At 46.0% G+C, this 51,083-nt stretch carries 51 protein-coding genes; 37 read left to right on the top strand and 14 right to left on the bottom strand.

The window, feature by feature from the left end:
* A partial coding sequence (locus AWU56_RS11200; protein WP_286682562.1) for a DEAD/DEAH box helicase occupies window positions 1–1,145 on the top strand: 1,145 nt, incomplete at its 5' end.
* Between the two features lie 42 nt (window positions 1,146–1,187).
* On the opposite strand, the gene AWU56_RS11195 is transcribed toward AWU56_RS11200, so the two are convergent.
* Together AWU56_RS11195 and AWU56_RS11190 are read right to left on the bottom strand one after the other, a co-directional pair.
* Window positions 1,188–1,511: a HigA family addiction module antitoxin gene (locus AWU56_RS11195; RefSeq protein ID WP_286682561.1), complete on the bottom strand. Its 324-nt coding sequence runs from the start codon at window positions 1,509–1,511 to the stop codon at window positions 1,188–1,190.
* 14 nt (window positions 1,512–1,525) lie between these two features.
* The gene (locus AWU56_RS11190; protein ID WP_044628576.1) at window positions 1,526–1,819 is read right to left on the bottom strand and encodes a type II toxin-antitoxin system RelE/ParE family toxin; all 294 of its coding nucleotides are present in this window, start codon (window positions 1,817–1,819) and stop codon (window positions 1,526–1,528) included.
* Between the two features lie 350 nt (window positions 1,820–2,169).
* On the opposite strand from AWU56_RS11190, the gene AWU56_RS11185 reads away from it, so the two are divergent.
* Both AWU56_RS11185 and AWU56_RS11180 read left to right on the top strand, forming a co-directional pair.
* Window positions 2,170–3,885, top strand: a complete 1,716-nt coding sequence (locus AWU56_RS11185) for an FUSC family protein (RefSeq protein ID WP_286682560.1) — start codon at window positions 2,170–2,172, stop codon at window positions 3,883–3,885.
* Complete coding sequence (locus AWU56_RS11180) at window positions 3,848–4,174, top strand: putative signal transducing protein (protein ID WP_006954777.1); 327 nt, start codon at window positions 3,848–3,850, stop codon at window positions 4,172–4,174. Before AWU56_RS11185 ends, AWU56_RS11180 begins: the two co-directional genes overlap by 38 nt.
* Here the strand turns inward: AWU56_RS11180 and AWU56_RS11175 are convergent.
* Window positions 4,164–4,394, bottom strand: coding sequence for a GIY-YIG nuclease family protein (locus AWU56_RS11175; protein ID WP_040487699.1), 231 nt, complete (start codon window positions 4,392–4,394; stop codon window positions 4,164–4,166). The two genes, AWU56_RS11180 and AWU56_RS11175, sit on opposite strands and share 11 nt — an antisense overlap.
* Window positions 4,395–4,489: 95 nt before the next feature.
* Between AWU56_RS11175 and gloA the strand changes: the two genes are divergently transcribed.
* Window positions 4,490–5,041, top strand: coding sequence for a lactoylglutathione lyase (gene gloA, locus AWU56_RS11170; RefSeq protein WP_006954770.1), 552 nt, complete (start codon window positions 4,490–4,492; stop codon window positions 5,039–5,041).
* Here gloA and AWU56_RS11165 read toward each other — a convergent pair.
* On the bottom strand, window positions 5,021–5,509 hold the full coding sequence (locus AWU56_RS11165) for a protein tyrosine phosphatase family protein (protein ID WP_286682559.1): 489 nt from the start codon (window positions 5,507–5,509) through the stop codon (window positions 5,021–5,023). The genes gloA and AWU56_RS11165 overlap by 21 nt on opposite strands.
* A gap of 56 nt (window positions 5,510–5,565) precedes the next feature.
* Between AWU56_RS11165 and AWU56_RS11160 the strand changes: the two genes are divergently transcribed.
* The 16 genes from AWU56_RS11160 (at window position 5,566) to glmS (ending at window position 21,160) form a co-directional block, all read left to right on the top strand.
* Window positions 5,566–6,027 carry a flavodoxin domain-containing protein gene (locus AWU56_RS11160; protein ID WP_286682558.1) on the top strand — a complete coding sequence of 154 codons (462 nt, stop codon included), beginning with the start codon at window positions 5,566–5,568 and terminating at the stop codon, window positions 6,025–6,027.
* A gap of 454 nt (window positions 6,028–6,481) precedes the next feature.
* On the top strand, window positions 6,482–8,377 hold the full coding sequence (gene mnmG, locus AWU56_RS11155; protein ID WP_286682557.1) for a tRNA uridine-5-carboxymethylaminomethyl(34) synthesis enzyme MnmG: 1,896 nt from the start codon (window positions 6,482–6,484) through the stop codon (window positions 8,375–8,377).
* A gap of 9 nt (window positions 8,378–8,386) precedes the next feature.
* Entirely contained in the window at window positions 8,387–9,028 is a 642-nt protein-coding gene (rsmG, locus tag AWU56_RS11150; RefSeq protein WP_286682563.1) for a 16S rRNA (guanine(527)-N(7))-methyltransferase RsmG, read from the top strand.
* A gap of 20 nt (window positions 9,029–9,048) precedes the next feature.
* Window positions 9,049–9,846: a ParA family protein gene (locus tag AWU56_RS11145; protein ID WP_286682556.1), complete on the top strand. Its 798-nt coding sequence runs from the start codon at window positions 9,049–9,051 to the stop codon at window positions 9,844–9,846.
* Window positions 9,847–9,878: 32 nt separating this feature from the next.
* The gene (locus AWU56_RS11140) at window positions 9,879–10,775 is read left to right on the top strand and encodes a ParB/RepB/Spo0J family partition protein (RefSeq protein ID WP_286682555.1); all 897 of its coding nucleotides are present in this window, start codon (window positions 9,879–9,881) and stop codon (window positions 10,773–10,775) included.
* A 161-nt stretch (window positions 10,776–10,936) separates the two neighbouring features.
* Window positions 10,937–11,323, top strand: coding sequence for an ATP synthase subunit I (locus tag AWU56_RS11135; RefSeq protein WP_006954758.1), 387 nt, complete (start codon window positions 10,937–10,939; stop codon window positions 11,321–11,323).
* A gap of 12 nt (window positions 11,324–11,335) precedes the next feature.
* Window positions 11,336–12,133 carry a F0F1 ATP synthase subunit A gene (gene atpB / locus AWU56_RS11130; RefSeq protein ID WP_286682554.1) on the top strand — a complete coding sequence of 266 codons (798 nt, stop codon included), beginning with the start codon at window positions 11,336–11,338 and terminating at the stop codon, window positions 12,131–12,133.
* Between the two features lie 54 nt (window positions 12,134–12,187).
* Window positions 12,188–12,445, top strand: a complete 258-nt coding sequence (gene atpE / locus AWU56_RS11125) for a F0F1 ATP synthase subunit C (RefSeq protein ID WP_006954753.1) — start codon at window positions 12,188–12,190, stop codon at window positions 12,443–12,445.
* A 37-nt stretch (window positions 12,446–12,482) separates the two neighbouring features.
* Window positions 12,483–12,953: a F0F1 ATP synthase subunit B gene (atpF, locus tag AWU56_RS11120; RefSeq protein ID WP_006954751.1), complete on the top strand. Its 471-nt coding sequence runs from the start codon at window positions 12,483–12,485 to the stop codon at window positions 12,951–12,953.
* A 17-nt stretch (window positions 12,954–12,970) separates the two neighbouring features.
* Entirely contained in the window at window positions 12,971–13,504 is a 534-nt protein-coding gene (gene atpH, locus AWU56_RS11115) for a F0F1 ATP synthase subunit delta (RefSeq protein WP_286682553.1), read from the top strand.
* A gap of 14 nt (window positions 13,505–13,518) precedes the next feature.
* The gene (gene atpA / locus AWU56_RS11110; protein WP_006954745.1) at window positions 13,519–15,060 is read left to right on the top strand and encodes a F0F1 ATP synthase subunit alpha; all 1,542 of its coding nucleotides are present in this window, start codon (window positions 13,519–13,521) and stop codon (window positions 15,058–15,060) included.
* A gap of 55 nt (window positions 15,061–15,115) precedes the next feature.
* Window positions 15,116–15,982 carry a F0F1 ATP synthase subunit gamma gene (gene atpG / locus AWU56_RS11105; protein ID WP_006954744.1) on the top strand — a complete coding sequence of 289 codons (867 nt, stop codon included), beginning with the start codon at window positions 15,116–15,118 and terminating at the stop codon, window positions 15,980–15,982.
* Window positions 15,983–16,023: 41 nt separating this feature from the next.
* Entirely contained in the window at window positions 16,024–17,409 is a 1,386-nt protein-coding gene (gene atpD / locus AWU56_RS11100; RefSeq protein WP_006954743.1) for a F0F1 ATP synthase subunit beta, read from the top strand.
* 17 nt (window positions 17,410–17,426) lie between these two features.
* Entirely contained in the window at window positions 17,427–17,843 is a 417-nt protein-coding gene (locus AWU56_RS11095) for a F0F1 ATP synthase subunit epsilon (protein ID WP_006954742.1), read from the top strand.
* A 111-nt stretch (window positions 17,844–17,954) separates the two neighbouring features.
* Window positions 17,955–19,325: a bifunctional UDP-N-acetylglucosamine diphosphorylase/glucosamine-1-phosphate N-acetyltransferase GlmU gene (gene glmU / locus AWU56_RS11090; RefSeq protein ID WP_286682552.1), complete on the top strand. Its 1,371-nt coding sequence runs from the start codon at window positions 17,955–17,957 to the stop codon at window positions 19,323–19,325.
* Window positions 19,326–19,327: 2 nt separating this feature from the next.
* On the top strand, window positions 19,328–21,160 hold the full coding sequence (glmS, locus tag AWU56_RS11085; protein ID WP_286682551.1) for a glutamine--fructose-6-phosphate transaminase (isomerizing): 1,833 nt from the start codon (window positions 19,328–19,330) through the stop codon (window positions 21,158–21,160).
* Window positions 21,161–21,247: 87 nt separating this feature from the next.
* Here glmS and AWU56_RS11080 read toward each other — a convergent pair whose 3' ends face one another.
* Window positions 21,248–21,727 (bottom strand): hypothetical protein, encoded by a 480-nt coding sequence (locus tag AWU56_RS11080; protein WP_286682550.1) that lies wholly within the window; start codon window positions 21,725–21,727, stop codon window positions 21,248–21,250.
* 409 nt (window positions 21,728–22,136) lie between these two features.
* The gene (locus AWU56_RS11075) at window positions 22,137–23,207 is read right to left on the bottom strand and encodes a hypothetical protein (protein ID WP_286682549.1); all 1,071 of its coding nucleotides are present in this window, start codon (window positions 23,205–23,207) and stop codon (window positions 22,137–22,139) included.
* A gap of 188 nt (window positions 23,208–23,395) precedes the next feature.
* Between AWU56_RS11075 and AWU56_RS11070 the strand changes: the two genes are divergently transcribed.
* A complete protein-coding gene (locus AWU56_RS11070; protein ID WP_040487614.1) occupies window positions 23,396–24,283 on the top strand; it encodes a cation diffusion facilitator family transporter in 888 nt (295 codons plus the stop codon).
* 14 nt (window positions 24,284–24,297) lie between these two features.
* Entirely contained in the window at window positions 24,298–24,873 is a 576-nt protein-coding gene (locus AWU56_RS11065; RefSeq protein ID WP_272978516.1) for a glutathione S-transferase family protein, read from the top strand.
* Here AWU56_RS11065 and AWU56_RS11060 read toward each other — a convergent pair.
* Complete coding sequence (locus AWU56_RS11060; RefSeq protein WP_272978515.1) at window positions 24,870–26,516, bottom strand: acetolactate synthase large subunit; 1,647 nt, start codon at window positions 26,514–26,516, stop codon at window positions 24,870–24,872. The two genes, AWU56_RS11065 and AWU56_RS11060, sit on opposite strands and share 4 nt — an antisense overlap.
* Before the next feature lie 114 nt (window positions 26,517–26,630).
* Window positions 26,631–27,017, bottom strand: coding sequence for a DUF4168 domain-containing protein (locus AWU56_RS11055; RefSeq protein WP_006954729.1), 387 nt, complete (start codon window positions 27,015–27,017; stop codon window positions 26,631–26,633).
* Between the two features lie 163 nt (window positions 27,018–27,180).
* On the opposite strand from AWU56_RS11055, the gene AWU56_RS11050 reads away from it, so the two are divergent.
* The 3 genes from AWU56_RS11050 to AWU56_RS11040 are packed head-to-tail and all read left to right on the top strand — an operon-like array spanning window position 27,181 to window position 30,727.
* Window positions 27,181–28,665: a sensor histidine kinase gene (locus tag AWU56_RS11050; protein WP_286682548.1), complete on the top strand. Its 1,485-nt coding sequence runs from the start codon at window positions 27,181–27,183 to the stop codon at window positions 28,663–28,665.
* Window positions 28,652–29,998 carry a sigma-54-dependent transcriptional regulator gene (locus AWU56_RS11045; protein ID WP_286682547.1) on the top strand — a complete coding sequence of 449 codons (1,347 nt, stop codon included), beginning with the start codon at window positions 28,652–28,654 and terminating at the stop codon, window positions 29,996–29,998. The genes AWU56_RS11050 and AWU56_RS11045 overlap by 14 nt, the downstream gene beginning before the upstream one ends.
* A gap of 42 nt (window positions 29,999–30,040) precedes the next feature.
* Window positions 30,041–30,727 (top strand): type 1 glutamine amidotransferase domain-containing protein, encoded by a 687-nt coding sequence (locus tag AWU56_RS11040; RefSeq protein ID WP_286682546.1) that lies wholly within the window; start codon window positions 30,041–30,043, stop codon window positions 30,725–30,727.
* A 22-nt stretch (window positions 30,728–30,749) separates the two neighbouring features.
* On the opposite strand, the gene AWU56_RS11035 is transcribed toward AWU56_RS11040, so the two are convergent.
* Together AWU56_RS11035 and AWU56_RS11030 are read right to left on the bottom strand one after the other, a co-directional pair.
* Window positions 30,750–32,765 (bottom strand): TonB-dependent receptor family protein, encoded by a 2,016-nt coding sequence (locus tag AWU56_RS11035; RefSeq protein WP_286682545.1) that lies wholly within the window; start codon window positions 32,763–32,765, stop codon window positions 30,750–30,752.
* A 2-nt stretch (window positions 32,766–32,767) separates the two neighbouring features.
* Window positions 32,768–33,901, bottom strand: coding sequence for a PQQ-dependent sugar dehydrogenase (locus AWU56_RS11030; RefSeq protein ID WP_286682544.1), 1,134 nt, complete (start codon window positions 33,899–33,901; stop codon window positions 32,768–32,770).
* Between the two features lie 149 nt (window positions 33,902–34,050).
* On the opposite strand from AWU56_RS11030, the gene AWU56_RS11025 reads away from it, so the two are divergent.
* On the top strand, window positions 34,051–34,476 hold the full coding sequence (locus AWU56_RS11025; protein WP_006954722.1) for a hypothetical protein: 426 nt from the start codon (window positions 34,051–34,053) through the stop codon (window positions 34,474–34,476).
* Entirely contained in the window at window positions 34,476–35,990 is a 1,515-nt protein-coding gene (locus AWU56_RS11020) for an FMN-binding glutamate synthase family protein (RefSeq protein WP_006954720.1), read from the top strand. The genes AWU56_RS11025 and AWU56_RS11020 overlap by 1 nt, the downstream gene beginning before the upstream one ends.
* A 2-nt stretch (window positions 35,991–35,992) precedes the next feature.
* Here the strand turns inward: AWU56_RS11020 and AWU56_RS11015 are convergent, their stop codons facing one another.
* Window positions 35,993–36,907 carry a hydrogen peroxide-inducible genes activator gene (locus tag AWU56_RS11015; protein WP_006954718.1) on the bottom strand — a complete coding sequence of 305 codons (915 nt, stop codon included), beginning with the start codon at window positions 36,905–36,907 and terminating at the stop codon, window positions 35,993–35,995.
* A gap of 127 nt (window positions 36,908–37,034) precedes the next feature.
* Between AWU56_RS11015 and AWU56_RS11010 the strand changes: the two genes are divergently transcribed.
* The 6 genes from AWU56_RS11010 (at window position 37,035) to AWU56_RS10985 (ending at window position 42,671) form a co-directional block, all read left to right on the top strand.
* Window positions 37,035–37,580: a peroxiredoxin gene (locus AWU56_RS11010; protein WP_272978508.1), complete on the top strand. Its 546-nt coding sequence runs from the start codon at window positions 37,035–37,037 to the stop codon at window positions 37,578–37,580.
* Window positions 37,581–37,642: 62 nt separating this feature from the next.
* Complete coding sequence (locus tag AWU56_RS11005; RefSeq protein WP_272978506.1) at window positions 37,643–38,173, top strand: carboxymuconolactone decarboxylase family protein; 531 nt, start codon at window positions 37,643–37,645, stop codon at window positions 38,171–38,173.
* Between the two features lie 140 nt (window positions 38,174–38,313).
* Window positions 38,314–39,543 carry a Zn-dependent hydrolase gene (locus tag AWU56_RS11000; RefSeq protein ID WP_006954712.1) on the top strand — a complete coding sequence of 410 codons (1,230 nt, stop codon included), beginning with the start codon at window positions 38,314–38,316 and terminating at the stop codon, window positions 39,541–39,543.
* A gap of 62 nt (window positions 39,544–39,605) precedes the next feature.
* A complete protein-coding gene (gene ccoG / locus AWU56_RS10995; RefSeq protein WP_272978503.1) occupies window positions 39,606–41,030 on the top strand; it encodes a cytochrome c oxidase accessory protein CcoG in 1,425 nt (474 codons plus the stop codon).
* Between the two features lie 6 nt (window positions 41,031–41,036).
* The gene (locus AWU56_RS10990; RefSeq protein WP_272978502.1) at window positions 41,037–42,023 is read left to right on the top strand and encodes a serine/threonine protein kinase; all 987 of its coding nucleotides are present in this window, start codon (window positions 41,037–41,039) and stop codon (window positions 42,021–42,023) included.
* 27 nt (window positions 42,024–42,050) lie between these two features.
* Complete coding sequence (locus tag AWU56_RS10985; RefSeq protein WP_286682543.1) at window positions 42,051–42,671, top strand: thiol:disulfide interchange protein DsbA/DsbL; 621 nt, start codon at window positions 42,051–42,053, stop codon at window positions 42,669–42,671.
* Window positions 42,672–42,719: 48 nt separating this feature from the next.
* On the opposite strand, the gene AWU56_RS10980 is transcribed toward AWU56_RS10985, so the two are convergent.
* Window positions 42,720–43,991 (bottom strand): mechanosensitive ion channel family protein, encoded by a 1,272-nt coding sequence (locus AWU56_RS10980; RefSeq protein ID WP_286682542.1) that lies wholly within the window; start codon window positions 43,989–43,991, stop codon window positions 42,720–42,722.
* Between the two features lie 11 nt (window positions 43,992–44,002).
* Window positions 44,003–44,917 carry a 1-acylglycerol-3-phosphate O-acyltransferase, YihG family gene (gene yihG, locus AWU56_RS10975; protein WP_286682541.1) on the bottom strand — a complete coding sequence of 305 codons (915 nt, stop codon included), beginning with the start codon at window positions 44,915–44,917 and terminating at the stop codon, window positions 44,003–44,005.
* A 125-nt stretch (window positions 44,918–45,042) separates the two neighbouring features.
* Between yihG and AWU56_RS10970 the strand changes: the two genes are divergently transcribed.
* Genes AWU56_RS10970 through AWU56_RS10960 form a run of 3 tightly spaced genes read left to right on the top strand, consistent with a single transcriptional unit; the run spans window position 45,043 to window position 50,134 of the window.
* Entirely contained in the window at window positions 45,043–45,639 is a 597-nt protein-coding gene (locus tag AWU56_RS10970; RefSeq protein ID WP_006954698.1) for a hypothetical protein, read from the top strand.
* Window positions 45,636–47,051: a Y-family DNA polymerase gene (locus AWU56_RS10965; RefSeq protein WP_286682540.1), complete on the top strand. Its 1,416-nt coding sequence runs from the start codon at window positions 45,636–45,638 to the stop codon at window positions 47,049–47,051. The genes AWU56_RS10970 and AWU56_RS10965 overlap by 4 nt, the downstream gene beginning before the upstream one ends.
* The gene (locus AWU56_RS10960) at window positions 47,051–50,134 is read left to right on the top strand and encodes an error-prone DNA polymerase (RefSeq protein WP_286682539.1); all 3,084 of its coding nucleotides are present in this window, start codon (window positions 47,051–47,053) and stop codon (window positions 50,132–50,134) included. The genes AWU56_RS10965 and AWU56_RS10960 overlap by 1 nt, the downstream gene beginning before the upstream one ends.
* Window positions 50,135–50,147: 13 nt before the next feature.
* Here the strand turns inward: AWU56_RS10960 and AWU56_RS10955 are convergent, their stop codons facing one another.
* Window positions 50,148–50,696 (bottom strand): gamma carbonic anhydrase family protein, encoded by a 549-nt coding sequence (locus AWU56_RS10955; RefSeq protein ID WP_286682538.1) that lies wholly within the window; start codon window positions 50,694–50,696, stop codon window positions 50,148–50,150.
* A 188-nt stretch (window positions 50,697–50,884) separates the two neighbouring features.
* Between AWU56_RS10955 and AWU56_RS10950 the strand changes: the two genes are divergently transcribed.
* Window positions 50,885–51,083: hypothetical protein (locus AWU56_RS10950; protein WP_286682537.1), on the top strand; the 199-nt coding region annotated here is incomplete at its 3' end.

Here is a 51,083-nt window from a genome sequence, read left to right as displayed (position 1 = left end):
GAATGCCCGGCCAGTTGCTGCCGGAAGTCAGCCTGAAAGCAACGCTGCGTCGTGATCAGAAAAAGGCTGTGACGGCGCTTGCCGATCACGATACCGGAATACTTCATGCTCCGACCGCTTTCGGCAAAACCGTAACCGCTATTGGCATTGTCGCCAAGCGGCAGGTAAACACGCTGATCCTCACTCACAGTCGTCAGTTACTGGATCAATGGAAGGAGCGCCTGGAGACCTTTATTGAGGGTGCCTCCGTAGGTGTGATTGGCGGCGGCAAAAAGAAACCTACCGGTCAGATCGACGTTGCCACCTATCAAAGCCTGATCAACAAGAAAGATAATACGGTCTCAAGCAAGATCCGAGAATACGGGCAAGTCATCATCGATGAATGCCATCACATTTCAGCTCCCCGTTATGAAATGCTGCTTAACGAAGTCAGCGCCCGATATGTTGTAGGCCTCACCGCAACGCCTGACCGTCAGGATGGCCACCAAAAAATCATGTTTATGGTCGCGGGACCCGTTCGTCACAAAGTCAGGGCTGACCATGGGTCTAAGTTTGTCCAGCGTGTCATTGTTCGAGAACGTCATGAAACGCCACCGACGGACATCTTTCAGAATAATGGTGAACGACCACACATAGCATCGGTTTACCGTTGGCTCTCCCAGAGCACAGCCCGGAATCAGGATATTGTTCAGGATGTCGTACGCTGCGTTCAAAACGAGGCCAACTGTCTTTTGCTGACCGAACGACGAGAGCATGCCGAGACGCTGGCAACATTGTTGGAAGCTGCGTCGATATCGTCGGTTGTTTTGCGCGGCGGGATGCGAGTCAAGGAACGCCGGGCTGCCGAATCGCAGCTACACGAAGCCCAGGTTATTGTTGCAACCGGGAAATACATTGGTGAAGGCTTTGACTTGCCTCGGCTCGACACTTTGTTTCTGGCCCTGCCCATAGCCTGGAAAGGAACACTGTCGCAGTATGCTGGCAGGATTCACCGGGATGCCGACGGCAAGCAGAAAGTCACTGTCTACGACTACCTGGACAACAGCCTGCCAATGCTTGAACGCATGTTCCGAAAGCGCGAGAAAGGTTATAAGGCGATGGGATACCAGTTTGTCCAATCCGAGCCGCAAACCCGGCTGCTGTAACGTTCCAAAGAAAGGGGAAACATGGCTGAAACGAAAAGTGCTTCAGGCCTGCTTCATCGGCAGAACGTGAGACTTTACACGTTTCACATTTTTCGCTTCCTGCTCATAGGCACGATGACGAACATCCCATAACTCAACCGCGTGCTGAATATTCAGCCAGAACTCCGGCGTATTCCCCAAAGCCGCTGCGAGTTTGATTGCCATGGGTGCTGTCAGCGTGCCTTTGTCATGCGCAATCCGACTGAGTGTATTTCTGTGCACACCCATTGCTTCGGCAAGTTCACTGATTTCTATGTTCATCGGCTCCAGAAACTCGGTGATTAGCATTTCGCCAACGGTCACTGGACGATGTTTTGTGTTCCTCATTACCATAACCTCCTCTAGCCCTTGTAAACATGCGGGTCTAGATATGTATCTTGGGCGGTGCCATCTTCCCAGCGAAAAATCAGGCGATACTGTTTGTTAACCCGAATAGAACACCATCCCGACAGGTTTCCCTGCAAATGTTCAAAACGGTTACCCGGCGGAATCCTCAAGTCTGACTCCTGCGTCGCGGCATCCAGAATCTGAATCTTTCTGAACAGAGCGCCTTCAATAGTGCTGGGTATTTTCTTGTGGCTTTGGTCTTCGTCGTAGAACGCCTCCAGCCATATATCCCTGAATTCAACCGCCATAGTTATCTGATCGCTTTTCAATCATTTTATGCACAACAATGTTGTGCGTCAAGTCCATTCAAAATGAGAACGGATCCGTTTAGAAAACGATGTTACTATAATTTGGTGTGACCGAAAGGGACTAACGAGCGATTTCAAGGCGCTGATTTAATAGAGATTACTGCGCATACAAGACTCCCAGTTTCCCACTTATCCCAGTTTAAAATGGGTCGTCAGGAGCCGATGCAGAGGGAATTTGCCAATAGTTACACTTTTTTTCGTAAATTTCAGCACTCCAATGGTGCTCCGAGAATTTCATAAACTTTTGTTTTTAAAGTATTTTATATATTCTGCATTGGTAAATAGGCTTTATGGAGCTAGTGAGGCAGCCGCTTGCTAAACTCGGTTTTGACTATATTCGCTTCCGCTTTGGATTGCGGACTGCGTTGGCTGCCTGCTTATCATTGATCATAGCCTGGGCATTAGGATTAGAACACCCACAGTGGGCCGCTATGACCGTATGGGCTGTTTCGCAACCTACTCGCGGTCTGCTGTTAGAAAAAGGCGCATATCGCGCGCTAGGCACTCTAATCGGAACCTTGTTTGGTATGATTTTAGTGGTGACAGCGGATCATCAAATACTGCCTGTCGCGATGGGTCTTACACTTTGGGTCGCTCTCTGTGTTTATCTTGGTAATCTAATTCATGGCTTAGTGTCTTATGGCACTATTTTGGCGGGTTATTCTGCTTCCATGGTTGCTTTGCTAAGCCGCAGCCCTGATGCGCTCTTGCCTTTGGGGATCGACCGGTTATTAACGGTATTTGTTGGTGTCATGATGGCACTGGTTGTAGGTTGGTTATTCACCTACAAACGCGCGGAGCAAAGCCTTATCAACCAAATGCGACGCGAAACCATTATTTCTCTAGAAAATGTAGCACAATTATTCAGTAAGCAAGACAAAACACTCCTTAATTTTGATGACCGGCTATCGAAACTAGCACAAATTGAAGCACAATTGCTCGAACATGGTACGGGTTCTCCTGCAGCACATGAATCCGCTCGACTGGTAAGAAAGGTTATTAATAGCCAACTTGAGTGGTTGGCTCAGATTTATTTCTTGCCACTTGAAGCAAACCAAGAGATAAGTAAGCACTTACTTAATGCAGCAAGTTTACTCCGGCAAAATGCGAAACGCTCAGATATTTTAGCCGCATTAAAGAACGCCTCTTTGAGCGTTAGACAGTCACCATTACGCAGTGCATTTGATGAATTTATTGAGGCCTGTGACGAGCGTCTTTCATTTCGTGATTCCGGTCGCGCGGCGTCCTCGACACGCCGCTCGCTATCGTTGCTTCACCGTGACTGGATAGGCGCACGCGAGGCCAGTATTCGAACCATGGTCATCATGGGATTAATCAGTGCTTTATGGTGGTATACCGAGTGGTTCCAAGTCGCCTTTTTGTTGTTGGGCGCAAGCATCATGCTAACGCTGTTTTCCACCACAGATAACCCTGCTAAGACAATGAAAACAGTATTCATCGGTCAATGTGCAGGGGCATTACTCTCGATAGTCATTCATGCGGCAATATGGCCTTATCTAGAAAGTACCGGCGCCATGGTAATGTCACTCCTACCTATAATGTTTATCGCCGCGTTTCCTTTATCCCATCACCGTACGATTAACGGGAGCATGGACTTTATTCTGGTCTTTCTATTGTTGATGCAGCCGGTAATACCGTACAGTTTTGAGGTATTTAATTCGGTGAGTATTGCGCTTGCTGTTGTGTTAGCCCCTATCACAGCGATGCTTGGTTACAAACTGCTCTATCCAACCAATCTCGCTCGTCGTGAACATGCGTTAACTATCGCAATTGCCCATGAACTTGAAGCCTTTGACCAAACACCGGCATCCGCCTCTCGACGGCGTCGCTATCGGGCGCGATTTTACCACCGACTATTCAAACTCATACAAATTGCTGACAAAACTCACGCATCATATAAAAGCGTGATAAGTTGGTTATTACGTTATCAACAAGTCATGGTGTCTCATGAGCGATCAATGGATAAAGATTTACCGCGCCAGTAGCCCGATAGAGGCCGAATTACTCGGCGGGTTATTGCGTGCTGAGGGAATTCAGGTTCACGTTCCCAATAATCCCAGTGCCGGCGGCGTTGGCGAGTTACCTGCTGACGCTATCGAAACGGTCATCTACGTCATGCCAGAAGCTTACGATGCCGCGAAACATATTCTCAGTCTCTATGAACAAAATAGCGCTAATAACGCAGAATGGTGTTGTCCTGCATGTGGTGAGCTTAATCCTGCCTCATTTGAAGAATGTTGGCAGTGTCAAAAAGAACGACCGGTTACAGACTAATTAATTTTCGTTTATCTGCACGCGAGAGTTGTTTCAATTGAGCTTCGAGCTGACAGGCACGAGTTTTAGAAAAAGGCCCCTGACGCCAACTCAACACGACTGGTCGGCGACTCTGTGTATAGCGAGCCCCACCACTTAACTCGCCGTTATGTTGACGAATGCGTCGTTCTAAACACGTAGTGACACCGGTGTAAAGTGATCGATCACCGCATTCAACCATGTATACATACCAACGAGCTTCGGGCTCTGGCTTGAAATTTAATGTCTTATTCCCAATTTCTATTGATTCACACATTGTTGTCTTAGGAGCATTCCATGAGTCGTCATTTTGACCAAGCTAAGGGGCTATCAGAACATCACGATCCCGCAACCCACAAATTTGTTTTCAATCAGACGATGTTTCGTATTAAAGATCCCGAGCGTACTTTAAAGTTCTATTCAGAGGTACTCGGCATGACGCTTATCAAGCGTTTGGACTTCCCTGAGATGAAGTTCACGCTCTATTTCATGGCCTCAATCTCGCCCGAAGAACGCAGTCATTGGTCAACCGATCACGATGAACGCATCGTTCAAACCTTTGGCCGACCCGCCATGCTAGAACTTACGCATAACTGGGGAGATGAGAACGATGACAACGTGTCGTATCACAGCGGTAACCAAGAGCCAAAGGGGTTTGGTCATATCGGCTTTGCCGTGCCCGACATTGACTCCGCCTGCGAGCGCTTTGAAGAGCTCGGCGTTGAATTCCAGAAAAAACCTAATGATGGCAACATGAAAGGCATTGCTTTTATTAAAGATCCCGATGGCTACTGGATCGAGATCTTTACTCCGAATCGCCAACCAGATTTATTGCGCGAGCATCTCTGATACCGTCTTTTCGAGCGAGGTTAATCCTCGCTCACGCCCTATTTTGAGCGCTAGGTCTTTTTCCTTTCCATCGAGCCACGCTGCACGCAGTGCAAACAAAGCACCCACTCGATTACCCGATGCGCAATGCACGAGCACATTTTTATCTTTATGCTCAAGTAACACTTTATCCAACAAGCGCACCTTTGCGAGTGTCAAACCGTCAGCGCCTGGAATTGCAACATGGTAAAACGCCATGCCGTTTTCTGTTACCCATGTCGATTCAGCTGTTTGTGATTGTTCTGGTACAGACAACAGACTGATTACGATATCGCCGCCTTGCTCGGCGAAACGTTCAATATCGGCTTCAGCGGGCATTCCCATCACCCACAAATTCTGTTCAACTTGCTTTGCAGTCTCAATACCTTTGGCCGTGGAAAATATAGGCAAACTCAATATGACAACTGCGAATAGATAAATTGCACGCATGGTTTTTCACTCCTGTACAATACGAGTATCTGTCACAACTATTTAAGCATTTTACGATGACGAATACGATACATATATTGGTAGGCACCACGTCGGGCAACACTGAAGCGTTAGCCGACCACGTTCAACAAATTCTAGAAAGTCATGATCTTTCTACCCAGATGCATTACGAACCCACTTTCGATGATTTACCCAAATCAGGTATTTGGCTGATCTTCCTAGCCACTCACGGAGCAGGCGACTATGCCGATTCAATGCTTGATTTCTATGATGTCATCGCTTCTACGAATGTCCCTTTATTGCCTGATCTTAGCTATGCGGTCTGTGCCATCGGTGAATCTTGTTATGACACTTTTTGTGAAGCCGGTCGACATTGCGATAAAAAGCTCAGCGTTTTGAATGCCACACGACTATTTGAACGATTAGAGATCGACATGATGGAAGATGATCCTGAAGACAAAGCATCAAAATGGGTTACTGAATTGATCGATAAATTGCGATCATACCCACAAGATTGATCGCGTATTTTATGGGGTTTGCAACACGATCACGTGATCGTATCCACAGTTCTATACACAAATTTTTTTACTTGTGATCAAAATAAGGATAAGCAGACATAAGCGCTGTCATTGAATTGGGTATAACTGTGGGGATAACTCAAGCTGTGTATAAACACCCTAGTTATCCACGATCTATGATCGCAGTTTAAGGGATCTTTTTCACATGTTTTGATCGCTCTAAAAAGCAGTAAAAATAAGCCTTGTAGCGATCTATTCACAGAAAACGCGATCCTAATAGAAACAATAATAAAGATCTAAATAAAGATCCTTTACTGATCTTTATTGATCGAGCATAGCTTTACAGTCTGAATAAAAAATAACCGTTTCGATCACAGCCAAAACGCGTTAAAATACGCGGTTCACTGATGATGATCAGTTTTATCTTTATCTCCTTTCATCGAGGTTGTTCTGAATGTTGAAAAATAACGCCCAAACCTATGACGTCATCGTCGTCGGTGGTGGACATGCAGGTACCGAAGCAGCGCTAGCCGCAGCACGCATGGGATCGCGTACTTTATTGCTAACCCATAACATTGATACGTTGGGACAAATGTCATGTAACCCAGCGATCGGTGGTATTGGTAAAGGGCATTTGGTCAAAGAGATCGATGCACTCGGCGGTATCATGGCAAAAGCCGCTGACAAAGCAGGTATTCAATTCAGAACATTGAACTCGTCGAAAGGCCCTGCGGTGCGCGCTACGCGAGCGCAAGCCGATCGTCAACTATATAAGCAAGCAATCCGTTATGCGTTGGAGACCCAACCTAACTTAACGTTATTTCAGCAAGGCTGTGACGATCTGATCGTAGAGAATGATCAGGTGACGGGTGTAGTGACCCAAATGGGGCTCAAATTCCATGCTCGATCAGTCGTACTTACAGTGGGCACTTTCCTTGGTGGTCGGATCCATATTGGTTTAGATAATTACCAAGGCGGTCGTGCAGGAGATCCACCAGCAAATGCCCTATCGCAACGTTTACGTGCGTTACCACTTCGTGTTGATCGCTTGAAGACAGGTACCCCACCTCGTATTGCAAGTCATTCAATTGATTTTTCAGTCATGCAAGAACAACCCGGTGACACACCAACACCTGTGTTCTCGTACTTAGGAAGTCGCGCTGATCATCCTCAACAGATCCCTTGCTATATTACGCATACCAATGAGCAAACTCATGATGTGATTCGTTCAGGACTTGATCGTTCACCCATGTATTCGGGCGAGATTGAAGGTGTTGGACCGCGTTACTGCCCTTCAATAGAGGACAAAATTGTCCGTTTTGCGGACAAAACTTCGCATCAAATATTTGTAGAGCCTGAGGGTCTCAATACGTTTGAAGTGTATCCCAACGGGATCTCAACGAGTTTGCCTTTTGACGTTCAACAGCAATTGGTTCAGTCAATTCGTGGTTTCGAGAATGCTGTGATTACACGTCCTGGTTATGCGATCGAGTATGATTATTTTGATCCACGAGATCTCAAGCAGTCACTGGAAACTAAAGTGATTAATGGTTTGTTTTTTGCTGGTCAAATCAATGGCACCACTGGTTATGAAGAAGCAGGTGCACAAGGTTTGATAGCTGGCCTAAATGCAGCACGTTTAGCTCAAGATAAAGAAACGTGGTCTCCTCGTCGTGATCAAGCTTACATGGGCGTACTCATTGATGATCTGTCGACTTTGGGTACGCAAGAGCCCTATCGTATGTTTACATCACGAGCAGAATATAGACTATTATTGCGTGAAGATAATGCGGATATTCGCTTAACTGAAACAGGTCGTGAACTTGGTTTGGTTGATGATGAACGTTGGCAAGCGTTTAATTTAAAAATGGAAGCTATCGAGCAAGAAAAGCAGCGCTTGCGTAGCACTTGGGTTCATAAAGATCACCCAGAAATTGATAGTATTAACGCCTTTGTGAAAAGTCCGATAACAAAAGAGGTCAGTGGTGAGGAGCTACTACGTCGACCAGAAGTAAACTATCAGCAGTTGGTTAAAACACCGTTCTTTGCGCCGGGTTTAAGTGATTCAGCTGCAGCCGAACAGGTTGAGATCCAAACTAAATATGCAGGCTATATTTCACGGCAGCAAGATGAGATTGCGAAACAACAACGCCATGAAAATACGCGTTTACCGAATCAGTTTGATTATACGAGCATTAAAGGTCTCTCTAACGAGGTGATTGCTAAATTGAACCAACACCAACCTGAAACCGTTGGTAAAGCTGCTCGAATTTCAGGTATTACGCCCGCGGCGATATCAATGCTGCTCGTACATCTTAAGAAGCAAGGTTTGCTCAGAAAAAGCGCGTAAGGGATGAGTTTGAAAGAAAAATTAGAGAGGTTACTTGCACAAACGGATGATTCTGTCCGTGGCACAGTGTTAGATGAACAAGTGGTTAAACTTGTGCAACTGGTTGAATTGCTGGATAAATGGAATAAAGCGTATAATCTGACATCAGTCCGTGATCCAAATGAAATGCTTACTAAGCATATCATTGATAGCCTTGTGGTAATGCCACATTTAAAAGGTGAGCAATTTATTGATGTAGGCACAGGTCCGGGCTTACCTGGCTTGCCATTGGCTATTTGTATGCCACACTGTGAATTCGTATTGTTAGATAGCTTAGGTAAACGAATTCGCTTTATCAGGCAAGTTTGTCATGAACTTAATATCGAGAATGTAACGGCCGTACAAAGCCGAGTAGAAGCTTATGATAGTCGCTTACACGATTTTGACGGTGTGTTGAGTAGAGCCTTTGCCTCGCTTAATGATATGCTTTCATGGTGTCATCATTTACCAAAGCCGTCAGGGCGATTTTATGCGCTCAAAGGTATGTATCCAGAGCAAGAGATAGCTGACCTTGACACCCAATACGGTATTGATGAAATCAACCGATTGATGGTGCCCGGCTTGGAAGGCGAGCGGCACATGGTTATTATCCGTCCAATTAACGCCCATTAATAATAAGAGGTGATGCACCCGTGGCTACAACTATTGCGATAGCTAATCAAAAAGGCGGCGTGGGCAAAACGACCACCGCAGTGAATTTGGCTGCATCCATGGCTGCAACCAAGCGTAAAGTTCTACTCATTGATTTAGATCCTCAAGGTAATGCGACTATGGGTAGCGGTGTTGATAAGTATGAAGTCGATAGCACCGTGTATGAATTGTTAGTGGACGAAAAACCCATTAAAGAAGTGGTTGTTACCGATACTAACGGCAAATATCATCTTATCGCTGCAAACTCTGATGTCACAGCCGCAGAAATCAAATTAATGGAATTTTTTGCGCGCGAAGTACGGCTTCGAAACGCACTTAAGAGCGTGCAAGACGATTATGACTTTATTTTTATCGACTGCCCTCCTTCCTTAAATATGTTGACCGTTAATGCGATGGCAGCAGCCGATTCTATTCTTGTACCGATGCAGTGCGAGTATTATGCATTAGAGGGACTGACTGCGTTAATGGAGACAATCCGACAGCTTGCTGAAGTGGTTAATCCAAGCCTGACAATTGAAGGCATTCTGCGTACGATGTACGACCCGCGTAATCGCTTAGCTAATGATGTATCAGAACAGCTTAAGCAACATTTTGGTGAAAAAGTTTATCGCACGGTTATTCCACGTAACGTACGGTTGGCTGAGGCCCCTTCGTTTGGTGCTCCGGCCATGTATTATGATAAGTCATCAACTGGTGCAAAAGCTTATTTATCACTTGCTGGAGAGATCATCCGGCGAGCTGAAAAGCTGGAAAAAGAGCAGCAATCGGTTAATTCATAAAAACGAGTAGTAGGGTTTGAGGAAATAAATATATGTCGCCGAAAAAACGTGGTTTAGGTCGTGGATTAGACGCTTTATTGACAAGCAATTCGGCGAGTCAACAACGCCAAGATGGTCAACAGCCACCCGTGGAAGATGAACAACATACGTTGGTTAAAGGTGAACTTCAAAAGCTACCTATCGAGCAACTGCAACCTGGACGTTATCAACCGCGTAAAGATATGTCTCCTGAGGCACTTGAAGATCTCGCTGCTTCGGTAAAAGCACAGGGTATAATTCAGCCTATCGTGGTACGTATCATCGCAGACGATGAATATGAAATCATTGCTGGTGAGCGCCGCTGGCGAGCCGCGCAATTAGCTAAGCTTGAATTGGTTCCCTGCTTGGTAAAAGACGTGCCAGACGAAGCTGCCGTGGCGATTGCTTTAATTGAAAACATCCAGCGCGAAGATCTTAATGCGATGGAGGAGGCAACGGCACTCCAACGATTACTTGATGAATTTAATATGACACATCAAGACGTCGCGCAAGCGGTTGGTAAATCTCGCACTACGGTGACTAATCTTTTGCGCCTCAATAATTTAGAGGCGAGCGTTAAGTTGCTACTTGAACGTGGCGACATTGAACTCGGGCACGCTAAATTATTATTAGCGCTCGAAGGTGAACAGCAAGCGAGCGTTGCTCAGCATATTGCTGCAAAAGATATGACGGTGCGCGAAGCTGAAAAATTAGTTCGCAAAACCATTGAACCTCCCAAACAACAAGACAAACCTCAACCTGATGCTGATATCGAACGCCTTGAGGCATCCTTATCAGAGCGCTTGGGCGCAAAAGTTGCTATCAATCATGGCCGAAAAGGTAAAGGAAAAGTCGTTATCAATTACACTAACTTAGATGAGTTAGATGGCATATTAGCGCACATAAAATAAGACCCTTGTCACATTTGTAACGGGTATGTTAAGTAGCATTAAACTCAAAGGCTGTAGGCAAATTTGTTTGCATTTAGCGGGCAGATCTTTATACTAGCGCGAGTTTATTTGTGCCTGTTTAAAAATAGGTCAACACCCAAATTTTGAAGAAAGGTTCAATAGTGACTCAGCCCCTTGCTTTGGCAGGAAAAAAACTAGCACGAAAAACGGTTTTGAGTCAGTTAGTTGTGTCGTTGTGCACTGCTTTATTGGCCTTTCTTGTGAGCCAAACAGATGCTGCATTAGCCGCTTTATTGGGGAGTTTTTCGGCACTGATTCCCAACGCGCTGTTTGGCTGGATAGCGTTTAGATATGCGGGCGCGCGTGCCAACCAACAAGTGGTCAAAAGTTTTTTTGTTGGTGAGGGCGTCAAGCTAGTACTTACAGCAGTACTACTGAGTTTAGTTTTACTGCTTACAAATTCTAATGCATTGTGGTTATTAACCGGCTTTATTCTAGCCGTTGTTGCACAGTGGATTGCACCGATTTTGTTTTTAAAATCAACGTAACTGGGAAACAACATGGTAAGTGGAGAGCAAACTCCGACTCAGTATATCCAACACCACCTTCAAAACTGGACGGTTGGTGAAGGATTCTGGGCGGTAAATGTCGATACTATCTTCTGGTCCGTGTTACTAGGTGTGCTATTTCTGTGGAGTTTCCGCAGAGTAGCCAAAAAATCCTCTGCGGGGGTACCTGGTAAGTGGCAATGCTTTGTCGAAATGGTTGTCGAGTTTGTCGATAACAGCGTCAAAGAGTCATTCCACGGCAAAGATAAACTCATTGCACCTTTAGCGTTAACCATCTTCGTCTGGATCTTCCTGATGAACTTGATGGACTTAATACCTGTTGATTGGTTGCCTACGGCAGCTATGTACACGGGCTATTGGCTAGGGTTTGTTAATGATCCTCATGACGTGTATTTCAAAGTGGTGCCAACCACCGACTTGAATACTACATTCGCACTGAGCTTAAGTGTTTTTGCTTTGATCATTATCTATTCGATCAAATACAAAGGCATCAAGGGCTTTGCCAAAGAAATGACGTTTACGCCATTTAATCACTGGGCGCTTGTCCCTGTGAACTTTGTGCTCGAGAGTATCACGCTACTCGCTAAGCCGGCGTCGCTGGCACTGCGTTTGTTTGGTAACCTCTACGCGGGTGAATTGATCTTTATTCTTATTGCGATGATTGGATTCTTCCAGTTGCCAGCGCACTTCGCCTGGGCTGTATTCCATATCCTCGTTATCGTGTTACAAGCGTTTATTTTCATGATGTTGACCATTGTTTATCTGAGCATGGCATCATCTGAACACTAAGTTTGGTTTTACTTTTATTTTTTAACTTTAATCTACTGAAAATTGGAGATATCAATGGAAACTGTAGTTGCTTTTACCGCTATCGCTGTATCAATCATGATCGGTCTTGCTGCGTTGGGTACAGCGCTTGGCTTCGGTATGTTGGGTGGCAAATTCTTGGAAGCGGCCGCTCGTCAACCAGAACTAGCGCCTCAATTACAAGTTAAAATGTTCATCGTTGCGGGCCTTATCGATGCTATCGCTATGATCGGTGTTGCGGTTGCTTTGCTATTCACATTCGCAAACCCGTTCTTAACTCAGGTAGCAGGCTAAGCGCGATTCGACGGTCACCAAATAAAGGAGGTCCGTTGTGGATATCAACGCTACTATAATTGGACAAACGATCGCGTTCGCCGTGTTCGTGTGGTTCTGCATGAAGTTCGTGTGGCCACCGATCATCAAGGCAATTGAAGAACGTCAGAAGAAAATTGCTGACGGGCTTAGTGCTGGTGAACGTGCTCAAAAAGATTTAGAAAAAGCCCAGGAAGACATCGCTGAACAGCTTAAAGAGGCGAAGCAGCAAGCGGCTGAAATCATTGAGCAGGCTAAGAAACGTGGCGCAAAAATCGTTGAGGACGAAACTCAGCGTGGTCACGAAGAACGCGAGAAAATCGTCGCGTCTGGTCATGAGGAAGTCGAAGCTGAACGCCATCGTGCTCGTGAAGAGTTGCGTAAGCAAGTCGCTGTTCTAGCTGTGACTGGTGCTCAGAAAATTATCGAGCGTGAAATTGATGAGAACGCTCATCGCGACATCGTTGAAAAACTGGTCGCTGAACTTTAATCAAGGGGTTTGAGCTTATGTCAGAACTGACTACTGTCGCTCGCCCCTACGCAAAAGCAGCTTTTGATTTTGCTTTGCAACAAGGAGCGCTCGATAAGTGGGCCGATATGTTGTCTTTTGCCGCTTCAGTGGCGCAAGATGACCGTATGGCGAGCTTTTTGAGTAGCTCTGCTACCGTTGGTCGCACGAGTGAGGTGTTTATCGGAGTATGCGGTGACGCATTAACCGAACAAGCACAGAATCTTATCAAGGTGATGGCAGAAAACGAACGTTTAACTGCCCTGCCAGCGGTGTTGGAACAATTTAACGTGCTCCGTGCTGATTACGAAAAGGAAATTGTCGTAGATGTAACGGGTGCGGTCGAAATGTCGGATGCTCAGCAAGCTGAGCTTTCTAAGGCACTCGAAGCACGTTTGCAACGCAAAATTAAGCTGAACTGCAGTGTAGATGCGTCAATGATTGGCGGATTAACCATTCAAGCAGGCGATACCGTGATTGACGGTTCACTGCGTGGCAAGCTAGAACGTCTTGCCTATGCACTGCAATCCTAATTGGGGACTTGAGCATGCAACTGAATTCAAATGAAATCGCAGAACTAATCAAAGAGCGTATTGAGAAGTTCGAAGTCACCAGCGAAGCGCGCAACGAAGGTACTATCATGTCTGTACAAGACGGTATCATTCGCGTTCACGGCCTTGCAGACTGCTTGCAAGGTGAGATGATCGAGCTTCCTGGAAACCGCTACGCTATCGCACTGAACCTTGAGCGTGACTCTGTTGGTGCGGTTGTAATGGGCCCTTATGCTGACTTGCAAGAGGGTGTAAAAGTTAAATCTACGGGTCGTATTCTTGAAGTACCTGTTGGTAACAAGTTGCTTGGCCGTGTAGTTAACACGCTTGGTCAACCTATCGACGGTAAAGGTCCTATCGAAGCGGAAGCTTACGAGCCTGTCGAAAAAATTGCACCGGGTGTTATCGATCGTCAATCTGTTGATGAGCCAGTACAAACCGGCTACAAATCAATCGACTCGATGATCCCAGTCGGTCGTGGTCAACGTGAGTTGATCATTGGTGACCGTCAAACCGGTAAAACGGCTTTAGCAGTTGACGCAATCATCAACCAGAAAAACTCTGGAATTAAATGTGTTTACGTCGCAATCGGCCAGAAAAACTCAACGATTTCTGCAGTTGTTCGTAAGCTGGAAGAGCACGGCGCATTGGAAAACACCATTGTTGTAGCCGCTTCTGCTTCTGAATCTGCGGCGCTTCAGTACTTGTCAGCATACTCTGGCTGTACTATGGGTGAGTTCTTCCGTGACCGCGGTGAAGACGCATTAATTATTTATGATGATTTGTCGAAGCAAGCAGTTGCTTATCGTCAAATTTCATTGCTACTGCGTCGTCCTCCAGGTCGTGAAGCATTCCCTGGTGACGTTTTCTATCTACATTCGCGTCTACTTGAGCGCGCTGCTCGCGTCAACGCTGACTATGTAGAAAAGCACACCAACGGTGAAGTGAAAGGTAAAACAGGTTCTTTGACCGCATTACCTATCATTGAAACACAAGCGGGTGACGTATCTGCGTTCGTACCGACTAACGTGATTTCAATCACTGACGGTCAGATCTTCCTTGAAACTGACCTGTTCAACTCAGGTATTCGCCCAGCGGTTAACGCGGGTATCTCAGTTTCTCGTGTTGGTGGTGCTGCACAGACTAAGATCATCAAGAAATTGGGCGGCGGTATCCGTCTAGCCTTGGCTCAGTACCGTGAATTGGCAGCCTTTGCTCAGTTCGCATCTGACCTTGATGAATCGACTCGTGCTCAACTTGAGCACGGCCAGCGCGTCACCGAGTTGATGAAGCAGAAGCAATATAAGCCTATGAGCGTGGCTCAAATGGCTGTATCAATTTACGCCGTTGAGAAAGGCTTCCTGAAAGATGTGGCTATCGACAAAATCATGGATTTTGAAGAGTCTCTACAATCATTCATGGCGAGCGAATACTCTGAGCTGATGGCTGAAATTGATAAAACCGGAAACTATAACGACGACATCGATAGCCAATTGAAAGCGGCACTTGAGAAATTCAAGCAAACGCAATCATGGTAATTGGCGGTGGCCGCTAGTAAGCGGCCATTTGTCGTTGAGTTAAAGGAGAATCATCATGGCCAGCGGTAAAGAGATAAAGACACAGATCTCGAGTATCGGTAATACTCAGAAGATCACTAGCGCTATGGAGATGGTAGCTGCGTCAAAAATGAAAAAGGCGCAGGAACGTATGGATGAAAGTCGTCCATACGCGGACACCATTCGCAAAGTGATTGGTCATGTCGCACGCGGAAACATTGAGTACCGTCATCCATTTATGGAAGAACGCGAAGTGAAGCGTGTGGGCTACATTGTGATTTCTACCGACCGTGGTTTATGTGGTGGTCTTAACTCTAACGAGTTTAAAGCCGTCGTAAAACACGCAAACGAGTGGAAAGAACAAGGCATTGAGGCTGATTTTGCAGCCATCGGAAGTAAAGCAACCGGCTTTTTCAAACGTTTTGGTGGTAAGTTGCAAGCCCAAGTATCGGGTTTAGGTGACAAGCCAGAACTTAAAGAAATTACGGGTTCTGTCCAAATTATGTTGGACGCTTTTGAAGAAGGCAAAATCGACCGCTTGTACGTGGTGTACAACAAGTTCGTTAACACCATGACACAAGAGCCGACCATTCACCAATTGCTGCCATTGCCGCAAGCGGAAAAGGACGAAAATGTCCAAACGGGTAGCTGGGACTACTTGTACGAGCCAAACCCTGAAAGCATTCTCGACACGCTTATTCGTCGATATGTTGAGACCCAGGTGTATCAGGGTGTTGTAGATAACTTCGCCAGTGAGCAAGCTGCTCGTATGATTGCGATGAAAGCTGCAACTGACAATGCTGAAGACCTTATTGATAAGCTTCAGCTGCAGTACAACAAAGCTCGTCAGGCAGCGATTACGCAAGAAATATCGGAAATCGTCTCCGGCGCCGAAGCGGTATAACGCGGCAACGGTAAAAGAATTGAAGAGTTAGAGGAATAGTCATGAGTCAAGGTAAAGTCGTACAGATTATCGGCGCCGTTGTGGACTTTGAGTTTCCACAAGACGCAGTGCCAAAAGTATACGACGCATTGAAAGTGACCGAAGGTAACCTTGAAGGCCTAGTGCTAGAAGTTCAGCAGCAGCTAGGTGGTGGTATTGTTCGTGCCATCGCAATGGGTACTACCGACGGTTTGCGTCGCGGCATCATCGCTGAAAACACCGGTGAGCCGATCATGGTTCCAGTGGGTAAGAAAACCCTGGGCCGTATTATGAACGTATTAGGTCAGCCTATCGATGAAGCGGGCCCTATCGGTGAAGAAGAACGTATGTCGATTCACCGTGCAGCACCTACGTACGAAGAGCAGTCAAACACCAGCGATTTGCTTGAGACAGGTATCAAAGTTATCGACTTGATCTGTCCTTTCGCAAAAGGTGGTAAAGTTGGCTTGTTCGGTGGTGCGGGTGTTGGTAAAACCGTAAACATGATGGAGCTTATCCGTAACATCGCTATCGAGCACAGCGGCTACTCAGTATTCGCAGGTGTTGGTGAGCGTACTCGTGAGGGTAATGACTTCTATCACGAAATGAACGATTCAAACGTTCTCGACAAAGTATCATTGGTTTATGGTCAGATGAACGAGCCACCGGGCAACCGTTTACGTGTTGCATTGACCGGTTTGACCATCGCGGAGAAATTCCGTGACGAAGGTCGCGATGTATTGTTCTTCGTTGATAACATCTACCGTTACACCCTAGCCGGTACGGAAGTATCTGCATTGTTGGGTCGTATGCCATCAGCAGTAGGTTATCAGCCTACATTGGCTGAGGAGATGGGCGTACTTCAGGAACGTATTACGTCAACCAAAACAGGCTCAATCACCTCGGTTCAAGCCGTATACGTACCTGCGGATGACTTGACGGATCCATCACCAGCAACAACCTTTGCTCACTTGGACGCAACTGTTGTACTTAACCGTGATATCGCATCATTGGGTATCTACCCTGCGGTTGACCCATTGGATTCAACCTCGCGTCAGCTCGACCCACTGGTTATCGGTGAAGAGCACTACGACACAGCGATGGGTGTGCAAGAAGTACTTCAACGCTATAAAGAGTTGAAAGACATCATTGCTATCTTGGGTATGGATGAGTTATCTGAAGAAGATAAGCGTACCGTTGCTCGTGCACGTAAGATCCAGCGTTTCTTATCACAGCCGTTCTTCGTAGCAGAAGTATTTACAGGAGCACCTGGTAAGTACGTATCGCTCAAAGATACTATCGCTGGCTTCAAGGGCATCCTTGAAGGTGATTACGATGATCTTCCAGAGCAAGCTTTCTACATGGTAGGTACCATCGAAGAAGCGATTGAAAAAGCCAAAAACCTGTAACCAACTGGGAGGTTTAAATGGCGACACAAACGTTAAATCTGGAAATCGTGAGTGCAGAACGTCGGTTGTTTACCGGCGTTGTGCAGACGGTCCAGGTGTCGGGTAGCGAAGGTGAACTGGGTATTTACCCAGGACACGCACCCTTACTGACCAAAATCAAACCAGGAATGGTTCGTTTTTTGAGTGAGGAAGGTCAAGAAGAACTGCTGTATGTTGCCGGCGGTGTTCTTGAAGTGCAACCAGGTCAAGTGATTGTTCTTGCTGATGTTGCTGTACGTGGTCATGAGCTAGATGAGCAAGAAGCTGAAGCAGCGCGTAAGCGTGCGGAAGAAGCGATTGCGGATTCAGGTTCTGACTTGTCGTATGCTGAAGCAATTGCAGAATTATCACGCGCGATGGCGCAACTTGAAGTTATTCGTAAGCTTAGACGTTAAAAATTAGAAAAAAATTACGCAAAAGGCCTTGTTGTTGGTACAACAAGGCCTTTTTTGTATGTAGAATATGTCCGTTTTCAACAAATCGATAACACTAAGGATGTAAAAGATATGAAACTTCGCGTAATCATCTTGGCTGCGGGAAAAGGAACACGGATGCGTTCGAGCCTGCCCAAAGTGTTACACAAGGTTGCTCACAAGCCGATGGTGCAGCACGTAATTGACTGTGCAAAGGTGTTAAAGCCTCACGCTATAAATTTAGTTTATGGCCATGGAGGGGAGCAATTAAAAGCGCATGTTTCGGATTCATCCTTGATGTGGAACGAACAAAAGGAGCAGCTAGGAACCGGGCATGCTGTTCAACAAGTAATGGATGAGCTCCTGCCTGACGAAAAAGTCGCAATCTTATATGGCGATGTTCCCCTGTTAACGCCGGAAACTCTATCTAAACTACTCGACGTTGCTACACGCACCGACTTAGGTCTTCTTACAATGAAGTTAGATGACCCATCTGGTTATGGGCGTATCATTCGTGACAAGGCTACACAGCGTATCGTTGGTATTGTTGAACAGAAAGATGCGACCGACGAAGAGCTTCAGGTGAACGAAGTAAACACCGGTATCATGGTAGCAAGCGGTGATGCGCTTAAGCGCTGGCTGAGCGCATTAGATAATAATAATGCCCAGCAAGAGTATTATTTAACTGACATTGTTGCTATGGCAGCTAGTGAAGGCGTCGATATCGCTTCAACTCAACCAGGTGAAACAAACGAAGTTGAGGGAGCGAACAACCGTATTCAACTTGCCAGCTTAGAGCGAGCTTACCAGCAACGAGTTGCGCGCGACTTGATGACCCAAGGCGCTACGTTGATGGATCCGATGCGTTTCGATGTTCGCGGTTCGGTTGTTGTTGGCGAAGATGTGGTAATAGATGTAAATGTTGTGTTTGAAGGGCATGTTGAACTTGGTAATGGTGTCGTTATTGAGCCAAACTGTGTTATTCGAAACGCTAAAATTGGTGCAAACACAGTTATAAAGGCGAACAGCCATATTGAGGATGCTCGCATAGAGACCGATTGCCAAGTCGGTCCCTTTGCGCGACTACGTCCAGGCGCGATTATGGAGCGAGGAGCCCTTGTTGGCAATTTCGTAGAGATGAAAAAAACTCGTCTCGGCGAGGGCTCAAAAGCGAATCACTTAACTTACTTAGGTGATACAGAGATCGGTAAACAAGCAAACATCGGTGCAGGTACTATTACTTGTAATTACGATGGTGTGAACAAATCCAAAACCGAAATCGGTGATGGCGCATTTATTGGCTCTAATAGTTCACTAGTCGCACCTGTGAAAATTGGCAAAGAAGCGACTATTGGTGCAGGTTCTGTCGTCACTCGAGATGTTGAAGATCAGCAACTAGCCGTTGCGCGCGGTAAGCAAAGAAACATAGATGGTTGGGAAAGACCAAAGAAAAGGGAACAGTAATTATGTGCGGTATTGTAGGAGCAACGTCTGAGCGACGTGTCAGCGGAATTTTATTAGAAGGTCTTAAACGTCTCGAATATCGAGGTTATGACTCAGCTGGTATTGCTGTTATCGATAAATCTCAACACTTACAAACGATTAAGCGTACAGGTAAAGTGCAAGCGTTAGCAGACGCTATTGATGAGAGTCCAGTTGATGGCACCATAGGTATCGCACATACTCGGTGGGCCACACACGGTGGCGTGACAGAGAGAAATGCCCACCCTCACCTATCGGAACATGAAATTGCCGTTGTGCATAATGGCATCATCGAAAACCATGAAACTTTGCGTGAGCAACTGCAAACGTTAGGCTATGAATTTGTGAGTCAGACCGATACCGAAGTAATTGCTCACCTTATCCATCATGAACGTAAAACCCATGATGACTTACTTGATGCGTTGAAAGCGGCTGTAAGACAATTAGAGGGCGCCTACGGAACGGTCGTAATGGATACCAATGATCCTGAACGTTTGGTTGTTGCTCGCTCTGGAAGTCCCCTAGTGATTGGCGTAGGTATTGGTGAAAACTTTGTCGCCTCTGATCAGTTGGCGCTATTACCTGTAACACGCAAGTTTATTTATCTCGAAGAAGGTGACGTTGCCGATATCAACCGTAACGACATCAAAATTTATGATAGCGCTGACGAAGCTGTTGAGCGCGAAGTCGTTGATTCAGATGTCAATTACGATGCAGGCGGTAAAGGTCAGTATCGCCATTTCATGTTGAAAGAAATTCACGAGCAACCTATCGCGGTGCGAAATGCGTTGGAAGGTCGATTATCCGAAACGACCGTGCTTGATGATGCGTTTGGTGAAGGTGCAGCCGAGTTATTTAAGACGGTTGAGCATGTCCAAATCATTGCTTGTGGTACCAGTTACCATGCGGGCATGGTGGCAAAATACTGGCTTGAATCAATGGCAAACATCTCGTGTAATGTAGAGATAGCCTCTGAGTTCAGGTATCGCCAGTCGTTTGTGCGCCCTAACAGTCTGCTTGTGACTATCTCGCAAAGTGGCGAAACGGCGGATACGCTCGCAGCGCTTCGTCTCTCAAAAGAAATGGGCTATCGAGGCAGTCTGACGATTTGTAACGTCGCAACCTCGTCCATGGTACGTGAGTCAGATCTTGCTTTTATGACGCGTGCTGGCGCAGAAATCGGCGTCGCATCAACGAAAGCATTTACTACCCAGCTTACGGGGTTATTAATGCTCACCGTTGCGATTGGTAAGTACCGTAGCATGAACGAACAACAGCAATCCGCTATTGTTAAAGCGTTACAAACCTTACCTGCTAAACTCGAAGAAGCGGTTGAACTTGATGCTGAAATTGAAGCGTTGGCGCCCGACTTTGCAAGCAAGGATCATAGTCTATTCCTTGGACGTGGTAATCAATACCCAATAGCCATGGAAGGTGCGTTAAAGCTCAAAGAGATCTCGTATATTCACGCGGAAGCGTACGCAGCTGGAGAGCTTAAGCATGGCCCATTAGCGTTAATCGACGAAGAGATGCCGGTCATTGTTGTTGCACCTAACAACGAGCTGCTCGAGAAGCTTAAATCAAACGTTGAAGAAGTGCGCGCTCGTGGCGGCATTATGTATGTGTTCTCTGATAAGAACGCACGCTTCACCAGTGATGACACGATGAATGTATTAAATGTCTGTCACTGCGATGAGGTCATTGCGCCTATCGTGTACACCATTCCTCTGCAGTTGTTGTCGTACTACGTGGCTATCATTAAAGGCACCGATGTCGACCAACCAAGAAACCTTGCGAAGTCAGTGACGGTTGAATAACCGTCACTGCGTTTTAAACAACGGCTAATAAGGACATAAAATGTATCTTTTGAGTAACATTAGATGTCCTTTTTTTGCTGGATGACACTAAACTTTCACCTCTAAGTTACCCTGTTCCGTTATATCTACTTTTGTTTTTAAATACTCATAATCTTTTTCAGAAAGGTAAAATCCTGACGGTATTCTGTAACGCTTGTCATTATAGTAAAATAGCATATATGGTGCGCCAAAAAGCCTTGTCCATAAGGGTTTCCGAAGCACATAAACCATTTTACTAAGTGGAACCTCTTTAGTTTTTCCAAACTTTTTTATGAAAAGACTATTATTTTCTAACCAATACGAAAAAAACGGTTCAGTAATCATTCGAAATGGCATATAAATAAAAACTGCAAAAATCATAAGTGTCATACCAATGGTCGCTTTTGCTTCAAACAGAGTGCCGTCGCCCGTCTTATAAAAATTGATGACTAGATCTTTGTCTGGCCAAAAAAAATAGAGGCTACTTAAAAAAAACAACAAAAGAAAAACAAACCAAAAATGATTGAACTTAAATTTAATCACTTGCACAACCTACTTCAATTTTTTAATTAGATTAAAACGATAGTCATTAGGCTTGATATAAAACCCCGAATTTTCCCACTGATAACCTTTATAACGCTAACCGTATTTTATTAAAGAGAAACCAAAATCCGCCGCATAATATTGTATAAAGAGGAGGCCAAATAAAGAAAACTATGTTTGAAAGACCGTCCGGTTGGCTGTTACTGATTATCCAATAAAAATAAGTAAAGGATAGAATTAAGGTGATAAGCATCGGCACCCACCCATACTTTAATTTTTATACAGATTAGCGTGATAAGAGCTATGATCGCAACGTGGACTAGTATTAAGGTCATAATGTAGCCTCTGGTAAATTCAACTCTTGAACAATTTGTTGCCGTCAGACGAAAGATAGAAGCCTTTCGGAATCCTATAGCTAGCGGCTATCAACGGTATCAGCTCCATCCGACATCAAGCTACAGGTTGCGCCTAAAATCAATCTGCGAGTTTTATCTTGCGCATCATAAATGTATGCGCATAGATGTGGATTATCGGGATTAACATTAGCTGCAAGTCTAGGCTCTTTCTGTGTTTGTCGAATTGTTTGAGGTGTTTGATAGCTATTCATTGCCACAACAGCACATGGCGACACTTCTCCGCCAAAGTCTTCGAAAAGACTCAGGCTCTTGTTGCCTAGACGTGTTAACGACTCAGTAGGATTAATAGTCAGCGTATCGCCCTTTAATGTCAGGAGGAAGGTTGCTTTCGCAGAGTTTTTGGGGTCCTCCGGATCGGCAAAATTTAAGGATATTGTCGAATTATGAAACGGCTTTCGCTTAATCAAGTAAATAGAAGACTGATTGAGAGTGCCCTTAATAAACCGAGACTGGTTGGCTACCTCGATCGTCGATGGTTCACTGTTGAAGTCGATTTCGCTGAACAGTTGGCTTGCTTGTTGTTGTAACTGTTTACGCGCATCAACTGAAAAGAAAGACTTTAATCCAAGATATTGAGGGTTATTTGTGCAGACGTGGTTATTAGCTTGCGTGTTATTTGAGTTAAGCCATTGCTGATACTCATCCGTAGCTTTAAACGAGCGGCTTAATTGGTCGCCGATATAATCTAATTGTTTATCGATTTGCTTTGCATAGGCAAACAGCTGCTTCGCGAGGTAGGTTTCAGTGTTTGTATGAGAGGTCTGTGAGACGTTAAAGGTTTCTGGTTTAATATCGCCTTGCATTAAGCGTGTTACGGGCGCGATCACTTTAAACGCGTCGTACCGAGATGACTCAGGTCGATGTACGATGATGCGATATTCTGAGTAGATGCGTTGATGTTCTTTTTCCGGGTTTTTATTTGTATTAAGAACGATCGTGTTGAAGAACCAGTCACGGAGTTGACCGGTTGTACAATCTTGGCATTGAATGAGAAAAGTAGGTGTTTCAAATGTTTTGCCAAGGGTGTTGAAGCTCGTTAAAAGCAATCCAAGTATAAGAAGTTTTCGCACTGTGTTCTCTCATTTTGATAACATTATTTTTACAATAATATAATAGTACTGTGTTGTCAGCCCAAAATGACGAAGTCAGTGCGACATAAATCGCGATATGCTTCGCATATACGTTTTATCGTGTCATAGTAGTTACTAAACCAACACACACTCTGTTGTCCGTCTCACTGAGTTAACAAGTGGAGTTTATGAGTCACGATCACCATCATCATCATCACCACGATATGTCTTCGAACCGGATTGGTTGGGCATTTTTTCTCAACTTGGCTTTCACCATCATTGAGTTTATTGGTGGTGTTTTAACGAACAGTACAGCGATCCTTGCAGATGCGGTGCACGATCTAGGCGATAGCTTATCTATAGGCCTAGCCTGGTTACTCAACAAGTTCAGTAAGCGGGATCCATCTCGCACCTTCACGTACGGGTATCAGCGGCTTTCATTGGTCGGGGCTTTTATTAATGCGGTGATTCTAATTGCCGGTTCGGTCTGGGTGCTTTATACCGCCATCCCTCGCTTATTTGATCCCGTGATGCCCGTTGCTGAAGGAATGATCGGACTGGCGGTTTTTGGTGTCGCCGTTAATGGCTATGCGGCGTTTAAATTAAGCGCAGGTGAGACGCTTAATGAACGCGTATTAAATTGGCACCTGATCGAAGACGTGTTGGGCTGGGTCGCGGTATTGATAGTCTCAATCGTGTTGTATTTTGTCGACTGGCCTATTCTTGACCCTTTGTTATCTATCGGTTTTACCTTATTTATTTTACTTAATGTTATTCGCACTTTGGCCTCTACAGTGAAACTGTTTGTGCAAGCAGCGCCCAGCGAAGAGGCCTATATCGCTATTCAAGAAAAACTGATAAAACTAGATGATGTGCAAGATGCTCATCATATTCACTTTTGGTCGCTTGATGGTGAGCGTCATGTATTAACCGCGCATATTGTGGTTGCGCGTGAGCTGACTGCGGAGCAGCGGGGCCGGCTCAAACTTAATATTTCCGATGCGCTACAAGGCTTTAATTTAGCGCATACTACAATTGAACTTGAGTATCCCGACGAGCCCTGTCGAGACCATTAATAGGAGAGCGGTTTATGGAACTGTTTGGTAGTTATACTTCACCGTATGTACGGCACTGTCGTATTGCCTTTAAAGAAACGGGGTTAGCGTATTCGTTTACCGAGACTGATCACGATATGAGTGCAAAGCTGAGTCCTGCTAAAAAGGTGCCTTTTTTACATCATAACGATCTGCGCTTTTTTGATTCTTCGAGCATATTAAAATATGTGCGTGAAAAGAACGGCGAGCGTTTTTTCGCAGACACCACTGACTTTGACCAGTATTGTTTGGTGAATACAGCGATGGACGCCACCATTAATCTGTTCTTATTGAGTAAGGAAGGTGTGACGCCAGACAACAATGGTTACATGAAGCGCCAGCATGAGCGCGTACATGAAATTCTCGCTTTAATGGAGAGCCGTGACCATGCTGTTGCTTATGAGGGACCGCATCCGTTCAGCGATGGTGAACTGCGCTTAGGTTGTTTCCTGAGCTGGGGACTCTTTCGTTCACTGATTTCGTTAAACGAATTCCCCAAGCTGCAGGCATTTTTAGACAAAATTAACGACTATCCTATCTTTGCAGATACGCATCCAAGCCTTAAAGATTAGGCTTGGATCGCTTTTGCGCGTTTAGGAATTTCTTCGTTGAGTAATTCAACATTGCGTGAGTAATCAACGGGAACGTCGATGATGTGCACGCCACCTTTCTCCATGCAGTCACGCATCAGTGGCTGCAATTCTTCTGTTGCTTCTAACCGGTAGCCGTTAGCACCGTAAGCTTCCGCGTACTTGATAAAGTCAGGGTTCTTAAAGTCCAAGCCAAAGTCGTGCAAACCCATGTGCTCTTGTTTCCACTTAATCATACCGTAAGCGCTGTCGTTAAGAATAAGCACAACCAAATCGAGATTCATACGAACAGCGGTTTCGATTTCTTGCGAATTCATCATAAAGCCGCCGTCGCCGCAGATAGAAACTACCTTGCGGTTTGGGTGGACCAGTTTAGCAGCCATGGCAGATGGTAAACCGGCGCCCATCGAGGCCAGTGCATTATCGAGCAACACGGTGTTTGGCTGGCGTGCAGGATAATTGCGAGCAAACCAAATTTTATAAATACCGTTGTCCAACGCAATGATGCCGTCGTCTGGCATAACTTCTCTCACTTCCTCTACTAGGCGCTGAGGTAGCATAGGGAAAGCCTCGTCATGTGCGCCTTCGTCGGTGTGGTCACGCATGTGTTCGCGGACTTTCAGCATAAATTCAAAATCCCAATGAGACTGCGGCTCGATACCTTCTTTAAGCTGCCAAATGCTGTTGCCTATATCGCCAATCATACTGGCGTGTGGGAAATAAACAGAATCGACTTGGGCGCCTTGGAAGTTAATATGAACCACCTTGCGTTGATCAGGTTTCATCATGAATGGCGGTTTCTCAACGACATCGTGGCCGACATTGAGGATTAAGTCAGCTTGTTCTATGGCACGATGTGGGTAATCGCCATCAGATACCGCAGCATTCCCTAACCAACGTGGGTGATCTTCATTAATGACACCTTTACCCATTTGCGTTGTGATAAATGGAATTCCTGTTTTATCGACGAACGCACGAAGCATTTTTGCCGTAATTTTACGGTTGGCTGCGGCACCAATTACGATGAGCGGATGCTTAGCTTCCTTAAGCAGTTTCAAAACGTAATCGACAGACTTATGCTCAGTAATTGGACGACGCGAGTAACTCGGTGTAATTGGGGTAGCATCCACTTCTTCAGCTGCAATATCGTCTGATAGCTCAAGGTGCGCTGCACCTGGTCGTTCATCTTCGGCACGACGGAAAGCCTCCCGCACGTGTGAAGGTATCGTCTTTGCACTGATAATCGGTTGAGTGTACTTGGTGATAGGCGTCATCATATCGATGACATCAATGATCTGGAATTGACCTTGCGGCCGATCTTTTATTGGCTTCTGTCCCGTGATCACGACCATTGGCATCGCACCGAGTTGTGCATAAGCAACGGATGTCACTAAATTGGTCGCTCCAGGCCCAAGTGTTGATAAACAAACCCCCGGCTTTCCTGTTAACCGCCCATAGGTCGCCGCCATAAAGCCCGCAGCTTGCTCATGGCGCGTTAACACCAGTTCAATTGATGAGTTTGAGAGAGATTCAAGTAAATCGAGATTCTCTTCTCCTGGGATACCGAACACATATTGTACACCCTCATTTTCGAGAGCTTTTACCATGAGGTCTGCTGCTTTCACTAAGACACTCCTTTTAAATTCGTGTGAATATTAAATGCTACGTTGTGGAGGTCAATTATGATCAAAAAAGGGCGGTACTATGACCGCCCTTTGAATTAACGTTAACATCGATGCTTACGAGTTACCTTCACCTGAAGTCATTTCTTTAAGGCGAGAACGCAACTCTTTATCGCTTTGAGCGCGTTGAATGATCATGTTGTACTGTTGTGGTGAAAGACCAGAATCTTTCACTGCTGCGATCATCTCTTTCTGCGCTTCTTGCTGGATGCTACGCGCTTCTTCTTGATTTTCAGCATTTTGAAATTTGTCGCGATATTTCGTCGTTACTTTTTGAACGTCTTCCATTGCAGCGACAAACTTGACCAGCATGCCTTCAGTAATTTTTTGCTGAGCTTGCTGTTGTGCCATTTGATTTTGTGCTGCGTTGTCTTGAGTTTGCGCAGCGGCTGCAGTAGTCGCTAATGTCATTGCTGATGCGATTGCAATCATTGTCTTTTTCATCGTGAACTCCTGTTGTTCAAGAAATTTAATCACTTTAGATAAAGCGAATACTGTGCCAAGTTTTTAACGTCATGAAAAATAAGGAAAAAATAAATACCTGTAATCAAACAAGGAAAATTTACGATTTCTTATGTATCCTTTTGATACACACAAAGGAGGTAATGTGACAAAAAGATACACTTTACCGCTCTCGAGTATTCAGCGCCGTTTATTGCTTTATGTGGTTATTCCAATGCTATTAATTTCTGGGGCTGCGATAACGTTTGGATTGAATATAGCGGGTCAGCAAGAAGAGGAACGTCTTAAGACCGATCTTAAATTGATTGGGCGGGCGATTAGTTTGCCGATCAGTGATGCGCTTTTAAACAATGACTTGGCGACTGTGCAAGCGAACTTAGATTCGGTTTTTAATATTGGACGCGTTTATGGCGCTTCAGTTTATGACGTAAATGGTCAGCAAGTAGCAGAGGCAGGTGTTACAGAGACTGACTTATCCGATAGTTGGTTAGCTCGACAAACTGTACAAACCGGCGTCTCTCAAGATGACTACCGTCAAGTTGAGGGGCGTGAGGTGTTTTCCCAGTTCCTTCCTATTGTTGATCGTGGCGGCCGTATTATTGGCCTTCTGCAAATTAATCGACGCGCCAGCGATTTTGATGAACGGTTTGAGCAACTAAGCCAAGTAGCGTGGATTAGTTGGTTTATTTTTGCCGTGGTGACGATTGCCGTTTTAGTTTTTGGTCATTATCGCGGCGTTGGGCGCCATGTTTTGTATCTTCGCAATATTATGCAACAGGTCGCTGAAGGACGGCGCGATGTTCGGGTTGATACCCATGGACCGAGCGAGATCGTCGCGATAAGCCAAGGTCTTAACGAGATGCTAGAAGCGGTCACTCGTGCCGAGCAAGAGATCCGGGATAGACGTCAAGAAGAGCAGCGTCTAAATGAAGCCTTACGTGAACAAGAAAAAATGGCGGCTATCGGTTCGGTTTCGAGTGGTGTCGCTCACGAGCTAGGTGCACCGCTTACGGTGATTGATAATCGTGCTAAAAAGCTTTTACGGCATACCGACACTGAAGATGACAGGCGTCAGTTACAAGCCATTCGAGGGCAAGTGCATCGCTTAACAAGATTGGTCAATCAACTACTCGCCTTTTCTCGCACGCCTGTGAGCGAACGCCAACAAGTGGCAATAAAAGTGCTGATAGAGCGTGCATGCACCAGTGTGGGGTTTGAGCTAGAGAATGATGATATCCAGTGTGTTGTTGAGTATCAGGGCGATGATGTTTGTACGGTTGATGTCTCGCGTATGGAGCTTGCGTTTGTGAATGTACTACGAAACGCGTATCAAGCGGCTAAATCAGAGGTGCGTATTGCTGTGAGTCAAACACCTAGCTCGACCGAAATCATGATTATGGATGATGGCGACGGACTCACTCAGCGCGCTCAAGCACATGCCACCTCGCCTTTTTACAGTAGCAAAACAACCGGTGAAGGCACGGGGCTGGGATTGACTATTGTGCAGCACATCATGAGCGATCACGAGGGTGAGTTGAAGCTTGAGAACCGCCCTGAAGGTGGTTGTTGCGTTATTTTGTCACTTCCTCAAAAGGTACTAAAGACAGGAGGTTCGAATGACAGCGAGTAAAGCGCAAATCGCCGTTATTGAAGATGATTCAGCGCTACGTGAGCTACTTGTTGAGGAGCTTGAAGCAGAGGACTATAAAGTTTTTGCCTTTCCATCAACCGAGGACTATCAAGCTGAGCTGCCTTCGGTTGATGTCGTTGTCAGTGATATTCGCTTACCCGGTTCTTCAGGTTTGTCACTACTTGAGCATGTCAGAGAGGCGGGCGCTCCTGCACTTATTCTTATTACTGCGTTTGCCACTGTCGACCAGGCGGTTGATGCGCTAAAACAAGGGGCAGCTGACTTTTTGACTAAGCCACTTGATGTTGAGCACCTGCTTCTGAGTGTTCAACGTGTGTTGGAACACCGCTTATTAAAGCAAGAGTTGACTCGTTTTAAGTCACAGCAAAAAGGACCCGCGGGCCTTATCGGGCAAAGTCCCGCAATGCGCAAGTTGTATCATCAAATTGAGCGGCTCGGCACAGCCGGAGGTAGTGTACTTATTACGGGCGAATCCGGCACTGGTAAAGAGCTGGTTGCGCGCGCAATCCATGAGCTTAGCGAGCGGCGTGATAAGTCTTTTCAAGCGGTCAATTGTGCGGGTATACCCTCAGAACTTATGGAAAGTGAGTTTTTTGGTCATACGCAAGGGGCGTTCACCGGCGCTCAGGGTAAACGCTTGGGGCTGTTCAAACAGGTTGATGGTGGCACTCTATTGCTTGATGAAATCGGTGAAATGCCGTTAGCACTTCAAGCTAAACTGCTCCGGGTGTTACAAGAAGGTACGCTGCGCGCGGTAGGCAGTGATGACGAAGAAAAAGTTGATGTACGTATTATTGCTGCAACCCATCAAAACTTAGAGCAGCGTGTGCGGGATGGCGAGTTTCGTGAAGATTTATTTTACCGACTAGAAACCTTCAGTGTGAAAGTCCCCGCGTTGCGGGAGCGAGGTGAGGACGTTGAGCGTTTAGCGCATCACTTTATTAGTGTGTATGCAGAAAAGGCAGGCAAGCGTATCACTGACATTGATACCGATGCTTTGGATATACTCTATCGTTATCGTTTTCCTGGCAACGTACGAGAACTACAAAACGCGATTGAGCGCGCGGTGACTTTCGCGCAGTCGCACCATTTACAAGTCGATGATTTACCCGAGCGCATGCTGGAAGTGCGTGATCCGACAGCCGATAAGCAACCACACTGGCATACATTGCAAGCCCATCAAGATGCATATATTCAGGACGTTATGAATCATGTGGGTGGCAATAAGAAGAAAGCGGCGGAGATTTTAGGGGTCACGCGGCGCACGCTTTATCGTTGGCTTGAAGGTCAAACTGATCAATCTGAAAGCTGAAAACGTATTAAGGGCACGAGTACAAACGCTAAGGAGTAAACCGTGAAGATTTTAATGGTTATGACGTCTCACGATGAGTTAGGTGATACGGGTAATAAAACAGGGTTTTGGTTAGAGGAATTTGCTGCACCGTTTTACACGTTTGTCGATGCTGGCGCGGATGTGACAATTGCTTCGCCTAAAGGCGGGCAACCACCGATTGATCCGAATAGTGAAGCGGAAGATGCTCAAACAGAGGCGACGAAACGCTTTAATGAAGATCAGGAAGCGCAGAACAAGCTCAGTAGTACATGCAAGCTCGATGAAGTCTGTGTTGATGATTTTGATGCTATCTTTTACCCAGGTGGACATGGTCCATTGTGGGATCTCACTAACGATGAACAATCGATTGATTTGATTGAAAAGTTTTGGTCGAAAGGTAAGCCTGTCGCGGCAGTATGTCATGCCCCTGCGGTACTGCTTAATGCAAAAACACCGGGCGGAGACCCTTTAGTCCAAGGTCGCACGGTTACTGGATTTAGTAACTCCGAAGAGGACGGCGTCGGTTTATCAGACGTGGTTCCTTTCCTCCTGGAGGATGAGTTATCAGCAAAAGGCGGTCACTATCGTAAGGTTGACGACTGGCAGTCTTATGCTGTGCAGGATGGTATGCTGATTACGGGTCAAAACCCGGCATCATCTGAGCAAACGGCTGAGCGTTTGCTCGATGTGTTACGGGCAATGTTGTAATCGTATGATAATAGAGCTGGCATCAAAATAGATGATGCCAGCTAATCCCAATACTTGCCGAACGACCGATTCCGGGTTCAAATGAACGACCACTGCCCTGATTAACAACGACTGCTCCTACGTAGTTTCTATCCAACAAATTATCCACTCGAAGCCAAGCTTCAAACTCGTTCTCGGCTATCTGCCACTGCTGGGTTATTGCCAAATCCCATTTTACGTAGCTCGGTGCTTTTACTGCATTACTATCGTCGGCATAAGTTTCACCGCGATACTGGCCGAGTAATTGAACTTGAGTGGCTTGTGTGGGCTGCCAAGTGAGTCGTGTAAACCATTGGCTGTCAGCGACCCCAGGCAGTTGCTTACCGTTATAAAGACCTCCTTGATAGTTGGCATCGATATAACTGTAGGATACAAAGCTATCTAATTGCTCAGTTAGCTGGACGTTAAGCTGCCACTCGATACCTTGACGCTCAGTCTCACCTGCGTTGCGGTAGGTCGTGCGTCCGTCGTTCGATTGATCAATAACAATGTCGTCCTCAGACTGAATATCGAACATTGCCAATTGCGAGGAAAACCGTCCTGCTGAATTAAATTTTAAGCCCCATTCGGTTTGTCGATATTGACTGGGCGATAGTTCGGTATTGAGGCCACTGCCATTATTACGATAAGCCAACTCAGTCAAGGTGGGTGTTTCGAAGCCTGACCCTAGGCTGATATAGGTTGACCAACGCGGCGCAAACGCCCATGTAAGACCGACCGCTCCGGAGTTATCACTCAGCTCATTTTGACCGCTGTCATCGGGATCGCCTGGCATAATAAACTGGTCGTCTACCGAGAAGTCAAAGCGGCTGTGTCGAGCGCCAGCGGTTATTCGCCATTGTTCATTAAATCGATGCGTTAAACGAGTATAAACGGCTTGCTTTCTAACATAGTTAAAATCGCTGCGACGCAAGTCACCCTTTTCACCTTCATCGTTCACAAAACCGAACCGATGGTCTTGCTGGCGCTCGTATCGCAAACCAAAACCTATATCTGTTTGCGCTGTGGCTTGCCACTCTACATAAGCTGAGCTGCCTTCGAACTGGCGCGACAAATCGATCACGGCGCCCGAGCTACCAATGGCGTCTCCTGCAAAGGGTAAGAACTGGACAACGTCGCGATCACCCTGCCAAGCCGCAATACGTGCGCGATAACCATCGGCGTCGAGCTTCCATGTCAGAGAACCTTGCCGATGATGAATGGATTTTCGGGTATTGAAATCAATGGCTCGACCGACGGTTTGGTCGGGGTTTTGGCGCCAAGCACTGGGGGTTAGCGCACTTGGATCTTCTAACAATGGGGCGTTGTTGTTGTCGTACCGTAGGATAAGTTGTTGTTGGTCGTTGATATCAAAGTAGTACCTCAACCCTTGTTGCTGACGCTTTGCCGTATTGTGAGGGCGAGGTCCTGCGGTGTACAAGTCGGTGGCGATGAAGCGCAATTTGTGAGCATCATTGACCCAGTCAAATTGGCCTTTGGCGCGGGTAAGATCGTTGGCACCTGCGGCTACAGCAATCTCACTCGTGGTTCGCTGTGGTGCACGCGTGTTCCATTCGACCACGCCTCCGCCCGTGTTACCGTATAGAACAGCGAGTGGACCGCGGAACACTTCGACTGTTTCTGCTTCGTCTAAAATGATACTTGAGGTTTGCGCTTGGCCATCAGGCATGGACAGAGGTACACCATCGACATTCAACTGCAAGCCTCGCACACCGAATGCTGCGCGTGCACCGAATCCACGCACGACGAGACGCGTGTCCTGGGCATAGTTGTAGCGTGTATCCGCCTGAATACCCGGAATGGCGCGAAGTGTATCTCCCGCATCAATATTCAAAGATGGCAGTTGCTGGTTGATATCGATAAGGTCAACGCTACCGGGGCTCATGCGCCATTCGCTACCGGACTGCTGCGCATTCACCTCGATGATTTCATTAATTTCTTGGCTAAAACAAAGGGCTGGCGCAAGAGCCAGCCCTGTTATTGTGCGTAAATACTTCATAATTATTTTACGGGTGACAGTTTAATAAGTTGGCCACTATCGGCATCGGTCAGAATATACAAGAACCCTTCAGGACCTTGTTCAATATCACGGATACGGAAGCTGGTTGCGTCTTCTAACATCCGTTCTTCGTGCAGAACACGACCTTCTTCAAGATCTAACCGTGCAATTGTTTGTCCGCGTAAGGCAGTCACCAGTAAATCGCCTTTCCACTTTGGAAATTTATCGCCGGTATAGAAAATTGAGCCAGCCGTGGCAATTGAAGGAAGCCAGTAGTAAAACGGTTGCTCCATGCCTTCCTTATGTGTGCCAATACCGATTTCACCGCCACCGTAGTCTTCGCCATATGTGATGGTCGGCCAGCCATAGTTCTTACCTGCTTTGGGAATATTAACTTCATCACCGCCCTGTGGGCCATGTTCAATCGTCCATAGCTCGCCCGTATCAGGATGAATAGCGGCACCTTGGACGTTGCGGTGTCCATAAGACCAGATTTCGTCAAGTGCACCGTCATTGCCGACAAAGGGATTATCTTTAGGGATTGAGCCATCGGGCCAAATACGCACAATTTTTCCGTGATGATTATCTAACGTTTGTGCATCTTGCATTCTGGAATAACGCTCGCCTAAAGTAATAAATAGATGCCCTTCGGGAGAGAATACAAGACGGGACCCGAAGTGAGCGTTACTTTCATACTTTGGCGCTTGGCGAAAAATAACCTCGCCTTGAGTCCATTTATCTCCGTCAATTTTACCTCGCATAACGGCGGTGCTATTGCCATTACCTCCTTTGGGGTCTTTTTCTGAATAACTGATATAGACCCAGCCATTATCTGCGTAGTCGGGATCGATGTTAACGTCTAGTAGACCGCCTTGGCTTTTTGCAACCACCTCAGGCGTACCTTGTATGGGTGTTTTCTGACCGTCTTGAGTAATAATATTTAGCGTACCTGAACGCTCGGTAACCAGCATATCGCCCGATGGTAAAAAGGCGATTCCCCAAGGGTGGTTAAGTCCTTCGCTAATGGTCTCTAGCGACAGCGTGTGACGTTCCGTCTCAACTTCTTGCGCGAGTACCGAGGTACTCATCGTCGCTGACAAAAGCGCAGCTGCTACTGCAGTGAGGTTGCTTTTCATGGAGCCTCCATAATTAACTTGTATAGTTTTTAATATTTTTAGTATACGTATTAATTTAAGATTTTGATGACTTTTCTTGATCTCTTTATAAATCACAGCCTTACTTAATAATGTTGTTAACTATTAATTACAAAACTAAAGGAAAGCTTATGAAATCCAAGTCATTGTTAAAGGCGGCCGTGAGTGTCACACTGATTTTGCACTTAACTGCGTGCGGAACTTTGTTATATCCGGAGCGTAAAGGTCAAACAGGTGGACGTATTGATGCTGGCGTCGCAGCTCTGAACGGTGTTGGCTTATTATTATTCGTTATTCCTGGTCTTATTGCTTACGCTGTGGACTTTAACAACGGTACAATTTATTTGCCGGACTCTGCGAATGCAGAAAATAACGAGGGTGATGGCTTATATACCATCAAAGTAGATGGTCCTCTCACCAAGGATGAAAGCCGTCGATTAATTGAGGAACACGTCGGTGGACCTGTCGATTGGAGTCAATTGCAAACGCATTCAATGGATCGTGTTAATGCGGATTCAATCACAGCTTCACTGAATAAGGTACAAGAAGCTCGATAATGCAAAGTCAATCTTGGTTTGATAATTCAGCGCTACTAACCGTTGCTCAGTGGTTAGTAGCGCTTTTTGTTTTAGGCATCATTACGCTCGTCGTTAGTGTCGGTGTGATGTATGTTGTTGATAAAATACAAACGCGTCATACGATCAGGCGTAACTACCCTGTAGTTGGTCGCTTTCGTTATATATTTGAACGTATGGGCGAATTTATGCGGCAATATTTTTTCGCCATGGATCGCGAGGAAATGCCTTTTAACCGAGCGCAACGAAGTTGGGTATATCGCGCCGCTAAAAACGCCGATCGTAATGTTGCTTTTGGCTCGACCCGAGATTTGACTCGCACAGGGACGATTATTTTTAGTAATGCGCCCTATCCGCCACTAGCCGAACAATCGGTGAGCCCGCAGCCCGTAAAAATTGGTCCGTATTGCGAAAAGCCCTACTCGCCGACGTCATATTTTCATATTTCCGGCATGAGTTATGGCGCGTTATCGCCGGTTGCCGTTAAAGCGTTATCTGCAGGAGCAAAGAAGGCCGGTTGCTGGCTTAACACCGGGGAAGGTGGCTTATCGCCCTATCATTTATCGGGTCACTGCGATGTGGTTTTTCAGATGGGTACAGCAAAGTTTGGTGTGCGCACGAAAGACGGCAAACTCGATGAGTCACGTCTAGCTGAATTAGGGCGACATGATTCGGTTAAAATGTTTGAAATTAAATTAAGCCAAGGTGCCAAACCAGGGAAAGGCGGTATTCTACCTGGCATTAAGGTCAATCAAGAAATTGCCGAAATTCGTGGTATTAAGGTGGGCGAAGATGCGATTAGCCCTAACCGCCACCCTGAAATTAGCAATAATGAAGAGCTACTCGATTTCATCGATAAAGTACGCACGATTACCGGCAAACCCACGGGCTTTAAGTTTGTCATGGGTGACCCAAGTTGGATAGACGAGTTAGTCGATAGCATACTCAGTCGCGGTGAAGAAGCGGCCCCAGATTTTATTACGCTCGATAGTGCCGATGGTGGTACAGGCGCCGCACCACAGCCACTCATTGATTATGTCGGGCTAAAGCTTTCAGAGAGCCTGCCTATCTTGGTCGATAAGTTAACAGAAGCCGGTTTACACAAACGTATTCGTATTATTTGCTCTGGCAAAATGATCTCGCCTGCGGATGTTGCTTGGGCGATTGCGATGGGAGCCGACTTTGTTGTCTCAGCCCGTGGTTTTATGTTTTCGCTCGGTTGTATTCAAGCCATGCAGTGTAATAAAAACACTTGCCCGACCGGTGTGACGACCGATGACCCGAAATTGCAACGTGGTTTAGATCCACAAGATAAATCGGAACGCGTCGCCAATTACCACAAATACCTTGAATACGGCGTTAATATAATTGCTCATTCGTGTGGGGTGACCGATCCGCGTCAGCTTAACCGCCGCCATGCGCGTGTCATTAAACCGGATGGTGAAAGTATCAGTCTGGCGGAGCGTTATCCGCTTCCGCCAGCACGTAGGCGATAGACTCAGTTCAGCGTATTCACTGGCAGTAACGGCGCGATGAGTTCTGCCAGTTTACGAAAAGTTTGGCGCCGACTTGTGGTGGGTCGATAAACCATACCGATATCACGGAACGCTTCCTGACCTGCTGGTTTCAAAGGCTTGAGGTCGGTGTTATCAAGGATGCCGCGGTCAATCGCCATTTGTGACATAAAAGTGGCACCTTTCTTAGCGTCGGCCATCTGAACGAGGCTGTGTAAGCTTGTCGCCGTAAACGGATTGACTTTAACCGTATCGGTTAATTGGCATGCCGATACCGCATGTCCCGTTAAACAGTGCTCTTTCTCGAGCAAGAAAATACTACCATCGGGTAGCTTATCGTAGTCAACGGGCTCTCCAAGCTGATCAGCTATTTCTTTGTGCGCAACCAATTTGAACGGATCGCGCCCGAGTAACCACTTCTGGTTGCCATGAATATCCATCGGTAGCGCTAACAGCAATATATCCAGCTCACCGTCGCGTAGAGCACTCAATAAATTGGCCGTGGTGTCTTCAGAAATCTGTAGATCGAGTTTGGTAAACTTGGCCTGAACGCGACGACTCAGTTCAGCGACGACGAAAGGCGCGATGGTAGGGATAATACCTAGGCGTACAGGGCCTTCCATAATATTGCCATGGCCTTTGGCATAGTGCATCAGCTCTTCGGTCGAGGTGATAATCTTTCTCGCTTGTTCAACGACCTCTTCACCGAGCGCGGTAAACAAAAATGACTTATGGTCACGCTCGATCAATTGGCAGCCCAATTGCTCTTCTAGGTTCTGAATGCCGCTACTTAGCGTCGACTGACTGACGTTACAGGCGGCTGCGGCGCGATTAAAGTTTTGCTGCTGATGTAATGCAATCAGGTAGTTCAGATTTTTCAAACTCGGTAATTTGCTCATTGTTCACCTGTGGTTATCGCTTTTTCGATTATCTTAATAGGTTTTATTCGTTTTATCCAATCAATAAATTTCCCTACTATGCTCCTCGAAACGTTAAGACACGACTCAATGATTAGGAGATAACATTATGTTGACAGTAGGCGATAAATTACCAGATTTCAGTGTAGTTGCTGCGAAGCCAAAATTTAATATGCCAGAGGAAAATGGCGAGAGCGCATTCGAAACAGTGACGCAAGACAGCTTTACAGGTAAATGGAAAATTATTTTCTTTTATCCAAAAGATTTCACCTTTGTATGCCCCACTGAAATTGTTGAATTCGCTAAGTTGAACGAAGAATTTGCTGACCGCGATGCTGTGGTTTTAGGTGGCAGCACGGATAATGAGTTCGTTAAGTTGGCATGGCGTCGAGAGCATCCTGACCTTGACCGTTTGAACCAGTATTCATTCGCTGACAATGGTTCACTCGTTGATGGTTTAGGTGTGCGTGATAAAGCAGAGAATGTGGCACTACGTGCAACCTTTGTTGTAGACCCACACAACGTTATTCAACATGTGTCAGTCAACAACTTAAATGTCGGTCGTAACCCTGCTGAGATCCTCCGTATCTTAGATGGTTTGCAAACTGACGAGCTGTGCCCATGCAACCGCGCTGTCGGTGGTGACACTCTGTAAGTGATGATTGGTTGGGGATTCATTCGAGTCCCCTTGATGAATGACTCGTCGAAGTAGAGGTAATGATGGCGATTGCAGATTACAAACAGTTGTTAGGCGACCACGGCAAAGATACTAAGCTGAATTTGTCGAGTCTGTTTAACAGCGTCGATACATCCGGTCTAACGACAGACCAATTCTATGGCACTGCTTTATCCTTGGTTTACAGCTTAGGCGATGAAGAACTCATTCAGGCGATTGAGAACGAGACTGGTGATAAAGTCGAAGATAACGTGAAGCAAGCGGCAAAGTTAGCGGCAACGCTCATGGCGATGAACAACGTCTATTATCGTTTTCTTCACTTATCGAGTGATAAACAATTTTCTAAGATGCCAGCGGGTCTGCGGATGAATGCGATGGCAAATCCCGGTGTCGATAAAGCGGATTTTGAGTTGTTCTCGCTCGCTGTTTCAGCGTTAAATGGTTGTGGTTTATGTATTGATTCGCACGTGAAGACACTCGTTCAACATGATGTCACAGCACAAGCGATTCAAACATCAATTAAGTTGGCGGCGGTACTTAATGCAGCATTGACTGCACGTAAACTGTCGTAATCCCCCTAGGAGCTGTGCTCCGATCCCTGTCTAGAGCAGCCCCAACTGCTCACAACGCTTTGCCCACCGCTTGTCGGTGGGCTTTTTTTATCTTTTCAAAGATGTGTCCTAAGCTTATTAATACAATGAGCGGAGGAACTATGAATATCAATGCTGAACGTCTGAAATCTACGTTACGAGAGCTTTCTCAAATTGGTTACAACGAGTCGGACCACGGTGTTTATCGGTGGGGCTTCACCGATGCTGACATGGAGGCTCGTCGGTGGTTTCTAAACTTGGCCGAACAAGAAGGCTTTAAATGTCACATGGATGGTGCGGGTAATGTGTTCGCGGGCATCGGCGATTACCATGAGACCCCTGCCGTTTTAACAGGATCTCATCTTGATACAGTGCCTGCAGGCGGTATGTTTGATGGTGCGCTCGGGGTACTAGCTGGACTTGAAGTATTGCGCACGTTGAAAGAAAACGATGTAAAGCTGAAACATCCTGTATGGGTCGTTGGTACGGCAGAAGAGGAAGGTCGTTTCGGTGGTATGATGGGTTCGCAAGCACTGGCTGGCGTAGTCAATATGGATTGGTTGATGTCTGCGCATGACGCTGATGGGGTGTACCTGAAAGATGCGATGGCAAAGCATGACTTGGATGTCATGGATGTACTCGACGCTGCATGGCCGCCGAGTCGCTTAAAAGCGTTTTACGAGCTACACATCGAGCAAGGTCCTGTGCTCTTTAATGAAGAGGTGAGTATCGGCGCAGTTGAAGGGATTTCAGGCGTGTTTAAATGGATTGTGCATTTGAAGGGTAAGGCTGATCATGCGGGTACCGCGCCGATGAATATGCGTAGCGATGCGTTTATGGGATTAGCTGATTTTGCACATGAAATTGAGCGTATTATTGCCGAGGATGGCACCGATAAAACGCGCATCACTGTAGGTAAGGTTGAGCTCAAACCTGGTAGTCCACATACTGTGCCGGGTGAGGCCATATTTACGATTGTCGGCCGTGATATGAGTAATGAGGTGATGAATGATCTTGCTGATGCGTGTCGGAAAGCCTTGTCAGCTATTGCTCGGAAGCATCGGTTGATGTTTGAGTATGAACAAGTCAGTTGGTTAAAGCCTCAATCCTGTTCAGATAAGTTGACGCAGATCATAGAAAAAAGCGCCAAAGCGCGTAACTTAAGCTGCATCAGAATGCCTAGTGGTGCGGGTCACGATACGCAGTTTTTTTCAGAGATTACGCAGGCTGGACTCATCTTTATTCCCTCGGTCAATGGTGTGAGCCATGCTCCTGATGAATGGTCTCACTGGCATGATGTGGAGGCGGGTGCAAACATACTTTTGGATTGCATCTTAAATTCAGCAGAGTAATGCGGCTTTATACGATAACTGTTATACTGCTCGCACAATGACCTGTTTCTAGTGGTAATGTCATGGAACAAAAAGTCACAGTTCAATCGGCCGATAAGGTCAAAATCCAGCGTCCTTCCAAAAAAGGCGGCTCAGACACGGCTCGCAATCGTATCTATGTTCGTGACGTCAAAGGCGGGATGGAATACTTTCGGCGTTCTTGGGGCTTTATTTTACTTGCTGTTTTTGCCCTCATCCCTTGGTTAACTTATAACGGTCAGCAAGCCGTATTGCTGGATATCATGGAGCAACGCTTCCGGATCTATGGTCTTACATTATGGCCACAAGACTTCACGGTGTTGGCGTGGTTCGCGATTGTTGCAGCTGTAGCGTTGTTTTTTGTGACCACAATATGGGGACGTGTCTGGTGTGGTTTTATGTGCCCACAAACCACCTGGACCTTTATTTTTATGTGGTTTGAGAAGAAGTTTGAAGGGCCGCGTAATAAGCGTATTAAGCTGGACGAACGCAAAATGGACTTTGACAAGTTCTGGCGTAAGACCGGTAAACAACTGGGTTGGATTTCAGTTGCGCTACTCACTTCATTGACCTTTGTCGGTTACTTCACCGATGTACGCCAACTTTTTGCTGACTTTTTTACCTTAGACGCCGGTTTCTGGGCAACATTTTCTGTGTTGTTCTTCGCGTTTTGTACCTACGGTAATGCAGGCTACATGCGCGAGATCATGTGTACTCACATGTGCCCGTATGCGCGTTTCCAGTCAGCGATGTTCGATAAAGATACCTATACGGTCAGTTACGATGCAAACCGCGGAGAGCCACGCGGACCACGATCGCGTAAAGCAGATCCTGAGGAAAAGGGCCTTGGGCATTGTATCGACTGTTACATGTGTGTTCAGGTCTGCCCAACAGGGATTGATATTCGTAACGGACTACAATATGAGTGCATCGATTGCGGTGCGTGTATTGATGCCTGTAACGATGTGATGGATAAGATGAATTATCCTCGTGGTTTAATTCGGTTTACCACTGAACGCAACCTCAACACGACGGATAAATCTAAGAAAACCAATCCGTGGCGAATGAAAACAATTGGCTACTTCGTCATCATGTTAGTTGTCACTTCGGTGATGATTTGGGATGTCGCAACACGGGTTCCGCTTGAGGTGGATGTATTGCGTGACCGTAACTCTCTGTATCAAGAAAATATTCAGGGCGAGATAGAAAACGTGTATACCCTGAAAATTGTCAACAAGTCGCAGATCGATCAAACGTACAAGATTGATGTAGAAGGCTTGTCGCAGTATCGTTTGATTGGCAGTGCTGAGAAATCAGTGGGTGCAGGAGAAGTGGGTAGTTTACCTATAACTCTGGCGGTACCACCAACCGAATTGAGTGACTCAATTACCGAATTTAACTTTGTTGTGACCTCGGAGACATCGGAAGGTGTTACTATAAAGCAAGAATCTCGCTTTATTTATCAATAGGTCACTATGGTTAATGACAAGGACTTTGCATTCGCAGGTCTGTTGCCCGATGTAGTTATCAATGCTATCGAGAGCTTGGGTATTTACCCAAGCTCCGGTTTGCTTCCCCTCAATAGTTACGAAAATAGGGTCTACCAATTTCGCTGTGACGAGGGCATGCGCTATGTCGCTAAGTTTTATCGCCCTTACCGTTGGAGCAATGCTCAAATAGAAGAAGAGCATCTGTTTTCTCAACAACTACTCGATGACGAAGTCCCCGTTGTAGCGCCGCTAAAGGTGTCAGGTCAATCTTTGCATGAATATGAAGGTTACCGCTTTGCGGTGTTTCCAAGCATTGGTGGGCGTGCTTTTGAGCCGAACGATTTAGATGACTTGGAGCGACTCGGACGGCAAATAGGTCGTTTGCATCAAGTTGGAAAGAAAGACGCATTTAAGGCACGTGAATCATTAGACATTCAACGACTGCTGTCGGAATCCATTGATGAATTGCGGCAGTCACAACTATTACCTCGAGAGTTAGAAGCCGCGTTCTGGGCCATTTTGTCGCCGTTAGCAGAGACACTACAAACTTTTGCATGGGATAGTTTGACCTATCAAAGATTACACGGCGACTGTCACATTGGTAACGTATTGCAGTATGATACAGAACTAACCTTCGTCGACTTAGATGATTGCCGTATGGGTCCGGCAATACAGGACCTTTGGATGATGCTCAATGGCTCTCGTGAAGATCAAACGTGTCAGCTCGATGCGTTAGTTGAGGGCTACCAAGATTTCTGCAATTTTGATAAAAAAGAAATTGCGTTTATTGAACCTTTACGCGGGTTTAGACTCATTCATTACATGGCATGGCTTTCTAAACGTTGGCAGGACAGTGCTTTTCAACGTGCGTTTCCATGGTTTAGCGAAGCTCGCTACTGGGAGTCACAAATATTAGCGCTTAAAGAACAGCGGGCTGCATTAGACGAAGCACCCATTAAACTCGGTTATTAATAAAGCGAATTAAATAGGTAAGAGCATATGAAAAACTGGTTGTTAGGATTAGCGAGCGCGTTACTGTTGGTAACGGGCATGGTGCAAGCTCAAGAGTTTGAGGAAGGCACCCATTACGAAGTGATTTCTGATGCAGCGACAAGTGACGCACAAATACTCGAGTTTTTCTCGTTTTATTGTGTTCATTGCTATCGCTTTGAACCTATTGCGGAGCGCCTGAAAAAGGAATACCCAGACGCTTTTGAGAAAATGCATGTGTCATTTTTAAGTCCCAAAGATGATGTGGGTGAAACGATGACAAAAGCGTTTGTTGTTGCTCAAAAACTCGGTATTGAAGAAAAAATTATTCCAGCCGTATTCGATTACAATTTTGCTCAGCGCAATATGCTGACCAGCGAGGATGATATCCGTAATGTATTCATCTTAAATGGTGTTTCTGGCGAAGAGTTTGATAAAGCTATGTCGAGCTTCGCGGTGCGTGCAGCGGCGAGTAAAATGGACCGTAAAGCGACAGATATGGACGTGCGTGCAACACCAACGTTTATCGTAAACGGTAAATATAAAATGTTGCCTCAGGGCTTCCGCGATAGCGATGACTTTGCTGCGGACTTCAGTAAGCTTGCAGGTTACTTACTTAATAAGTCTTAAAAAGAGTCAGAATGAGAGCCCCGCCCAAATGGCGGGGCTTTTTTCTATCTATTGATCGTCTTTATCATTACCATCCTTGCCATTTTCGTCATCATTAGGTTCTGTTTGTTGCTCAGAAGGCTGCTTTTTGATGGTCTGTGTTTTGGGGAAGTACTGATAGTAGCTCAGTTTAAAGTCACCCATAATAGTGTATAGGTATTCGAATAGAATGGACTGGATTTGCTCGTAGTCTGCCCAACTTGTTTGCTTAGAGAAAGCATAAATCTCAAGTGGCAATCCAGAGGCAGTAGGCTCAAGTAAGCGTACCATCAATGTCATATCCTCATGAATTTGTTCATGACCACTTACATAGTCTTGCACGTAACATCTAAACGCCGTTAAGTTGGAAACAGGATTCTGAATCTGATGGCGGTTGAGCCACTCATCGAGTGATTCATTAAAGTAGCTTGATGCCAACGACTCAAGGGTATCGTCATCAAGTATCTGGGCACTGTCGAGATCGAGCATCAGCGATCGTTTGATGCGACGACCTCCGGAGTTAATCATCCCCTGCCAGTTTTTAAATGATTGATGAATGAGCACATAGGTGGGTAAGTAAACCGTTGTTTTATCCCAGTTTTCCACTTTTACAGTGATAAGACCGACTTCTTGAACGGTACCGTCGACGTCCGAGTCGGGGACTTGAATCCAGTCGCCAATACCAACCATACGGTTAGTTGCAAGTTGTACCCCTGCAACAAATCCCATTAAGGTGTCACGAAAGACCACCATCAGTATCGCCGTCATGGCGCCAAAGCCACTCAATAAGTACATAGGGGATTTATTCATCACAATAGCAACTGAGATGATAATTGCCATGAGTACTAATATGAGCTTGGCGACTTGAATGACGCCGGTAATGGGGACCTCTTTGGCCTTGCTTGAATACTCGTAAGCAATTGAAACGACGTTCGCTAGCGCCAATAAAATACTGGTGATCACCCACGTTAAATAGATACCAACGGCGGTTTGTAGAGGACCTTGCCATTTTTCGAAGTCATCAACGAAGACTACGGGAATAAATAGATTAATAAGTAGAACAGGGGCGAGATTGGCGCACCGCTTAAAAAAACCACTGTTTACGAGAGAGTTATACCATCGCTCAGGGGCCTTTCTGAGCATGCGATGAATGGTTTTATTGATGATTAAGCGGGTGACTTGATAAATAATATAACCCGCGATGATGACGAGTACGGATTGTATGCCGAGCACTGCGTAGGTCAGTAAATCACCTTCAAGTCCGAGCTGGCTCAACCATTCGTTGATGAAGTTTAAATCCATACTGTTTGTCCTTATTGGTTATCTTGCTCCGCCTTTGTTTTTAAGCGACTGATAGTGGCATCTTTCTCCTGCCAACGTTCATTGAGCCAAGTTTGAAACGACGCCTTAAACTCGGGATCATTTTGATAGTCACCGATTAATTCAGGTGTAATAGGTCGTGTTTTTATATCAACGTACACATCACGGAGTTGGCCACTCAGTAAGTGCCAAACGACCGGGCGATCATCGTTACCAGGGTATACGATGGTTATATCAAGAATAGCCTCAAATTGATCACCCATGATTTGTAAAGCAAAGGCAGTACCACCTGCTTTGGGTGTGAGTAAATGTTGGTAAGGGCTCGACTTTTTGGCGTGTTTTTCAGGTGTAAAGCGTGTGCCTTCACAGAAATTCACTACCGTGGTGGGGATATGTTTAAACTTTGCACAAGAGCGCGCGGTGGTTTCGATATCCTTGCCTTTTAAGTGCGGTTTTTTTTGTAGTTTTTCTTTTGAGTAGCGACGCATAAACGGCATATCAAGCGTCCAACAACCCATGCCTACAATCGGAACCCACAGTAACTGATACTTTAAGAAAAACCGAGGCATAGGTACGTTGCGGCGCGTTAGATGCATGAGTACCAGAATATCAACCCAGCTCATATGGTTGGCCATAATTAAATACCAACCTTTTTTGTGAATATTTAAGTCCCCCTCGATATGCCAAGTCATTCGCTGAGTGAGTTGAAAGGTGACTGACATACAGTAGCCCCAGATACGAAATACTGAGTTGGCTAGGTGAGAGAAAAACCGAGTGAGTGGCGGAATAGGAAGTAACAGTTTAAATACTCCCACCAAGATCACCATTAACCCGACAATCGCCGTCGTCAGTGCTGCCCACGTGAAGTTGATAAGGACGCGAAACGGAATTAAGAGTGTACGGATCATGATGGTGGCATTCCCTTCCCTTTGTTTAAAACAACAATCATAACGGAACAAATAAAGGTTGTCTGTTGCGAAATTCACCATTTTTAATATACTGTACATATATACAGTATTGCGAGGGTGACACAATGCAACCGAAATTAAAGCAATTGGTGAATAAAGGACTGCTCTGGCAAGGACGGCAAACACATTACCAAGAGCAGCGTTTTCTCAGTACAGGACATCCGTCATTAAATGAGTTGTTAGGTGGTGGTTGGCAGTTTGATGCGGTGCATGAGTGGCAGCTCGACTCTCCTTTTATAGAGCAAAAGTTACTTTGGCCGTTACTCGAACAATTACACGAGATGAACCAGCCTATATTTTGGTTAAACCCCCCAGCTTTACTATCGGCTGCGGGTTTACGCTGGCGCTTGAAGCAGGCTGATAGCTTGCATATTGTACTGAACACCTCGGCTAACGAGGCGGCGTGGGCTTTTGAACAAATTCTACAAAGCGGCGCGGGTGTTGCGTTTTTATGGCAACCCGAGTCCGAAAATCAGTCGAGTTATGTTCGGCGTTGGCAAAAGGCAGTGCAGCAGGGCCATCAAATGGGCTTTGTCTTAACAGCACTTGAGAAAACAGTGGAAGCGCGTGCCTATACTAACCGGCTGCATTTGCATCCAAATCACACAGTGGATGTTGTTAAGCGTCGTTATGGTTGGCCAGTTAATAATATCAGTTTATGAAACTGTGGCTTTATTTACATTTTCCTCGGCTATTGCTCGACAACATACAGCGTTTGCAACCGCAGATTCAGCCGTTGCCCGTCGCGCTGGTTTATCAGGAGCATCAAAAAGAGTGGCTTTTACAGTGTAATGAGACTGCGCTTAGCCAAGGTTTAGAAGTGGGTCACAGTGCGGTTTTAGCCCATACATTAGTCAACGATGTCGTACTTATGCCCTACTCTGAAGAAAAAGAGTCGCGGGTGTTAACGCGACTGGCTGAGCGATTATATTTATCTGTTGATAAACAAGTACTGTTTAAGCCGCAAGGTATTGCTATCGAGCTTGATAGCCTACTGAAGCTCTATCAAGGTACTCAACCTTTAATCGATCACTTAAAAGAAGAGCTCGATACACTAGGGGTGAGTTATCAGATGAGTTTAGGGTTTAGTGCCCGCTCGGCACAATGTTTGGCGTGTGCAGGTATTGAACAACTCAGTACGGATCGATGTGTGATTGAACATGAGCTGGGGCACTTACCTATCAAGCAGTTGTTACTTTCTTCTCAAATTGAAAAGCGTCTGCTCAGCACCGGTATTCATCAACTTAAACAGCTTTGGTCATTATCTGCAGCCGATATCGGTAAGCGCTTTGGCGCAGGTATGGTGGATGATATTCAGCGTTTAAAAGGCAATGAGTCACAAGCGTTTGACTTTTTCCGTCCCCGCGATGCGTTTATTACGCAGTTGGATTTAGTAACAGAAATACAGCACTGGCAAGGTATGCTGTTTCCTCTCAAGCGGCTCTTACAAGAGTTAGAGCAATTTTTATATCAGCGGCAAAAAGTGATTCGTCAGTTAACCATTGAGTTACAGCACCGTGATATGGAACCAACATCTGTACCGCTTAAGTTAGCCTCGGATAGTTGGCGGGCATCAGAGTTTCTTAATTTATTGCAGTTACAAATGAATCGCTACCCGCTTACGGCGCCGGTCATCGCTATTGAGATGAGAGCGCTTGAGTTATTTGAATTGACGCGTGACTCTGGGTCCTTATTAACAAAGGGTGTTGCACATCAGCAAACAGTCACAGAATTAGTCAGCCGATTACAAGCTCGACTCGGCGAAAAGGCCGTTTATAGTCCGCAGCTATCGAGTGATCCCCGCCCTTTAATCAATGAACAGCGCGCCGCTCAAATGACGACACTCACAGTTCAGCGGCATGCGCCGCGACGGCCACTTTGGTTATTAACGGAACCCGAGTTAGTACAAATTGAGCATTGGCAGTTATTAGAAGGGCCCGAGCGAATCCAGTCGGGTTGGTGGTCAACGTCTGAAGTCTGCAGAGATTACTGGCTCGCTAAAGATGAGCAACAACGACTAGGCTGGCTTTTCTTTGAAAAGAGTCACTGGTTTTTACAGGGGTGGTTTAGCTGATGCGTTATGCAGAACTGCACTGTTTGTCGAACTATAGTTTTTTGCGTTCAGCCTCTCACCCTAGTGAGTTTGTTGATCGAGCAACAGAGCTCGGTTACGAGGCGATTGCAGTAACCGATGAATGCTCAGTCGCTGGTGTGGTACGCGCCTATGAAGCGGCTCGCGAGCGGTCTATTAAACTCATTGTAGGGAGTGAGTTTATGGTGCCTGGAGCAGGTGTTTTTGTGGTGCTGTGCTCTACTCGCAGCGCTTATGCAGGCTTGTGTGAGAAAATCACTTTATTTCGACAACGTTCCGAGAAAGGTTCATACGCCGCTCAGCTGGATGACTTTTTGCATGGGTTCGATGAAGCGCTTTTGCTATGGTGGCCACAGTGCGACACCGAGGGTCTTTCTTACGCTAAAGCTTTAAACTTGGGGCATCAACTCAAGCGTCACTGGCGCGATCGTTTATGGCTACTCTACGAAAGACACTACCAACATAATGACAAAGCCTTATTTCGGATGGTCTGTCGCTTAAGTCAACAGGTTAAATTACCTGTTACAGCATCTAATGGCGCGGTTATGCATGACGAAAATCGGCAGCCATTACTGGATATTTTGAGTGCGACTAACGCTAACCAGTCGCTGGTACAGCATCCGGAGGTCTGTGCGTTAAACAGCGAACGTCGGTTACGTGATCTAAAGGCATTACAGGCGTGTTACCCAGCCAACTGGTTAACGGAGTCTGCAAAAATAGCTGACCGCTGCACTTTTTGTTTGTCAGAGTTACGTTACGAATACCCTGCCGAATTGGTGCCTAAAGGTATGACGGCACAGCAGTATTTACGGCACCTTACAGAACAGGGTGCTCAGCAACGTTATCCAGAAGGCGTTCCAGAGTCAGTTGTGAGTCAGTATGAGAAAGAGCTGAAGCTGATAGCCGAGCAACACTATGAGTATTTCTTTCTTACCATTTATGACCTAGTCGAGTTTGCTCAGTCTGAGGGGATTTTCTATCAAGGGCGAGGCTCTGCGGCAAACTCGGTGGTTTGTTACTGCCTTAAGATTACCGCGGTTAACCCCGCTCAGTTCGACGTGTTGTTTGAGCGTTTTATATCCAAAGAGCGAGATGAACCCCCCGATATTGATGTGGACTTTGAGCATGAGCGACGTGAGGAGGTAATTCAGTATATCTACAAGAAGTACGGTCGTAAGCGTGCAGCTTTAGCGGCAACCGTTATTCGCTATCGTTTTAAAAGTGCTTTTAGAGATGTAGGTAAAGCACTCGGTTTTAGCGAACAACAACTACAAACGTATCGACAAAACCTTGATCGTCGGGATAAAACACAGAACTGGAAGGAGCAACTTGCTGAGCAATACCCTGCTCTCGTTCAGTCTAAACGAGGACAGCACTTATTATCTTTAACTGAGCAGCTAATGGGATTTCCACGGCATCTTTCTCAACATGTGGGTGGTTTTGTTATCGCTGCCAATGAACTGACTCAACTCGTACCCATTGAAAATGCCAGTATGCGTGATCGTACTGTTATCCAGTGGGATAAGGACGACCTGGAGGTACTCAAGCTATTAAAGGTAGACGTGCTGGCGCTAGGTATGTTGACTGCATTACGTAAGTCGCTTGGGTTATTAAAAGAAAAACGCGATCTAACGCTTGGGTTGGCCGATATTCCTCAAGAAGACCCCGTTGTTTATCGGGCCTTGCAGCAAGGTGATTCGGTGGGTGTGTTTCAAATTGAATCTCGCGCGCAAATGAACATGTTACCGCGCCTTAAGCCCAACACTTTTTATGATTTAGTCATACAAATTGCGATTGTCCGGCCAGGACCTATTCAAGGCGACATGGTGCATCCCTATTTACGCCGAAGAGCCGGTAAAGAAAAAGTGGATTATCCCAGCGACGAAGTGAGACAAGTTCTGCAACGGACGCTGGGTGTGCCTATCTTTCAAGAGCAAGCAATTAAGTTGGCGATGGTAGCGGCAGGCTTTAGTGGGGGTGAAGCCGATCAGTTAAGACGTGCTATGGCAGCTTGGAAGAGTACTGGTAAATTGCAGCAGTTTGAGCATAAGCTGATTTCCGGTATGCGAGCGCGAGGTTACAGTGAATCCTTTGCGCAACGGCTGTTTCACCAGATTTGTGGCTTTGGTCAGTATGGCTTTCCAGAATCACACTCGGCGAGCTTTGCTAATTTAGCGTATGCCTCGGCTTGGCTAAAAGTGCACTATCCGGCGGCATTTTTTGTAGGCTTATTAAATAGCTTACCCATGGGTTTTTATTCACCGTCCCAATTAATTCAAGACGCAAAGCGCCATGGTGTTCGGTTTCTACCTGCGGATGTTAATTATAGTCAGTGGGATTACCAGTGGCTTGCTGACCAAGGGAACTGTGTGCGTATTGGCTTACGCCAGATCTTCGGACTATCTCGCTCACGAACCGAGTTGTTGTTGAACTCGCGTGCAGACGCTTTGTTTGCTAACACTGAGCAGTTACGTCGAGGGGGCTTACATGAATCAGATATTCAAGCCCTAGCAAAAGCTGATGCACTCACATCTTTATCAGGACATCGTTATCAAGCCCAATGGGATGCTTTGTCACTCAGCGACCAGCAAATGCCACTTTTTAATGAAGTGGCTGATAATAAGAGTGAAATCTCAATTAAGCCGTCTGAGACTGAGGATATAAAAGCAGACTATGTGAGTACCGGACTTAGCTTACGTCGACATCCGATGGCGCTTATACGCAACCACCCTGAAGTGACTAAGAGTATTACTGCCGAGACTCTAGCAGGCTGTCGCTCTGGGCAGATAATTGAGGTTATCGGTCTTGTGACTTGTCGACAAAGACCGGGAACTAAAAGTGGTGTCACTTTTTTAACCTTAGAAGATGAAACGGGCAATATGAATGTTGTAGTTTGGGCCAATACAGCGACTCTATATAGAAAGGCTTTTTTATCGGCCCAACTATTATGGGTTAAGGGCGTTATTGAGATGAGTGAAGGTGTGATTCATGTTGTAGCAGGTCGCTTAGAAGATAAAAGTGACCTGCTACAACTGAACAAGTTCGCCTCTCGGCGCTTTCATTAATTGCGAGTGTGATTCATGATATTGGCTTAACGTCGATCAGATACTCATCTTTTAAGCGAACATAGTTTTCTGCTGATGCACTTAGGAATGACATTTCTTTATCGTTCAATGGTCTCTTCTTTTCTACTGGGCTACCAACATAAAGAAAGCCGGACTCTAATACTTTACCCGGCGGAACTAAACTACCCGCACCGATGATGACGTCATCTTGTACTTCTACGCCGTCCATAACGATAGCGGACATTCCTACTAATACACGGTTACCAATACGACAACCATGTAACATGCATTGATGTCCTACAGTGACGTCTTCTCCTATAATGAGTGGATCGCCATCGGGTTTACCAGCGCTTGCGCGACTCACGTGAAGAATAGAACCGTCTTGTACATTGGTACGAGCGCCAATATGGATATAGTTAACGTCGCCACGGGCTGCGACGAGTGGCCAGATGCTTGCATCATCGCCAATAATAACTTCACCTACGATGACTGAGCTATCATCTATATAGACGCGCTCGCCTAATTGCGGCTCCTTTTCATGGTAGCTACGGATATCAGCCATAACCCTACTCCTATCATCTTTTGTCTTTTCGAATTGTGCATTTAACTATAGCTGTTTTGCTTAAAAGCGCATAGTTTGTACAGTCTACTGGGAAAATTGGTCATAAAAGAAACGAACTGATTTAACTTTGACCGAACAGCAAAAAAATCAATTAAAATTGAAAAATAGCCCTTGACCCGCGGAGATAAATGTCTAAAATACGCCCCACGTTTGAGGCAGACAACGAAGTCGCCGAAAACATAAGTTTTCTAAAAATCTTTTTTCAAAAAAGTGTTGACAGAAAACTGACGGTGTGTAGAATACGCACCTCTCGCAGCAAGGCTGCTGAGAAACGCTCTTTAACAATATATCAAGCCAAGCAAACTGTGTGGGCACTTGCAAAAGTAA

Source organism: Idiomarina sp. T82-3 (genome assembly GCF_001577655.1).
GTDB classification, from domain to species: Bacteria; Pseudomonadota; Gammaproteobacteria; order Enterobacterales; family Alteromonadaceae; genus Idiomarina; species Idiomarina baltica.
The sequence above is the reverse complement of the archived record's forward strand: the minus strand, read 5'-3'. Positions and strand labels throughout refer to the sequence as shown.

Coding starts and splice junctions, on each gene's coding strand:
- AWU56_RS11195 (WP_286682561.1), bottom strand. CDS start 1,511: ATGAGGAACACAAAACATCGTCCAGTGACCGTTGGCGAAATGCTAATC.
- AWU56_RS11190 (WP_044628576.1), bottom strand. CDS start 1,819: ATGGCGGTTGAATTCAGGGATATATGGCTGGAGGCGTTCTACGACGAA.
- AWU56_RS11185 (WP_286682560.1), top strand. CDS start 2,170: ATGGAGCTAGTGAGGCAGCCGCTTGCTAAACTCGGTTTTGACTATATT.
- AWU56_RS11180 (WP_006954777.1), top strand. CDS start 3,848: ATGAGCGATCAATGGATAAAGATTTACCGCGCCAGTAGCCCGATAGAG.
- AWU56_RS11175 (WP_040487699.1), bottom strand. CDS start 4,394: ATGGTTGAATGCGGTGATCGATCACTTTACACCGGTGTCACTACGTGT.
- gloA (WP_006954770.1), top strand. CDS start 4,490: ATGAGTCGTCATTTTGACCAAGCTAAGGGGCTATCAGAACATCACGAT.
- AWU56_RS11165 (WP_286682559.1), bottom strand. CDS start 5,509: ATGCGTGCAATTTATCTATTCGCAGTTGTCATATTGAGTTTGCCTATA.
- AWU56_RS11160 (WP_286682558.1), top strand. CDS start 5,566: ATGACGAATACGATACATATATTGGTAGGCACCACGTCGGGCAACACT.
- mnmG (WP_286682557.1), top strand. CDS start 6,482: ATGTTGAAAAATAACGCCCAAACCTATGACGTCATCGTCGTCGGTGGT.
- AWU56_RS11140 (WP_286682555.1), top strand. CDS start 9,879: ATGTCGCCGAAAAAACGTGGTTTAGGTCGTGGATTAGACGCTTTATTG.
- atpB (WP_286682554.1), top strand. CDS start 11,336: ATGGTAAGTGGAGAGCAAACTCCGACTCAGTATATCCAACACCACCTT.
- atpE (WP_006954753.1), top strand. CDS start 12,188: ATGGAAACTGTAGTTGCTTTTACCGCTATCGCTGTATCAATCATGATC.
- atpH (WP_286682553.1), top strand. CDS start 12,971: ATGTCAGAACTGACTACTGTCGCTCGCCCCTACGCAAAAGCAGCTTTT.
- atpA (WP_006954745.1), top strand. CDS start 13,519: ATGCAACTGAATTCAAATGAAATCGCAGAACTAATCAAAGAGCGTATT.
- atpG (WP_006954744.1), top strand. CDS start 15,116: ATGGCCAGCGGTAAAGAGATAAAGACACAGATCTCGAGTATCGGTAAT.
- atpD (WP_006954743.1), top strand. CDS start 16,024: ATGAGTCAAGGTAAAGTCGTACAGATTATCGGCGCCGTTGTGGACTTT.
- AWU56_RS11095 (WP_006954742.1), top strand. CDS start 17,427: ATGGCGACACAAACGTTAAATCTGGAAATCGTGAGTGCAGAACGTCGG.
- glmU (WP_286682552.1), top strand. CDS start 17,955: ATGAAACTTCGCGTAATCATCTTGGCTGCGGGAAAAGGAACACGGATG.
- glmS (WP_286682551.1), top strand. CDS start 19,328: ATGTGCGGTATTGTAGGAGCAACGTCTGAGCGACGTGTCAGCGGAATT.
- AWU56_RS11070 (WP_040487614.1), top strand. CDS start 23,396: ATGAGTCACGATCACCATCATCATCATCACCACGATATGTCTTCGAAC.
- AWU56_RS11065 (WP_272978516.1), top strand. CDS start 24,298: ATGGAACTGTTTGGTAGTTATACTTCACCGTATGTACGGCACTGTCGT.
- AWU56_RS11055 (WP_006954729.1), bottom strand. CDS start 27,017: ATGAAAAAGACAATGATTGCAATCGCATCAGCAATGACATTAGCGACT.
- AWU56_RS11045 (WP_286682547.1), top strand. CDS start 28,652: ATGACAGCGAGTAAAGCGCAAATCGCCGTTATTGAAGATGATTCAGCG.
- AWU56_RS11035 (WP_286682545.1), bottom strand. CDS start 32,765: ATGAAGTATTTACGCACAATAACAGGGCTGGCTCTTGCGCCAGCCCTT.
- AWU56_RS11030 (WP_286682544.1), bottom strand. CDS start 33,901: ATGAAAAGCAACCTCACTGCAGTAGCAGCTGCGCTTTTGTCAGCGACG.
- AWU56_RS11025 (WP_006954722.1), top strand. CDS start 34,051: ATGAAATCCAAGTCATTGTTAAAGGCGGCCGTGAGTGTCACACTGATT.
- AWU56_RS11020 (WP_006954720.1), top strand. CDS start 34,476: ATGCAAAGTCAATCTTGGTTTGATAATTCAGCGCTACTAACCGTTGCT.
- AWU56_RS11015 (WP_006954718.1), bottom strand. CDS start 36,907: ATGAGCAAATTACCGAGTTTGAAAAATCTGAACTACCTGATTGCATTA.
- AWU56_RS11010 (WP_272978508.1), top strand. CDS start 37,035: ATGTTGACAGTAGGCGATAAATTACCAGATTTCAGTGTAGTTGCTGCG.
- AWU56_RS11005 (WP_272978506.1), top strand. CDS start 37,643: ATGATGGCGATTGCAGATTACAAACAGTTGTTAGGCGACCACGGCAAA.
- AWU56_RS11000 (WP_006954712.1), top strand. CDS start 38,314: ATGAATATCAATGCTGAACGTCTGAAATCTACGTTACGAGAGCTTTCT.
- ccoG (WP_272978503.1), top strand. CDS start 39,606: ATGGAACAAAAAGTCACAGTTCAATCGGCCGATAAGGTCAAAATCCAG.
- AWU56_RS10990 (WP_272978502.1), top strand. CDS start 41,037: ATGGTTAATGACAAGGACTTTGCATTCGCAGGTCTGTTGCCCGATGTA.
- AWU56_RS10985 (WP_286682543.1), top strand. CDS start 42,051: ATGAAAAACTGGTTGTTAGGATTAGCGAGCGCGTTACTGTTGGTAACG.
- AWU56_RS10980 (WP_286682542.1), bottom strand. CDS start 43,991: ATGGATTTAAACTTCATCAACGAATGGTTGAGCCAGCTCGGACTTGAA.
- yihG (WP_286682541.1), bottom strand. CDS start 44,917: ATGATCCGTACACTCTTAATTCCGTTTCGCGTCCTTATCAACTTCACG.
- AWU56_RS10970 (WP_006954698.1), top strand. CDS start 45,043: ATGCAACCGAAATTAAAGCAATTGGTGAATAAAGGACTGCTCTGGCAA.
- AWU56_RS10965 (WP_286682540.1), top strand. CDS start 45,636: ATGAAACTGTGGCTTTATTTACATTTTCCTCGGCTATTGCTCGACAAC.
- AWU56_RS10960 (WP_286682539.1), top strand. CDS start 47,051: ATGCGTTATGCAGAACTGCACTGTTTGTCGAACTATAGTTTTTTGCGT.
- AWU56_RS10955 (WP_286682538.1), bottom strand. CDS start 50,696: ATGGCTGATATCCGTAGCTACCATGAAAAGGAGCCGCAATTAGGCGAG.